General features: G+C 66.9%; 41 protein-coding genes (2 of these 41 running past the window's edge). 24 read left to right on the forward strand and 17 right to left on the reverse strand.

Annotated features, from left to right (window positions below):
* From ACY65G_RS21640 to ACY65G_RS21650, 3 genes are all read left to right on the forward strand, one after another.
* Nucleotides 1-3,229, forward strand: partial view of an exo-rhamnogalacturonan lyase family protein gene (locus ACY65G_RS21640; RefSeq protein WP_464999360.1) — the 3' portion only. It extends 68 nt beyond the left edge of the window; 3,229 of the gene's 3,297 nt are visible here — the last part of the coding sequence; its start codon lies beyond the left edge, outside the window; its stop codon occupies nucleotides 3,227-3,229.
* A 214-nt stretch (nucleotides 3,230-3,443) separates the two neighbouring features.
* Nucleotides 3,444-5,642, forward strand: coding sequence for an NADP-dependent malic enzyme (locus ACY65G_RS21645; protein ID WP_464999361.1), 2,199 nt, complete (start codon nucleotides 3,444-3,446; stop codon nucleotides 5,640-5,642).
* Between the two features lie 106 nt (nucleotides 5,643-5,748).
* On the forward strand, nucleotides 5,749-6,294 hold the full coding sequence (locus ACY65G_RS21650; protein WP_464999362.1) for a S41 family peptidase: 546 nt from the start codon (nucleotides 5,749-5,751) through the stop codon (nucleotides 6,292-6,294).
* A 199-nt stretch (nucleotides 6,295-6,493) separates the two neighbouring features.
* Here the strand turns inward: ACY65G_RS21650 and ACY65G_RS21655 are convergent, their stop codons facing one another.
* Nucleotides 6,494-6,907, reverse strand: a complete 414-nt coding sequence (locus ACY65G_RS21655; RefSeq protein WP_464999363.1) for a BLUF domain-containing protein — start codon at nucleotides 6,905-6,907, stop codon at nucleotides 6,494-6,496.
* Between the two features lie 218 nt (nucleotides 6,908-7,125).
* Between ACY65G_RS21655 and ACY65G_RS21660 the strand changes: the two genes are divergently transcribed.
* The 8 genes from ACY65G_RS21660 (at nucleotide 7,126) to ACY65G_RS21695 (ending at nucleotide 19,603) form a co-directional block, all read left to right on the forward strand.
* Complete coding sequence (locus ACY65G_RS21660) at nucleotides 7,126-8,175, forward strand: hypothetical protein (RefSeq protein ID WP_464999364.1); 1,050 nt, start codon at nucleotides 7,126-7,128, stop codon at nucleotides 8,173-8,175.
* A 295-nt stretch (nucleotides 8,176-8,470) separates the two neighbouring features.
* Nucleotides 8,471-10,318, forward strand: a complete 1,848-nt coding sequence (locus ACY65G_RS21665) for a glycoside hydrolase family 43 protein (protein WP_464999365.1) — start codon at nucleotides 8,471-8,473, stop codon at nucleotides 10,316-10,318.
* A 42-nt stretch (nucleotides 10,319-10,360) separates the two neighbouring features.
* Nucleotides 10,361-12,346: a glycoside hydrolase family 2 protein gene (locus tag ACY65G_RS21670; RefSeq protein ID WP_464999366.1), complete on the forward strand. Its 1,986-nt coding sequence runs from the start codon at nucleotides 10,361-10,363 to the stop codon at nucleotides 12,344-12,346.
* A 121-nt stretch (nucleotides 12,347-12,467) separates the two neighbouring features.
* A complete protein-coding gene (locus ACY65G_RS21675; RefSeq protein ID WP_464999367.1) occupies nucleotides 12,468-13,760 on the forward strand; it encodes an extracellular solute-binding protein in 1,293 nt (430 codons plus the stop codon).
* A gap of 14 nt (nucleotides 13,761-13,774) precedes the next feature.
* On the forward strand, nucleotides 13,775-14,638 hold the full coding sequence (locus ACY65G_RS21680) for a carbohydrate ABC transporter permease (protein WP_464999368.1): 864 nt from the start codon (nucleotides 13,775-13,777) through the stop codon (nucleotides 14,636-14,638).
* Nucleotides 14,639-14,674: 36 nt separating this feature from the next.
* Nucleotides 14,675-15,505, forward strand: a complete 831-nt coding sequence (locus ACY65G_RS21685; RefSeq protein WP_464999369.1) for a carbohydrate ABC transporter permease — start codon at nucleotides 14,675-14,677, stop codon at nucleotides 15,503-15,505.
* 187 nt (nucleotides 15,506-15,692) lie between these two features.
* The gene (locus ACY65G_RS21690) at nucleotides 15,693-18,545 is read left to right on the forward strand and encodes a TonB-dependent receptor (protein WP_464999370.1); all 2,853 of its coding nucleotides are present in this window, start codon (nucleotides 15,693-15,695) and stop codon (nucleotides 18,543-18,545) included.
* A gap of 107 nt (nucleotides 18,546-18,652) precedes the next feature.
* Nucleotides 18,653-19,603 carry a glycoside hydrolase family 43 protein gene (locus ACY65G_RS21695; RefSeq protein ID WP_464999371.1) on the forward strand — a complete coding sequence of 317 codons (951 nt, stop codon included), beginning with the start codon at nucleotides 18,653-18,655 and terminating at the stop codon, nucleotides 19,601-19,603.
* Between the two features lie 163 nt (nucleotides 19,604-19,766).
* Here ACY65G_RS21695 and ACY65G_RS21700 read toward each other — a convergent pair whose 3' ends face one another.
* A complete protein-coding gene (locus tag ACY65G_RS21700) occupies nucleotides 19,767-19,955 on the reverse strand; it encodes a hypothetical protein (RefSeq protein ID WP_130189244.1) in 189 nt (62 codons plus the stop codon).
* Nucleotides 19,956-20,131: 176 nt separating this feature from the next.
* Complete coding sequence (locus ACY65G_RS21705) at nucleotides 20,132-21,100, reverse strand: IS1595 family transposase (protein WP_464999372.1); 969 nt, start codon at nucleotides 21,098-21,100, stop codon at nucleotides 20,132-20,134.
* Nucleotides 21,101-21,349: 249 nt separating this feature from the next.
* Between ACY65G_RS21705 and ACY65G_RS21710 the strand changes: the two genes are divergently transcribed.
* Complete coding sequence (locus ACY65G_RS21710) at nucleotides 21,350-21,664, forward strand: hypothetical protein (RefSeq protein ID WP_464999373.1); 315 nt, start codon at nucleotides 21,350-21,352, stop codon at nucleotides 21,662-21,664.
* Nucleotides 21,665-21,890: 226 nt separating this feature from the next.
* A complete protein-coding gene (locus ACY65G_RS21715) occupies nucleotides 21,891-22,802 on the forward strand; it encodes a DUF3616 domain-containing protein (protein WP_464999374.1) in 912 nt (303 codons plus the stop codon).
* Here ACY65G_RS21715 and ACY65G_RS21720 read toward each other — a convergent pair.
* Nucleotides 22,787-23,521, reverse strand: coding sequence for a hypothetical protein (locus tag ACY65G_RS21720; RefSeq protein WP_464999375.1), 735 nt, complete (start codon nucleotides 23,519-23,521; stop codon nucleotides 22,787-22,789). The genes ACY65G_RS21715 and ACY65G_RS21720 overlap by 16 nt on opposite strands.
* Nucleotides 23,522-23,943: 422 nt before the next feature.
* Here ACY65G_RS21720 and ACY65G_RS21725 point away from each other — a divergent pair, with 422 nt between their 5' ends.
* The gene (locus tag ACY65G_RS21725) at nucleotides 23,944-26,727 is read left to right on the forward strand and encodes a TonB-dependent receptor (protein ID WP_464999376.1); all 2,784 of its coding nucleotides are present in this window, start codon (nucleotides 23,944-23,946) and stop codon (nucleotides 26,725-26,727) included.
* A 53-nt stretch (nucleotides 26,728-26,780) separates the two neighbouring features.
* Here ACY65G_RS21725 and ACY65G_RS21730 read toward each other — a convergent pair whose 3' ends face one another.
* Together ACY65G_RS21730 and ACY65G_RS21735 are read right to left on the reverse strand one after the other, a co-directional pair.
* A complete protein-coding gene (locus ACY65G_RS21730; RefSeq protein WP_464999377.1) occupies nucleotides 26,781-28,178 on the reverse strand; it encodes an amino acid permease in 1,398 nt (465 codons plus the stop codon).
* Between the two features lie 269 nt (nucleotides 28,179-28,447).
* A complete protein-coding gene (locus ACY65G_RS21735) occupies nucleotides 28,448-28,648 on the reverse strand; it encodes a hypothetical protein (protein ID WP_464999378.1) in 201 nt (66 codons plus the stop codon).
* Between the two features lie 273 nt (nucleotides 28,649-28,921).
* Here ACY65G_RS21735 and ACY65G_RS21740 point away from each other — a divergent pair, with 273 nt between their 5' ends.
* Nucleotides 28,922-29,686: a Crp/Fnr family transcriptional regulator gene (locus ACY65G_RS21740; RefSeq protein ID WP_464999534.1), complete on the forward strand. Its 765-nt coding sequence runs from the start codon at nucleotides 28,922-28,924 to the stop codon at nucleotides 29,684-29,686.
* Nucleotides 29,687-29,751: 65 nt separating this feature from the next.
* On the opposite strand, the gene ACY65G_RS21745 is transcribed toward ACY65G_RS21740, so the two are convergent.
* The 3 genes from ACY65G_RS21745 to ACY65G_RS21755 form a co-directional block, all read right to left on the reverse strand.
* On the reverse strand, nucleotides 29,752-31,710 hold the full coding sequence (locus ACY65G_RS21745) for a bifunctional diguanylate cyclase/phosphodiesterase (protein WP_464999379.1): 1,959 nt from the start codon (nucleotides 31,708-31,710) through the stop codon (nucleotides 29,752-29,754).
* A gap of 204 nt (nucleotides 31,711-31,914) precedes the next feature.
* Nucleotides 31,915-32,253, reverse strand: coding sequence for a hypothetical protein (locus ACY65G_RS21750; RefSeq protein WP_464999380.1), 339 nt, complete (start codon nucleotides 32,251-32,253; stop codon nucleotides 31,915-31,917).
* 31 nt (nucleotides 32,254-32,284) lie between these two features.
* Nucleotides 32,285-33,130 (reverse strand): response regulator, encoded by an 846-nt coding sequence (locus tag ACY65G_RS21755; RefSeq protein WP_464999381.1) that lies wholly within the window; start codon nucleotides 33,128-33,130, stop codon nucleotides 32,285-32,287.
* A gap of 218 nt (nucleotides 33,131-33,348) precedes the next feature.
* On the opposite strand from ACY65G_RS21755, the gene ACY65G_RS21760 reads away from it, so the two are divergent.
* From ACY65G_RS21760 to ACY65G_RS21775, 4 genes are read left to right on the forward strand one after another with little or no spacing between them, the layout of a single operon-like run.
* Nucleotides 33,349-33,870, forward strand: a complete 522-nt coding sequence (locus ACY65G_RS21760) for a Csu type fimbrial protein (protein WP_464999382.1) — start codon at nucleotides 33,349-33,351, stop codon at nucleotides 33,868-33,870.
* The gene (locus tag ACY65G_RS21765) at nucleotides 33,870-34,583 is read left to right on the forward strand and encodes a fimbrial biogenesis chaperone (RefSeq protein WP_464999383.1); all 714 of its coding nucleotides are present in this window, start codon (nucleotides 33,870-33,872) and stop codon (nucleotides 34,581-34,583) included. The genes ACY65G_RS21760 and ACY65G_RS21765 overlap by 1 nt, the downstream gene beginning before the upstream one ends.
* 13 nt (nucleotides 34,584-34,596) lie before the next feature.
* Nucleotides 34,597-36,885, forward strand: a complete 2,289-nt coding sequence (locus ACY65G_RS21770; RefSeq protein ID WP_464999384.1) for a fimbria/pilus outer membrane usher protein — start codon at nucleotides 34,597-34,599, stop codon at nucleotides 36,883-36,885.
* Complete coding sequence (locus ACY65G_RS21775) at nucleotides 36,882-37,892, forward strand: Csu type fimbrial protein (protein WP_464999385.1); 1,011 nt, start codon at nucleotides 36,882-36,884, stop codon at nucleotides 37,890-37,892. Before ACY65G_RS21770 ends, ACY65G_RS21775 begins: the two co-directional genes overlap by 4 nt.
* Nucleotides 37,893-37,917: 25 nt before the next feature.
* Here ACY65G_RS21775 and ACY65G_RS21780 read toward each other — a convergent pair whose 3' ends face one another.
* Nucleotides 37,918-38,190 (reverse strand): hypothetical protein, encoded by a 273-nt coding sequence (locus ACY65G_RS21780; RefSeq protein WP_464999386.1) that lies wholly within the window; start codon nucleotides 38,188-38,190, stop codon nucleotides 37,918-37,920.
* 240 nt (nucleotides 38,191-38,430) lie between these two features.
* Nucleotides 38,431-40,584: a putative bifunctional diguanylate cyclase/phosphodiesterase gene (locus ACY65G_RS21785; protein ID WP_464999387.1), complete on the reverse strand. Its 2,154-nt coding sequence runs from the start codon at nucleotides 40,582-40,584 to the stop codon at nucleotides 38,431-38,433.
* Nucleotides 40,585-40,908: 324 nt separating this feature from the next.
* Between ACY65G_RS21785 and ACY65G_RS21790 the strand changes: the two genes are divergently transcribed.
* From ACY65G_RS21790 to ACY65G_RS21800, 3 genes are all read left to right on the forward strand, one after another.
* Entirely contained in the window at nucleotides 40,909-41,241 is a 333-nt protein-coding gene (locus ACY65G_RS21790; protein ID WP_464999388.1) for a hypothetical protein, read from the forward strand.
* 183 nt (nucleotides 41,242-41,424) lie between these two features.
* Nucleotides 41,425-45,576, forward strand: a complete 4,152-nt coding sequence (locus ACY65G_RS21795) for a PAS domain S-box protein (protein ID WP_464999389.1) — start codon at nucleotides 41,425-41,427, stop codon at nucleotides 45,574-45,576.
* A complete protein-coding gene (locus tag ACY65G_RS21800; protein ID WP_464999390.1) occupies nucleotides 45,573-46,511 on the forward strand; it encodes a diguanylate cyclase domain-containing protein in 939 nt (312 codons plus the stop codon). The genes ACY65G_RS21795 and ACY65G_RS21800 overlap by 4 nt, the downstream gene beginning before the upstream one ends.
* A gap of 79 nt (nucleotides 46,512-46,590) precedes the next feature.
* Here ACY65G_RS21800 and ACY65G_RS21805 read toward each other — a convergent pair whose 3' ends face one another.
* Together ACY65G_RS21805 and ACY65G_RS21810 are read right to left on the reverse strand one after the other, a co-directional pair.
* Nucleotides 46,591-47,961 carry an amino acid permease gene (locus tag ACY65G_RS21805; protein ID WP_464999391.1) on the reverse strand — a complete coding sequence of 457 codons (1,371 nt, stop codon included), beginning with the start codon at nucleotides 47,959-47,961 and terminating at the stop codon, nucleotides 46,591-46,593.
* Between the two features lie 73 nt (nucleotides 47,962-48,034).
* On the reverse strand, nucleotides 48,035-49,060 hold the full coding sequence (locus ACY65G_RS21810; RefSeq protein WP_464999392.1) for an AraC family transcriptional regulator: 1,026 nt from the start codon (nucleotides 49,058-49,060) through the stop codon (nucleotides 48,035-48,037).
* Nucleotides 49,061-49,293: 233 nt separating this feature from the next.
* Between ACY65G_RS21810 and ACY65G_RS21815 the strand changes: the two genes are divergently transcribed.
* Nucleotides 49,294-50,127, forward strand: a complete 834-nt coding sequence (locus ACY65G_RS21815) for a class I SAM-dependent methyltransferase (protein ID WP_464999393.1) — start codon at nucleotides 49,294-49,296, stop codon at nucleotides 50,125-50,127.
* Between the two features lie 298 nt (nucleotides 50,128-50,425).
* Here ACY65G_RS21815 and ACY65G_RS21820 read toward each other — a convergent pair whose 3' ends face one another.
* Entirely contained in the window at nucleotides 50,426-51,013 is a 588-nt protein-coding gene (locus ACY65G_RS21820) for a hemerythrin domain-containing protein (RefSeq protein ID WP_464999394.1), read from the reverse strand.
* A gap of 155 nt (nucleotides 51,014-51,168) precedes the next feature.
* Here ACY65G_RS21820 and ACY65G_RS21825 point away from each other — a divergent pair, with 155 nt between their 5' ends.
* The gene (locus ACY65G_RS21825; protein WP_464999395.1) at nucleotides 51,169-53,721 is read left to right on the forward strand and encodes a sensor domain-containing protein; all 2,553 of its coding nucleotides are present in this window, start codon (nucleotides 51,169-51,171) and stop codon (nucleotides 53,719-53,721) included.
* Nucleotides 53,722-53,724: 3 nt separating this feature from the next.
* Here the strand turns inward: ACY65G_RS21825 and ACY65G_RS21830 are convergent, their stop codons facing one another.
* The 3 genes from ACY65G_RS21830 to ACY65G_RS21840 form a co-directional block, all read right to left on the reverse strand.
* Entirely contained in the window at nucleotides 53,725-55,467 is a 1,743-nt protein-coding gene (locus tag ACY65G_RS21830) for a methyl-accepting chemotaxis protein (RefSeq protein ID WP_464999396.1), read from the reverse strand.
* A 205-nt stretch (nucleotides 55,468-55,672) separates the two neighbouring features.
* Nucleotides 55,673-56,602: a MerR family transcriptional regulator gene (locus ACY65G_RS21835; RefSeq protein WP_464999397.1), complete on the reverse strand. Its 930-nt coding sequence runs from the start codon at nucleotides 56,600-56,602 to the stop codon at nucleotides 55,673-55,675.
* Nucleotides 56,603-56,799: 197 nt separating this feature from the next.
* Nucleotides 56,800-57,671 carry the 3' portion of an MFS transporter gene (locus ACY65G_RS21840; protein ID WP_464999398.1) on the reverse strand. 478 nt of this gene lie beyond the right edge of the window, so only the last 872 of its 1,350 coding nucleotides appear in the window; its start codon lies beyond the right edge, outside the window; its stop codon occupies nucleotides 56,800-56,802.

A 57,671-nucleotide genomic window follows, 5' to 3' on the forward strand; every position in this document is an offset into this window, starting at 1 on the left:
GGCGCGCGCCGCAAGCCAGGCCGCGACGGCGCCGCCGCCCGGGACGGCGCTGCGCTGGCTCGATGGCGCGCCGCCCGCCAGCTTCACCGGCGCCACGTTCGGGGTGCCCTGGCCGCAGGGCCTCGTGCCGCGCGCCAGCGGCTTTGCCATCCGGGCAGCGGCGGGCGGGGCGGCGCCGGCGCTGCAGTCCTGGCCGCTGGCTTATTGGCCGGACGGTTCCGTCAAGTGGAGCGGGCACGCGATCGGCGGCGGCGCTCCGGCGTCCGGCTATGACCTGCTGCCCGGACCAGCGGCACCGGCCGGCGCGGGAATGGCAAGGCACGACGACGGCGGCATCGTCGTCGATACGGGCAGGCTGCGCGCCCGGGTGCCGGCCAAAGGCGGCAAGGTACTGGCCGGGGTGGCGCTTGCCGGCCACAGGCTGCTCGGCGACGGCGAACTGGTGCTGCTGACCGATACCGTCGGCGACGGCGAGGAAGGCAAGGAAAGCACAATCCGGCGCCAGCGCTGGCAGGGCGAGGTGGCACGGGTCGACGTCGAGCAGGATGGTCCGGTCCGCACGGTGCTGAAAGTGACCGGCGCGCACCGGGCGGACGACGGTGCGGCGCTGCTGCCGTTCACGCTGCGCCTGGAATTCCACCGCGACAGCGACGCGATCCGCGTCCTGCACACATTCGTCGTCGACGTGGATCCCGCGCGGCTGGACGTGCGCGGCATCGGCCTGCGTTTCGGCCTGGCGCTCGATGGCGCGCCGCACGACCGCCACGTGCGCTTCGTGTCGGACGCTGGCGGCGTGTTTGCCGAGAGCGTGCGCAGCCTGACCGGGCTGCGCCGCGACGTGGGCGACGCGAACGCCGCCGCGCAGGTGGCCGGCCGCCCGCTGCCGCCGGTGGAAGAGCTGCCGCAGGCCGTGCGCGACGGCCTGCGCTACGTGCCCGCGTTCGGCGACTACCGCCTGGTGCAGCCGAACGCGGACGGTTTCACGATCGCCAAGCGCACGGCAAAGGGCCATGGCTGGATCCCGGCCGCCGGCGGCACCCGCGCCGGCGGCAGCGGGTATGTGGGCGGCGCGAAGGGCGGCGTGGCGTTCGGCGTGCGCAATTTCTGGCAAAGCCATCCCGGCCAGCTCGACATCACGGGTGCCGCCGGAGACGACGCGGCCGTCACGCTGTGGCTGTGGGCGCCCGAAGCGCCGCCGATGCAGCTGCGCTTCTACCACGACGGCATGGGTCAGGACACGCATGCGAAACAGCGCGCCGCACTCGACATCACCTACGAGGACTACGAGCCCGGTTTCGGCACGCCCCACGGCATCGCGCGCACCAGCGAACTGGCACTGCAACTGCTGGCGGCCACGCCGGCGGCGGCCGACCTGGCCGCGATCGGCCGGCGCATCGCCGAGCCGCCCAGGCTGATGGCGACGCCGGAGCGCCTGCATGCGGCCGGCGTCTTCGACGACTACTGGGCCCCCGCAGGGCAGGGGGGAGAACGTGCCGGGCCGCTCGAAACCCGGCTGGCACAGCTGTTCGATTACTACGAAAAACAGGTCGAGCAGCGGCGCTGGTACGGCTTCTGGGATTACGGCGACGTGATGCACACCTACGATCCACGGCGCCACCAGTGGCGCTACGACGTGGGCGGCTTCGCCTGGGACAACTCGGAACTGTCCACCGACATCTGGCTGTGGCATTACTTCCTGCATTCGGGCCGTGCCGACGTGTTCCGGCTGGCCGAGGCAATGACGCGCCACACGGGCGAAGTCGACGTCCATCATATCGGGCCGTTCGCCCCGCTGGGCACGCGGCACGGCGTGCAGCACTGGGGCGACAGCGCCAAGCAGCTGCGCATCTCCACCGCGATCAACCGCCGTTTCATGTATTACCTGACGGCGGACGAGCGCATCGGCGACCTGCTCACCGAGCAGCAGGAAGCGGTGCGTCGGCTGCGCGACATCGTCCCCGGCCGCAAGATCGGCCAGCAGGCGGCGGCCGGCGCGAACGAGGCCAGCGTGGGCTTCGGCACCGACTGGGGCGCCATCGCCGGCGCCTGGTACACGGCCTGGGAACGCACCGGCGACAAGGCCTGGCGCGACCGGCTGCTGGCCGGCATGGCCACGATCGCCGCGCAACCGCACGGCTTCTTCACCGGCAGCGCGATCATGAACCTGGACACCGGGGCGTTCCGCATCGACACCTCGGGGAAGATTGCCGTCTCGCACCTGTCCGCCGTGTTCGGATTGACGGAAATCTGCGCCGAGTTGCTGCGCACGTTGCCCGAACCGGCCTTCCGGGACGCGTGGCTGCGCTACTGCCGGCTGTACAACGCCACGCCGGCAGTGCAGAAGGCGGCGCTGGGACAGGACCTGGGCAAGCTGAACCTGTCACAGGGCCATGCCCGGCTGCTGGGGTATGCCGCCGCGCAGGCGCGCGATCCGGCGGCGATGAAAGAGGCCTGGCGCCTGTTCGAGGCGGGCAAGGCGGGCCTGCGCGACGCCGACTTCGCGATCCGCCGCGTGGCGCGGCCGGCGGTACTGGACGATCTCGACGAGGCGCCGCGCCTGTCCACCAACGGTGCGGCGCAATGGGGGCTGGGCGCACTGGGCCTGCTGGCGCTCGATGCCCGGGCCGCGCCGCCCGGCCCCGTATTGGTGCAGGATGACTTCAGGGTCTTCGATGGCCGCCGCTGGCGCGTGGAAGCGGAACAGGGCGACCCGCGCGACGTCGTCACGGTGAAGGACGGCACGCTGCTGCTGGACACGCGCGCCGGCCTCACCGTGTGGCTCGACCAGCCGCTCGACGGTCACTACGAGATCGCCTACACGTGCACGGTGCTCGACGAGGGCAAGCCGGGCGACCGCGTGTCGGACATGAACATGTTCTGGCAGGCGCGGATGACGCGGCCGCTGTCGGGCAGGCTGGCCGACTACGACCGCGTGCCGATGTTCTACGCGGGCATTGGCGGCAACCACAATACGACGACCCGTTTCCGGCGCTACGACGGCAGCGGTGAGCGGATACTCCTGCAGGAATATATCGACAGTCCATACCTGCTGCGTGCCAATCACCCCTGCCGGGTGCGGATCGTCGTCGATGGCGCCGGCACCCGGCTGTACGTCGACAATGTGCAGTATTTCGCGTCCCGCCAACGGGTTGGTGCCGGTCTGTTCGGCATCCGCACCACGCTGTCGCGGCAGCGGATCAGCGATTTCGCCGTGTTTCGTTTGGCATGAGCCCCTTGAAACGAACGATCGTGCCGAAAGGGGCCCGCACGCGTTCTTCCAACACGAGGTAATATTGACGGTTTCTTATGGCGTGTCACTCTGATATCGCCGCAGCGCATCGGCTGTGGGCGGTCGGATCGTGACCGCCAGATCATGACCACTTATTACCAATTCGCCAGCCGCCGCCTTCCGGGTGGCGCCATGGCGGCCTGAAGGAGAATGCATGACCTACGAGCAGAACGACGAGAACAAGGACGCGCGCCGCGAGCAGCAACTGCGCACGGACGCGCTGGAATACCATCGCTTCCCTACCCGGGGCAAGATCGAAGTGGTGCCGACGAAACCGCTGTCGAACCAGCGCGACCTGTCGCTGGCCTATTCGCCGGGCGTGGCCTACGCCTGCGAGGAAATCGCCGCCAACCCGGCAGCCGCCGCCGAATACACGTCGCGCGCCAACCTGGTGGCCGTGATCACGAACGGCACCGCCGTGCTCGGCCTGGGCAATATCGGCCCGCTGGCATCGAAGCCCGTCATGGAAGGCAAGGGTTGCCTGTTCAAGCAGTTCGCCGGCGTGGACGTGTTCGACATCGAACTGGCCGAGAACGACCCGGACAAGCTGGTGGAAGCCATCGCCATGCTGGAACCGACCGTGGGCGGCATCAACCTGGAAGACATCAAGGCGCCCGAGTGCTTCTACATCGAGAAGCAGCTGCGCGAGCGGATGAACATTCCCGTCTTCCACGACGACCAGCACGGCACCGCGATCATCTCCAGCGCCGCGCTGATCAACGCGCTGAAGGTGGCCAATAAGCGTATCGGCGACATCAAGCTGGTGGCATCCGGCGCCGGCGCCGCGGCGATCGCCTGCCTGGACATGATGGTGGGCCTGGGCGTGCGTCGCGAAAACGTGTACGTGACCGACTCGCGCGGCGTGATCTGGCAGGGCCGCGAAGCGAACATGGAAGCGAACAAGGCGCGCTATGCGCAGAACACCGACGCGCGCACGCTGGCCGACATCGTGCGCGGCGCGGACGTGTTCCTGGGCTGCTCGACCGCCGGCGTGCTGACCGGCGACATGGTCAAGACGATGGCCGACCGCCCGGTGATCCTGGCACTGGCCAATCCCGAACCGGAAATCCGCCCCGAAGTGGCGCTGGCCGCGCGGCCGGACTGCATCATCGCCACCGGCCGTTCGGACTATCCGAACCAGGTCAACAATGTGCTGTGCTTCCCGTATATCTTCCGCGGCGCCCTCGATTGCGGCGCCACGCGCATCACCGAAGAAATGAAGCAGGCCTGCGTGGTGGCGATCGCCGAACTGGCGGAGGCGGAAGTGTCGGAAACGGTGGCTGCCGCCTACGCGGGCCAGAGCCTGACGTTCGGGCCCGACTACATCATCCCGAAACCGTTCGACCAGCGCCTGATCGCCGCGATCGCGCCGGCCGTGGCAAGGGCCGCCGCGGAATCGGGCGTGGCCGCCACGCCGATCACCGACCTGGCCGCCTACCGCGCCCAGCTCGAGCAGCAGGTGTTCCACACGGGCCTCGTGATGAAGCCGCTGTTCACGGCTGCCAAGGCCGCGCAGAAACGCGTGGTGTACGCCGAGGGCGACGACGAGCGCGTGCTGCGCGCCGTGCAGACCGTGGTCGACGAGGGCCTGGCCAAGCCGGTGCTGGTGGGCGAGGCAGGCAAGGTCGACGCGGCGATCGCCGCCGCCGGCCTGCGCCTGAAGCGCGGCACCGACTTCACGCTCGCCGATGCGGGCGGCGCCGATACCACGGACCACGCGCTGGCACTGCTCAATGCCGGCGAAGCCGACGCGGTGATCTGCGGCCTGCGCGGCAGCATCGACACGCACCTCGAGCAGGTGCGCTCCACGATCGGCCTGGCGCCGGGCGTGGAAGTGATGGCGACGATGAATGCGCTGGTGCTGGAAAAGCACACGCTGTTCGTGGCCGACACGCATGTCAACGACGATCCGACCGCGCAGGAACTGGCCGCGATCGCGCAGCTGGCCGCCGCGCAGGTGCGCCACTTCGGCCTGGAGCCGAAGGTGGCGCTGCTGTCGCACTCCACGGCCGGCTCGTCCGAGCGCCCATCGGCCCGCAAGATGCGCGATGCGCGCGCCGTGCTGGCCCAGGTGGCGCCTGATCTGCCGGTGATCGGCGAGGTGCAGGGCGACGTCGCGCTGGTTGGCGGCGTGGTGCCGGGTTTCACGGGCGAAGCCAACGTGCTGGTGATGCCTTCGCTGGACGCGGCCAACATCGCCTTCAACCTGTTGAAGGTCACGGGCGGCAAGGGCGTGACCGTCGGCCCCGTGCTGTTGGGCGCCGCCAAGCCCGTGCACGTGCTCGGCCCGGGCGCGACCGTGCGCCGTATCGTCAACATGACGGCCGTGGCCGTGGCTGACGCGGTGCGCTGACCGGCCTTGGTGAGCCGATCAACCGATCGGCTGAGGGCCCCATGAAAGCCTGGGACGCGGATTTGCCGCGTCCCGGGCTTTTTGCTTGCCTGGGCTGCCGCACCCGGTGCCGCGACCGGTCGCCGGCATTCATCCCGTCGGCGCCGCATTCCTCTCCGATTGCCGGCCATTCGTCGCATGCGGCGGGCCGGATTCGGTGGCCTTGCTGGCCAGCTATTTCGTCGACCGGCGCACACGCCTGAACGACATCTGGGAACGCAATACCGGCGTCACCAGGCAGCACTGGACGCACGACAAGCTCGTTGGCAACCGCTATGGCGCCACGAAGCCGGTCATCGTCCTGGCGGGCCCCGGCACGATGTCCGCCGGGGAAGATTTTGCCTGCACGATGCAGGCGCTGAAACGCGCCACAGTGATCGGCGGGCGCACCTGGGGCGGAGCGCATCCCGCGCGCCCCTATCGCCTTGCCGACCATTTCTTTGCCGTGATACCCGGCGCGCGCTCGATCAGCCCTGTCACGAACAGCGACTGGGAAGGCGTGGGCGTGAAACCGGATGTCGCTGCGAAACCCGACGATGCGCTGGCGGTGGCGAAGGATCTGCTGCGGCGGCGGCTGCAGGGCGCTGCCTCGCTGGCCGCCACGCGACATTGACCCACCCGCGCCTGCCTGGTCGGCGATGATCGCGCCGTCCGGGCGGTACTGGTGGGCGGCGGCTGTGGCGTGCAGACCAATTCGCTCCTGTACGTGCGGAATCGGTCCGAAACGATCCGGAATCGGCGCGTCGCCAGGTCCTTTGTACCGGAGTCGCCCGTCCTGCTATGCGAACCTGGTGCCCGGCTTTGTCATGGCGTCACGCCTTGAAGATGTTCAGCAAGTTCACCGCCGGCGACATGCCGAAGATCTTGCGGCCCGTCTTCGCGGCCTCGACGATGTCCACGAGTTCCTCGTACTTGTCGGCCTGCCGCTCCTCCAGATTGGTCATGTTCATGGTCCAGCGCACGAAAGTGCGGAAGGCCGCAGGCTCGTTATACAGGAGGCGCAGGTCGTGGTGGCGGGGATCCTTGCTGATCTTGTCATACAAGGAGGCCAGGGTTGGGGCAGGACCTTCCAGCACCTGCATGAACCAGCCACCGTTGTAGAACAGGCTTCCGGTGACATCGATCTTCGCGTTATTGGCTTTGGCCTGCGCCCAGAGAGCGGCCAGTTCTTCCTTTTCCAGTTTGCGCGTGGATTGGCTCAGATAGACAAGTTGATGGAGTGACATGGCAGAAGGATGGTGACGGGTGAATGATTGGCAGTGCCTGGCCCAGTCTAACCGGCCTTCGTCCCTTTGGGCGCTCTGTAAGCGGCCAGTGCGGGAATGCGTCGGGGCGCGGTTTGTCGGGCAGGCGCCTGCGAGCCGTCGTCCCGAGACATTTGGTGAGTTTTTACAGGCCTGTGGTCCTGTAAAGTGCCGGCTTTCCTTCATGACGCTTGCAAACGATGAAAGCCGACGAACTCGAACGTTTCGGGACCTGCCTGCGTACGCTGCTGTCCGATCAGGCGGGGCAGCTGTTCGACTTCCGGCTCGAACTCATGGAGCGGGAGATCGCCGAAGGCTGGCGGTGCATGTATGCGCAGGCAATCCTGTTCAGGACATTGCTGCCGGAGCCCCTGATCAATGAACAGGGCCGGGCCTATGAACTGGAGAAGCTGCGGCAAGCGATCTGGCAGCGGTTCGGGCACTGGGAGTCCGGCTACCGCTCCGCACTGCTGTACGACTGGTACGGGCACCCCGAGCGCCGCGCGGGCTACCGTAACTACCTCGATGTGGGACCGTTCGACGATCCTTCCGGCGGCGCGCCCGATCCGTTCGACCGCACCGCATACGACGTGATGACGCTGCGCATGGAGCAGGACAATGCGCACTGGCGGTATGAAACGAGGACCGATGCCGACGACTGGTTCGTGGACGAGTCGTTCCGCTGCACGCTCACGCCGCCGTTCCTCGGCCTGCCGGTCGAGGATGCGCCGCCGCCGGACCCGGCACTGCGCCATGAGCACCCGGGGCAGTACTGGTGGGCGGTGCACCGCAGCCGCTATCGCCTGGTGTCCGATGTCGCCGACTACCCGGCGTTCACGAAGCCGGACTGGAACCTGCGGCTGATGGCGGCGATGGCGCCGGATTTCCCCTATGACCCGGCGCTCAGCAAGCCTTCGCGCCTGGTGTTCGTCCAGGAAGGCGAGAGCCCGCTGGCGTGGGCGCTGTTGATCGACAAGACCGACCGCTCGCCGGATTATCGCTATCCGCCGCAACTGATCCTGGTCGACCGTGCGCGCAAGAACAAGCTGAAGGACGAACATGTCGTCTTTGCCAATCCGGTCAAGCCGCATTTCTTCACACATGGGAAGGCGCCGCGCAGTCTGGAAACGCAATTGCTGTTCCACCTGCCGCGCTGCCGCCGGCTGATCGCATTCTACGAACCCTTCGTGGCGGACGCCCTGGCCGCGGCAGGCCGCAACCCGCCGCACGCGAATGCGGTGTCGGCCTGACGGTACGTCCGCCGCGCCGTCGTCCGTGCCGCCAAGGTGCCTGGCAGCCGCACGCACCGCGCATTCGCAGGGGCGGGGTGGAGCGCGGCGCATGGCAGGTCGCACTTCCATCAGGATGACGATTTGCAACTAACCGAAATTGTCGTCGGATTCGCGACATCGTATCGCTCGTCGCCCGGAACGGCAGGAGCCTGCAGGATGTCCGGCATCGCGAGAGATCGCCACCCGGGCACCCGTGCACCCCCCTTGGCCCAGCCATGCTACCTTGCGCGCTTTGGCAAAAAAGGAGCTTCCAGTGCGCCCAAGCCTGTTTCTCCTGGCAGCGGCCCTGCATGCCGCGGTCACCGCGCAAGCATCGTCCACCTACCACAATCCGCTGCCCGTCAGGCTGGCCAACGGCGAACAGGCGCAGAACTGCGCCGACCCGGCCGTGCTGCGCGACCCGCAAGCGGCGCAGCCCACGTGGTACATGTACTGCACGACCGACCCGGTGAGCCGCAACGAGAAGGAGGGCGACGGCTACCGCTTCCGCTTCCTGCCCGTGTACCGTTCGACGGACCTGGTGCACTGGGACTGGGTCAACGACTCCTTTGACAGCCGGCCGGCACCCGCGGCGTCGACGTCCTGGCTGTGGGCGCCCGAGCCGCACTACCACGATGGCCGCTACTGGCTGTACTACACGATCACCGATACGGATGACGCGCACAGCCCGGAAGCCGGCTGTGGCGGCGACAGCTCGATCGGCGTCGCCAGCAGTGCGTCGCCCACTGGCCCGTGGCAGGCCAGCGGCAAGCCGGTGGTCGGGCCGCGCCGCGCGGCGCCGGGCTGCAAGTTCGACTGGACGTTCGATCCGGATGTCGTCGTCGACGACCGCGGCACGCGCTGGCTGTACTACGGCAGCTATGGCGGTGGCCTGTTCGTGCAGCGCCTGTCCGCCGACGGCCTGTCGGTGGAAGGCGAGCCGCGGCGCGTCGGCACGTCGGGACGGTACGAAGGCGCGGAAGTGGTGCGCCACGATGGCTGGTACTACCTGTTCGCCTCGGCCACCGATTGCTGCGCCGGACCGCTGACGGGTTATGCGCTGCACGTGGGCCGTGCCACCAGCCCGCTTGGGCCTTTCCTCGACCGGCAGGGCAACGACATGGCGGCGGCGCGCGCGGGCGGCACGCCGGTGCTGCCGCAGAGCGGCAACCGCTGGGTGGGCGCGGGCCACAATTCGGTGCTGCAGGATGCGGCAGGCCAGTGGTGGACGATCTATCACGCCATCGACCTGGCCGATCCGGTCTTCGCGCCGGGCCTGACGCGACGGCCGGCACTGCTGGACCGCGTGGACTGGGTCGGCGGCTGGCCGGTCGTGGCCGAAGGGCAGGGACCATCGGATCGCACCCTGCCGGCGCCGGCGGTGACCGCGGGCGGCACGCGACCCGCCCCGGCATTTGCCGGCAGCGGCGTCGACGTGCGCTTGCTGTGGCGCGAGGATTTCACGCAACCGCCGGCCGCGCCCTGGCGCTGGCGGCGCCACCCCGGCGCCTGGCGTGCCACACGGGAGGGCCTGGCCTGGAGCACGCAGCCCGGCGACCTGCACGTGGACACCAACACGGCGCCGGTGCTGTCGCGCCCGCTGCCGGCTGGCGCGGGCGACCTGCGCATCGAAACGAGGGTGCGGCTCGATGCGGCGGACGATTGCTGCACGCCGCATGTGCAGGCCGGCATCGTGGCGATGCGGGATGACGATAACTACGTGAAGCTGTCCGTGCTGGCGTCCGCCGGGCTGCACCAGGTGGAATTCGCCAAGGAACAGAAGCCCGTGCCGGCCCATCATCCCCGATACGGCAACACGGTGGCGGGAACGCCTGCCGCGCGGGAGGACTGGACGTGGCTGCGGCTGGACGTGCGGCGCACGGGCGGCGAGGAGCGGTGGACCGCGTGGTCCAGCCGCGATGGCCGCGACTGGGTCGGCGGCGGCACGTGGACGCACCGGCTCGGCCAGGCGCCGCGCATCGGCCTCGTGGCGATGGGGGGCGGCGGCCGGGACGTGACGTTCGGGCCGCTGTCGGTCAGCGCACTACGGGCGGGCGCGTTGCGTCCGCCCCACTCAGCGGCCGGCAAGGAGGTCGCGGGTGTCACGGTTACTCAACCGTGACACTGCGCGACGAGTAAAGGACTTATCATGAGGACAAACGTGATGAAAGCCCTGCCCAAGGAGAACGAGATCGTGGACCACCCCCGGCCGCAGTTGCGGCGCACCCAATGGCTGAACCTGGACGGACCGTGGCAGGCGATGCTGGACGACGATGCCGTGCACCACGATCCGGCCGACGTGCCGTTCGATCGCACGATCATCGTGCCGTTCCCGCCCGAGGCGGCGGCCAGCGGCGTGCACGACCGCGGCTTCCGCCGCCGCGTGTGGTACCGGCGGGTGGTGGGGCTGGACGACGACCTGCTGCCTTCGCCGGACGAGCGGCTCAAGCTGCACTTCGGCGCGGTCAACCACCGCGCGCGGGTGTGGATCAATGGCCGCTTCGCCATGCAGCACAAGGGCGGCCATGGGCCGTTTTCCATCGACGTCACGCGCTACCTGGACGGGCGCTGCATGGAAATCGTCGTGCAGGCCGAGGACGACCCGCTCGACATGCACAAGGTGCGCGGCAAGATGGACTGGGAGCTGGAGCCCCATTCGATCTGGTATCCCCGCACCACCGGCATCTGGCGCACCGTGTGGATGGAAAAGGTGGCGCGCTCGCACGTGGCGGCGCTGCGCTGGACGGCGGACGTGTTCACGTGGCAGATCCGGCTCGACGCGGACATCGCGCACCATGCGCCCGGCAGCACCGTCAACGTGGTGCTGCGCCTGGGTGACCAGGTGCTGGTGTCGGACCGCTGCATGCTGCTCGAAGGCCGCCTGTCGCGGCTGTTCCAGCTGCCCGACCCGGGTATCGACGACGCGCGGGCGCACTGGATGTGGAGCCCGGAAAGCCCGCAGCTGATCGATGCGGAAATCACGCTGCACGCCGCCGACGGTCTCGTGCTCGACCATGTGATCAGCTACACGGCGCTGCGCACGGTGTCCGTCGACGGCGACCGTTTCCTCCTCAACAGCCGGCCCTATTACCTGCGCATGGTGCTCGACCAGGGCTACTGGCCGGAGAGCCTGATGGTGGCATCGGCCGAGCAGTTGCGCCAGGACGTGGTGCTGATCAAGCGGCTCGGCTTCAACGGCGTGCGCAAGCACCAGAAATCGGAAGATCCGCGCTGGCTGTACTGGTGCGACGTGATGGGCCTGTGCGTGTGGGCGGAAATGCCGTCCGCATACGGCTTTTCCAGCGAAACCGTGCATGGCGTGATGGAGGAATGGAAGGAGCTTGTCGCGCGCGACATTTCCCACCCGTGCATCGTGGCCTGGGTGCCCACCAACGAATCGTGGGGCGTGCCGGAATTGATGCACGACCGCCGCCAGGTCGATTTCGTGCGCGCCATGTACCACATGACGCGGGCGCTCGACGGCACGCGCCCGGTGGTGGGCAACGATGGCTGGGAAATGCCGTGCGGCGACTTCGTCAATATCCACGACTACCATGCCGATCCGGAGGAGCTGGTGGCCCGCTACGGCAGCCGCGAAAGCCTGAAATACACGTTCGATCACGTGCGCCCGGCGCGGCGCCGCCTCGTGATCGACGGCTTCGACGGCGTCGGCAAGCCGCTGTTCCTGTCCGAGTTCGGCGGCATCGCATGCATGGACGAAGCCGATCCGAAGGGGTGGGGCTACTCGGTGGCGCGCGACGGCGAGGAGCTGCTGGAACGCTACCGCCGGCTGATGGACGCGATCCACCGCTGCCGGCCGCTGTCCGGCTTCTGCTACACGCAGCTGACGGACACGTTCCATGAAAAGAACGGCCTGCTGACGGAACAGCGCGTGCCGAAGGCGCCGATCGCCGCGCTGGCCGAAGCCACGCGCGGGCCGGACGCCCGGCTGCACGACTGGTACACGGACCCGATGGGTCACAGCGAACTGTGGCGCGGCAAGCGCGCGCCCGAACCGGCGCCGATGGGCGGCCAGGCCGCGGCGGTGCCCGCGACGCCGGAAACAACGCACGCATCGGCCGGGCCGGAAGACCAGCCGGGCATGGCGGCGCCGGAACCGGGTTACCGGCTGCCCAGCGAGGCCGCCTAGCGGCACGTCGGCTGCGAACGCGGCAACGGCAACGAGCGACAACGAGCGACAACGATAGCGATAGCGATAACGATAGCGATAGCGAAAAGAGCAGGAACACAACAACGAGCGGAGACAAGGAATGCGAGCTGGCCGATGGTCGGTCGCGGCGCTGGCGCTGCTGCTTTCTTGCGGCGGCCCCGCCTGGGCCGAAGTGCAGGTGGTGCAGATGTGGACGCTGCTGTCGGGCGGCGATGGCGCCCGCATGCGCGCGCTGATCGAGTCGTTCAACGCGTCGCAGCAGGAAGTGCGCGTGGAAAGCACCACGCTCAAGTGGGGCGAACCGTTCTACACGAAAGTGATCACGGCCACCGTGGCCGGCGCCGGGCCGGACCTGGCGACGATCCACCTGTCCCGGCTGCCGAACCTGGCGGGCGGCGGCGTGCTGCGGCCCATTACCGCCGCCGAACTGGCGTCCGCCGGCTTGCAGGGAAGCGATTTCCTGCCGCGCCAGTGGGCCCGCTCGCAATATGGCGGCCGCGCCTATGCCGTGCCGCTCGACATGCACCCGCTGGTCCTCTACTACAACAAGGACCTGGCCGGCCAGGCCGGCCTGCTCGATGCGCAAGGCAGGCTGACCACCATCGTCGGCATGGAGGCGCTCACGAATGCGTTCCGCGCCGTCAAGGAAAAGACGGGCAAGGCAGGCCTGGCGATGGAGGCGGCGCAAAGCACCTATGCGATCTGGCGCCTGTGGCTGTCGCTGCTGGCCCAGCAGGGCTTGCCCGTGGTGGCGAACGGCCAGTTCGCCTATGGGCCCGCCGGCGAACGCACGCTGGCCGCGATCGCGCACTGGTTCCGCGCCGGCTACGCCACGGCCGGCCAGGACTACCCGGCATCGACCAGCCAGTTCATGGCCGGTAATGCCGGTTTCATGATCAACGGCGTGTGGGAAGTGCCGGAGCTGGTGCGCGGCACGCAGGCCGGCACGATCCGGTTTCGCTACGGCATCGCGCCGCTGCCACGACTGTATGGCAATGCCAGCGCATGGGCCGATTCGCACGGGTTCGCGATCCCCGCCAACGAGGGCCGGCCGATGACGCCCGAGAAAACGCGGGCCGTGCTGAAATTCGTCGCCTATGTCAGCACGCATTCGTTCGGCTGGGCCGAAGGCGGGCACATTCCCGCCTACCGGCCCGTGGCCGAATCGGCGGCGGCGCGCGAACTGATGCCGAACGCGGAGTACGCCCAGGCGGCGGCCAATGTCGTCTACGATCCGGCCGGCTGGTACATGGGCGCGGCGGGGCCGCTGGAAGCGATCGCATCGAAATTCCTGCCGGCGCCGCTGGCCGGGCAACTGACGCCGGCGGACGCACTGCGCCGCTTTGAAAGCGAGGCGCAGCGCCTGCTGAAGAAACGCCCGCCACGCTATTGAAGAATGGAGAACCGATGAGGGGTCGCCGGTCCGAGATGCTGTCCGCCATGCTGCTGCTGTTGCCGTTCATGGCGGCATTCATCCTGTTTTTCCTGCTGCCCGCCTTGCAGACGCTGTACCTGTCGCTGACCGAGAGCAGTCTCACGCGCACGAGCGCGTTCGTGGGCCTGGCCAACTACGACACGCTGATCCACGACCCGTCGTTCTGGTCGTCGCTCGGCAACACGTTTTATTTTTCGCTGCTGACGGTCATTCCGCTGACCGCGCTCGGCCTCGTGATGGCGCTGCTGGTCGACCACTTCACGAAGGCGTCGGGCTGGCTGCAGGGCGCGTTCTTCCTGCCCTACGTGCTGCCGATCTCGGTGATGACGCTGATCGCCGACTGGATGCTGCAGCCATCGTCCGGCATCGTCAACCACCTGCTGGGCGTGCAGCGTGCCTGGTTTTCCGACGTGGACTGGGCCATGCCGGTCGTGGCGATCGCCACCGTGTGGTGGACGGTGGGCTTCAACATGCTGATCTTCATCGCCGGCCTGCGCAACATCCCGCGCGAGCAGTACGAGGCGGCGGCGCTGGACGGTGCGCGCGGCTTCGCCGTGTTTCGCCACATCACCTGGCCGGCGCTGAAGCCGGTCACCATCACGGCACTCGTGCTGCAGCTGATCGCTTCGCTGAAAGTGTTCGGCCAGACCTACATCATGACCACGGGCGGGCCGTTCAACACCACCCGCGTCACGCTGCACTACATGTACGAAACGGCGTTCACGCAAAGCGATGCCGGCTATGCGGCCGCCGTCGCCATGGCGTTCATGTTCATCGTCGTCGCGCTGGGCCTTGCACAGGCGCTGGTGCTGCGCAAACGGAAGGGAAGAACATGAAGGGTCGCGCATGAGAGGGGTCACATAAGGGGTTACATGAAAAACACACCGTTGCACTGGACCGTGGTTGCCGCCGTGTCGGCCCTGGCGCTGGCGATGCTGTGGGTGGCGCCGCTGCTGTGGGCGCTGTCGACATCGCTGCGGCCCGAATATGAAACCATCTCCCCGGTACTGCACCTGCTGCCGCAGCGCTGGACCGTGGAAGCGTTCACGAAGACGCTCGGCGCCGGCAACGTGCCGCGCTGGCTGTTCAACAGCGCGCTCGTGGCGCTGGCCGTCACCGCGGTGACGATGGCGATCAGCCTGATGGCCGCGTTCGCGTTTTCCCAGCTGCGCTTCCGCGGCCGCAACGTGCTGTTCATGGTATCGATGCTGGCGCTGCTGCTACCGTTCGAGGCGCTGCTCGTGCCGCTGTTCCGCACCATGAACGGGCTTGGCCTCATCAACACCTATGCCGGCATCGTGCTGCCGCAGGTCGTGTCGCCGGTAGTGATTTATGTGTTCCGCCAGTTCTTCGATGCCGTGCCGAACGATTTCCGCGATGCCGCGCTGCTCGACGGCGCTTCGCCCCTTCGGGTGCTGTGGAGCGTGTACCTGCCCATGTCCGGCAATATCGTGTGGGCGATGGCGATCGTTACGTTCATCGCCGCGTGGAACAATTTCCTGTGGCCGTTCATCATCGTCACGTCGAACGACATGATGACGATCCCCCTCGGCCTCACGCAAACCTACGACGCGTTCGGCGTGCGCTACGCGCAGCTGATGGCGGCCGCGCTGCTCGGCGCTTTCCCGGTGGCGCTGGCTTATATCGTGTTCCAGCGCCGCGTCACGCAGGGACTGCTTGCCGCCACGGGGCTGAAGGGCTGAAGGGCTGAAGGGCTGCAGGGTAAAACGGATGTGGGCCTGAAAGCGTCGCGCCCGCGCAACCGAAACGGCGTACCGCGTTGGCGTCGAATAAAGCTTGTGTCTATGATCAGGCAGCAGCTTCTCCAGGCGAAGCGTCACGAGCCTGGCAAAACCACTTTCCAGAACAGCCCAGACATCGGAGACAGCCATGAGTTCCTCATTGATGACGACGCCAATGCGCCGTGCCGTTGCCGCCGCCCTGTGCGCGATGGCCGCCGGCGCGGCCGGCGCGCAGCAGGTCGCGGACCCCGCCGCACCACCGGCGCAGCCGGCCGATACGGTTTCTTCTCCTGCTGCGCAGGACACGTCCGGCCAGTCCGCCCCGGCGCAGGCCACCGGCGCGGGCGACGCCAGCGTGCAGGGCGGGCCCATCGCCACCGTGGAGGTGACGGGCATCCGCCGCAGCATCCGTTCGGCCGAGCAGATCAAGCGCGATGCCACGCAGGTCGTCGATTCGATCAACGCCGACGATATCGGCAAGTTCCCCGACCGCGCCGCGGGCGACGCGCTGCAGCGGATCGCCGGCGTGCAGGTCGGGCGCGACCGGGGCGAGACGTCGACCGTGACGATCCGCGGCCTGCCGGACGTCGTCACGTCGCTGGACGGCAACGACATCTTCACCGGCCGTGGCCGGCGCCTGCAATACCAGGACCTGCCCGTGCAATCGATCGGCGGCATGGACGTGTACAAGTCCGCCACCGCCAACCAGCCCGAGGGCGGCATCGCCGGCGCCATCGACATCCGCCTGCGCGCCCCGTTCGACTACAAGGGCCGTACCGTGACCGGCTACCTGGAAAACCGCCGGCAGAAGATCAACGGCAGCGACGCGGCCGAGACCCGCAACAGCCCCGGCGGCGGCGCGCTGTACAGCGACCGCTGGGACAGCGGTGCCGGCGAAATGGGCCTGCTGGTCGACGTGGCATACAACAAGGAGCACTGGGGCTATCCGGTGCAGTGGGTGGACCGCCCGGACCGCCTCTTCTCGGTCAGGCCCGACGGCACGGCCGTGCGGCTGAACGACGACCAGCCGATCGCGCCATTGAACCCGGGCGACCGTCTGGGCAACCTGCCGCAGGTGGGCGGCATCTATAACGGCGGCGAGCGCGAGCGTTTTTCCGGGCACGGCGCGTTCCAGTGGAAGATCAACCCGAAACTCGACTTCACCACGCAGTACCTCGGCACCGGCTACCGTGCCCGCAGCGCGACCGACTATATCCTCGGCATCGTGGGCTGGGCGCCGCGCCTGAGCAACGCGGTATTGGGCGACCGTGGCTGCGACACGCCGGCGGGGCAGATCTGTCCGATCGTGTCGGCCGTGGCGCTGCCGGCGCAGTTCTCGCCCAATCCCTATGACTGGGATCCCTACGTTGCCACCAGCGCCTGGGGCACGCAGGAGCGCACGAACACGCATTTCCTGAACACGAAGCTGCGCTTCCGCGACGGGCCGTGGGATGTCACGACGGGCCTGGCGTTCACCCATTCGAAGTTCATCCAGGACCGGGTGATCGTCGACCAGCAGATTCCCAACGCCACGGTGAATGTCTATACCTATGGCGCGGATGGCCATGGCGGCTACAACGCGGTGACCACGCCCACCAGCGGAACGCCATTGCGCGACCCGCGCGAGTTCGTGCTGCGCGGCCTCGTGCAGAACTGGGAAGAGTCGCTCGGCAAGCAGACCCAGTGGCGCACCGATGGCACGTACAAGATGAGCGAAGGATTCGTCCGCGCGATCAACGTGGGCCTGAAGCTGTCGTCGCGTTCCACCGCCTATCATTCGGCGGAACGGGCGAGCGACGTGAACCGCGACGCGCGGCCGAACCCGGTCGATGCGTTCGGGCCGGGCTTCGAAGTGCTCAGCCCCGGCGTGGACCGGCTGGGCGGCCAGTACTACGTGCCGTCGCACGACTTCCTGCTCGACCAGGCCGACCGGGTGCGCGCCCTGTACGGCGTGCCGGCGGGCCGCGTGCCGGACGATCCGAACCGCATGTTCGAGCAGCGCGAACGCTCCACCGCCGCCTATGTCAGCGCGCGCTGGCAGACCACGGTCGGCGGCATCGACGTGAGCGGCGATGCCGGCGTGCGCGTCATCCACGTGAAGCGCAAGCTGGAAGGCACCAGCCGGGTCGGCGACGTGATCACGCCGATCGACCTGTCGACTTCGGAAAACAACTACCTGCCCAGCATTTCGGCGCTGGTCGGCTGGCGCGAGAACCTGCAGTCGCACTTCTCGGCCGGCAAGACGCTGACGCGGCCGGACTTCCTGCGCCTGAACCCCGCGCTGTCGCTGATCCCGCCCACCGTCAACGCGCCGGGCACCGGCAGCGCCGGCAACGCGAACCTGGCGCCGACCAAGTCGACCAACCTCGATGCGACGCTGGAATACTATTTCACCGGCAACGGCTATGCGCAGCTGGCGCTGTTCCACCGCGACTTCACGGGCTACCTGCAGGACTACACGCAGGACGAGATCATCGACGGCCAGCGCTACCGCGTGACGCGGCCGCAGAACTCCGGCCAGGGCACGCTGAAGGGCTTTGAATTCGGCACGCAGAAATTCTTCGACTTCCTGCCCGGCTTCTGGAGCGGCTTCGGCGCCCAGTACAACTTCACGTGGATCAAGGACGAAAACGAAACCCGGCTCGACGTGAACTCGGCCGCGCTGACGAAGACCCGGCTGATCGACGTGGCCCGCAAGAGCCACAATTTCGCGCTGCTGTACGAGGGCCACGGCCTGACAGGGCGTCTGGCCGCCACGCGGCGCGGCGACTACGTGGAACAGGTGGCCGAACCGCGCTTCCTGCAGGACCGCGTCGTCAAGGCTTCCACCTACGTCGACCTGTCGCTGTCGTACGAGCTCACGAATAACATCTCGCTGCAGTTCGACGCGATCAACCTGACGAAGGAGAAGTACGAAAGCTACGTGGGCGACACGATGCGCCCGCGCGACATCCGCTACACGCCCACCACCTATGGCCTGGGGCTGCGCTTCAAGCTCTAAAAATCGGTGCAAAACCGGTGACAGACACCTATTAATCTGAAATGTTCCAAGAAAACCGGTGTCTGTCACCGGTTTTCGAAGCTGGGAGCGCCGGATCGGAGAAACGCATGAATGAGTACGTAAACCCCGTGTACCCGGCGACGTTCGCCGACCCGTTCGTGCTGCGTCACGGGAGTTTTTATTACGCCTACGGCACGGCGCCGGGCGGTGCGGATGGGCGCGCATTCCCCGTGCTGCGCTCGCCGGACCTGGTGAACTGGGAACCGCTCGGCTACGCGCTCGTGCCGCCGGGCGGCCACGACTTCTGGGCGCCGGAAGTGGCCTATGACGACGGCACCTTCTATATGTATTACTCGGCACAGGGCATCGACGGGCGCGACCACCAGTTGCGCGTGGCCACGAGCGCCGATCCGGCCGGGCCCTTCGTCGATGCCGGCGTGGTCCTGGTGCCCGACCAGCCGTTCTCGATCGACGCCCACCCTTTCAAGGACGACGACGGCCAGTGGTACCTGTTCTACTGCGTCGATTTTTTGGAACTGGAAGACGACCACCGCGTGGGTACCGGCATCGTCGTGGACCGCATGACGAGCATGACGGCGCTGGAGGGAAAGCCGCGCATGGTGCACCGGCCGCACGAGGACTGGCACCTGTTCCTGAAGCAGCGCACGATGTACGGCAACGTCTACGACTGGCACACGGTGGAAGGCGCGGCCGTGCTGAAGCACGAGGGGCGCTATTACTGCTTCTACAGCGGCGGGGCATGGGAAAAGGAAAACTACGGGGTCAGCTACGTGGTGGCCGACCATCCGCTCGGACCATACCGGCGGCCGGAAGAGGGTGGGCGGGCACTGCTGATGAGTACCCTGCAGGGGCAATTGATCGGTCCCGGCCACAATTCATTCGTGGCTTCGCCGGGCGGCGGTGAAACGTGGATCGTGTATCACGCCTGGGGCCCGGACCGCACCGGGCGGCGCATGTGCATCGACCGGCTGCGGTGGGAAGATGGCCGGCCGGTGACGGTGGGGCCCACTGCGTCGCCGCAGGCGGCGCCGGTGTAGTCTGGTCTAAAGCCTGTTCTCGCCCGCGTCATAAGCAAACCGGTGTCTGACACTATTTTCGGGAAGATTCACCCCGAAAATAATGTCAGACACCGGTGTTCGGCGGCCAACGATTTCCGGTTGAAGTATCGAACCTCAACCGGCGAAGTCTACCTGCAATCTCTCACGAAAAATCTCGCCGCTCGCCCGGCATCGCCAACACGCGCTTGATGACGGAGGGCTTGATGCGCTTGCGCGTCAAGAACATGTGCGCGTCCTTCAGGCCGGTGGATTGCTGCAGCAGCAGCGCACGATTGATGATCAGTTCGGTTTCGATATCGGTGCGGGAATAGGCGCGGCGGACTTTGTACATCTTGTCTCTCCTTGGGTTGCTTGTTGCGTGACGTATTGCTATCAGTGATGCAATGACTTAATCGTATTAGGCCGGACTCTGCGCTACCGTGCGCCAGTTCACCTTGGCGAACGACTCGGCAAAACGTCGTTTGTCATGGCGCTGTCACCCAAAGCTGTGGAAGTTCCACCGAGTTATCAGGTAATGCTGCCCAGCAGTGCTGCAATCAAGCAATTCGCTGGCGTTCGCCAGCGCTGCCCGTCAAGGCCGTGGCGCCAGCCCAGGTAGTTCAGCAGGTACCGGCTCGCCACCCCATTGAAACGCGCCAGCCAGCCATGGAAGCGGCTGTGGTACCCATTTACGTGCTGCAGGTGAATCGCACCGCGTGTTCGCACCCCTGCGTTCACGTTGACAGCTTCGTGCAGGATGCCGGTACGGCGCGCAAATGTCCGGTAGGCAGCGGCGCTGTCCGATACCAGCAGCACGTCCGCGGCCAGTACCGGCGGCAGGTGATGAGCCAGCTGGCGCGCCGTGACCGGACCACGGCCGCAAACGAAATCCCTCGTCTTGCCATCACGGTCGCGGGCCACGAGGATGCAATCGAGTTCCCTCGAGATGCCGCGTCGGCTGGCCTTGCCGCCACGCTTGCGCGCTGGCCTGTCCAGGTGCCGGCTGCCTTTTTGTGATTCCAGTAAATAAGTTTCGTCCGCCTCGACGATCCCTTGCAACTGCGACGGGCGATCGTGCTTGGCTCCGGCCATGAATCGATGGCGCCAGCGAAAGCTGGTGTTGCGATGGATGCCGGTTTTTTCGGCGGCGGCGCGCACCGTCCGCGAATCGAGCACTGTCTCCAGGAATGGCAGCCATTGATGACGCAGGCGCAGGAAGGCGAGCGGCGTGCCGGTCAAGGCATTGAAGGTTCGGCCGCAAGCCAGGCAGCGATAGCGTTGCAGGCCAGACGAGAAGCCGTGACGATGGATGCGCGTCGCCGCGCAATGTGGGCATGCATGGCAGGGTCGCCCGTATCGTTCGATCAATTCAAGGCAGGTCGTTAGCGCCGAGGCCGATTCGAGCAAGGCACGCAACGCCGCCAGTTGCACGCCTGAACATTGAGCGACTTGCCCGCGCAGCCGTTCCAGCAAGGTAGTGAACAGTCCGTCATGCATGGCCGCCTCCGTCGTCAGTACTGTTGAGACAGCGATTTCGGCGAATGGTTCAGTTCAGTCCACAGGCCCGGGTGACAGCGCCTTTGTCATGGACGCAACACCGACTATTGAAAAGATTGCCGCACGGCATAATCTGATGCAATATGGCAGCTGTTCCCAACCCCCGAGCAAAACATTGACCCGAGCCCATCGCGTTTGCGATGAAGGCGAGCCGCAGGTGCGTGCCGCCGACCCGTTTCTGGAGCCCTGATGAAACCCGATTCCCCCCAAGTGCTGGCCCACGTCATGTCCGACGAGGAGGCGCTGACCTACAACCCGAACCGCCTGCTCGACGGGCTGATCGACATCATGCACCTGAAGAACGACGCGGCCCTGGCCCGTTCGCTCGAAGTGGCCCCCCCCGTGATCAGCAAGATCCGCCACCTGAAGCTGCCGGTCGGTGCTTCGCTGCTGATACGCATGCATGAAGTGAGCGAACTGTCGATCCGCGACCTGCGTTACCTGATGGGCGATCGTCGCCAGAAGTTCCGTATCAGCCCGACGCACTTCAAGCCGGAAGCCTAGGCCGCGTAACCCCGCCTTGCCACCGGCGTTCGCGCGCCTGCGCGCGCGTACGCCGGCCCTCCTGGACCGGCCACCGTGCCGCCGCTCCCGTTGTCATCCTTTCCACACCGTTTGCAGGCATACTGCGCGTGCCGGCATGTGCCGCCCGTACGGAACGCTGTTCCCGGTCCGGCATCGAAATGCTGGACAAAGGGCTGAACACGGGATGAACAAAGGAGAACATGCAATGAGCGATGCCGAACACTTCGTGCACTACCGCATCTGCGACGCGTCCGCGGCCGTGCCGCTGGACGACGACCATTTCATCGCCGCGGACGATGAATCGAACGTGCTGCACGTGTACCGCTACGATGCGGGGCCGCCCGCGCGCGAGTGCGACCTGACCGCGTTCCTCGACACGGCGGATGGCGGCGAGGCCGACATCGAAGGCGCGGCGGAATTGAACGGCCGGGTGTGGTGGATCACGTCGCACGGATGCGACAGGAAAGGCCGGCCGAGCGCGACGCGGTGCCAGTTGTTCGCCACCGATCCGGCCGGCCGGCCCGTCGGCAAGCCGTACCGCCGCCTGCTGGACGACATGCTGGCGCATCCCCTGCTGGACCATTTCGATCTTGCCAAGGCAGCGCGCAAGGCACCGAAGGATCCGGACGGCCTGTGCATCGAAGGCCTCGCGGCCACGCCCGGCGGCGGCCTGCTGGTCGGCTTTCGCAATCCCGTGCCGCACGGCTGGGCCCTGATCGTGCCGATGGCGGATCCCTCGCCGCTGCTCGATGGTGGCCGGGCCGAACTGGGCGCGCCCATCCTGCTCGACCTGGGGGACCGCGGCATCCGCGCGATCGAATGGTACGGCGACGCGTACTACATCGCCGCCGGTCCGCCCGCGGCCGGCGACGACTACGCGCTGTACCGCTGGTCCGGCCGCGCCGGCGACCGGCCGGTGCCGATCGATGTGCCGGCGCTGGCCGGCCTGCACCCGGAAGCGCTGTTCTTCGATGCGCACGGCACGATGCATGTGCTGTCCGACGATGGCAAGGCACAGCCCGGTGGGCGCAAATGCAAGGAGCTCGCCGTGGAAGAGCGCACGTTCCGCCGCCTGTCCATTCCACGCGGCGAGTGGGACACTTACTGGGGCGCGTAGTCGAACGTCACCAGCGCATCGTCGCTCCATGAAGGATCGGCAATGGGGATGGAGGCGGCATCCGCCTTGACGGCCAGCGCCAGCGTGCGGCCTTCTTCGGCAAGCGCGGCACGGGCCACCGGCCGTCCCGCGTTGACGGTGTAGCCGCCGCCCTTGCGCGGCGCGCACCAGTCGGTGCCGCCCGCCAGGCTGATCGCGGCACTCTGCATGAAACCGAAAAGGTGCCTGGCCATCGCCATCTTCGCGCGGCACTCGAGGCGCAGGTCGCCCAGGCGGCGCACATTGTCCGGCAGCCCCGGCGTACGCACGTCGGGCTGCGGCGTACGGTTGCCATCGAACTGGCCGGCATTGCGGTTGACGGCCAGTTCGGCGCCGCCGAGCCCGTCCTGCCGCGCCAGCGTGAAGAAACCATCCGGCGCGAGCGGCACCGGCGTCAGCCTGTCGCCGTCGACCAGGGTCATGGCAACATGATCGAGCGCCGCGACACCCGGCGCCAGCAGCAGGCGGAACCGCAACGCGGCCCGTGGCGCCAGGCTGCGTCGCCCATCGTCGAACGCATTCATGCCTTCCGCCAGCACCGCGTATGGCCAGCCGATGGTGATTTTCGCACCTGTCACGATCACTGTCGGGGACTCCGGCGGGGCGGCATGGGCCATGGCCGCTGAAGTCAGCAGGGCGAGCGGCAGCTTGTAAAGTAACTTGACCAGCGGATCAGGCATCGTCGCAGCGCTTTGACAGGGAGAGCGTCCATTGTGCGGCAGCCAGAAAGGATGCGGTGCTCAAGTCGCCGACCGATGCATACAACTCCGTGCTATGCCGTCCGCGGATGAAGTGTGTTGTTTTTTTGTAACGCAAAGCGATACCCAAGTCACGGCCAGGATGTACTGGCGGGGCCGTATTTCCGGGCGTTTCGCAGCTATCTTCAAACGGAATACCATTTCATGAAAAAGTGATAGGCGTGCCTGAAAACCGTGCGTGTACCATCAAAGATGGTAACGTTGCCATGTCGGATTGCCAATAGCAAATGGCGACGAAGCCGGCAGTGACGAGGAACGCTCACGAGCAGGGAAATGCAAGTTTCCGGCAAGAAGCGCCCGGCATTGCCGAACGCTTTATAACGAAAAACAAGGAGACCAAGAGAATGCAACAACATCGCATGCGCAAGACCGTTCTGGCGGCATTGATCGCCGAAATACTGATTCCCCTGTCCGCATTGGCGCAGGATACGCAGGGCACCGCCGCGAACGCGGCGCCGGCCGAGAATGCGGCCACCGTCGTCGTCAGCGGCATCCGCGCCTCGCTCAGCTCGTCGCTGAACACCAAGCGCATGCAGGATGGCGTGGTGGATGCCGTGTCGGCCGAGGATGCGGGCAAATTCCCGGACACGAATATCGCCGAATCGCTTCAGCGCGTGACCGGCGTGCAAATCCAGCGCAACAATGGCGAAGGCCGCTATATTTCCGTGCGCGGCCTGGGGCCGGAGTTCAACAACGTGCTGGTCAACGGCCGCACGCTGACCAGCGATACGGGCGGGCGCGAATTCTCGTTCGACCTGCTGTCCTCGGACCTGATCTCGAAAGTGCTCGTCTATAAAACCTCGCAGCCGTTCCTGCCCGAAGGCGGCATCGGCTCGACCGTGGACGTGCAGACGGCCCGCCCGCTGTCCGGCAAGACGGGACACTCGTCGGTGATCAATGTTTCCCACTCCTATGACGACAATTCAAAGGAGCACACGCCGAACCTGGCCGGCATGTACACCTTCGCCAACGAGGCGCGCACCTTCGGCGTGACGGCCTCGGTGTCCTATACGGACCGCGCCTCGAAGCAGAACAAGGCCGTGACCGACGACTGGCATTACCGCGACGTGACGATGATCAACGGCGACCTGAATTCGCGCGGCTTGACGATGGCCGACGTGACGACGAAAAGGCTGTACATGCCGCAGAGCTTCGGCTTCCAGGTCGAGGAGGAATCGCGCAAGCGCACGGTGGGCAACCTGACCGTGCAGTACAACCCGTCGCGCGACTGGAAACTGTCGGCAGACGCCCTGTATTCGCGTCTCGACCAGCGCAACAAGGTGATCGCGTTCAGCGACTGGAACAATCCGGTGCAGGTGGGCGTGCAGCATGACCAGAACGACCAGGTCACGTCGTTCTACCGCCCGGGGGCGGATTTCTATGCGAACAACCCGGCACTGGTCGGCGAAGGGCGCCCGCTCACCGAAGCCAATTCGAACGACATGATCGTCAAGGGCGGCGACCGGCTGTCGGAAACGAAAGCCTTCGGCCTGAACTCGAAATGGCAGCTGGCACCGGACTGGAAACTGGAAGGCGACGTGTCCACGTCGCGCACCACGTCGCAGTCGCCGGACCAGTGGGTGGTGGCCGGCATGGTGCCGCGCAATGGCGATTACCTGACCTTCGGCGCGGCCCCCACGGTGACCTTCGGCGACAACATCGCCGATCCGACCGCGGTGAAGGCCCATGCCGTCTCGAACGGCCAGGTCGGCAATTCCGACAAGCTGCACGAGGGCCGCCTGAACCTGTCGTGGAATCGCGAGGAAGGCCCGTTCAAGGGCATCGACACGGGCGTCTCGTATTCCCAGAGGGAAGTGGGTCGCCACGAATTCGAGGCCGATTCCTGGAATGCGTTCAGCGGCTACCACCTGGCGCTGCCGGCGTCGCTGTTTACCGTCACGCCGATGGACGACTTCTTCGGCACCGGCGGGCAGGTGCCCAAGGCGTTCCTGCGCTTCGATCCGAACGAATACATGGCCTACCTGAACCAGCCGTCGCTGCTGGGGCAGTCGAACGACCCGGCCCTGTACGGCGACAAGTCGCGCTACCCGAACGGCCCGATGGGCATCAACTACGCGGCGCCTGCATCGCAATGGGGTGTCCGCGAAAAGGTGTCGAGCATCTTCCTCGACACGAAGTGGGAAGGCGAGCGCTGGTCCGCCAACGCCGGCGTGCGCGTGGTGCACGTGAAATCGCGCTCGACCGGCTTTTCCCGCGAACTGCTGTCCGCCGTGAAGAGCCCGAACGACACGACCTACATCCTGAACTGGGGTCCGCGCGTGGCCACGAGTGTCGACAACAGCTACAACAGCTACCTGCCGTCGGCCAACGTGAAATTCGACGTGACGAAGGACATGCTGCTGCGCCTGGCGGCGTCGAAGACGGAAACCCGGCCCACGCTGTCGCAGATGGGTGTCGACAACTGGTATGGCGGCAGGTTCGGCGACGTGCAGACAGGCGGCGGCAACCCCTACCTGAACCCGATGCAGTCGAAGAACCTCGACCTGTCGTATGAATGGTACCTGTCGAAGACGAACTATGTCAGCGCGGCCGTGTTCTACAAGAAGGTCTCCGACTTCCTGGAAACGCGGCTCGTGGACATGCGCATTCCCCAGTACGACGAGGTGGTGCACGACAGCCGCGTACGCAACGGGCAGACGGGCAAGATCAAGGGTGTGGAGATCGCCGGCCAGTATGCGTTCGACGATGCGATCCCGTGGCTGCGCGGCTTCGGGGTGTCCGCCAACTATACGTACGTGGATGCTTCCGCCGAGCGCGACGGCGATGCGGCGGCGCTGGTGTGCGGCTACCCGGGACTGTCGAAGCAGTCGTACAACGGTTCGGTATTCTACGAGAACGGCAGCTTCCAGGCCCGTGCCAGCTACAACTGGCGCAACCACTTCTCGATCAATTGCGGCGGCGGCAGCACACAGCCGCGCAACCGCGCCGCGTATGGCCAGACCGATGCCAGCCTGCGCTACAACATCACCGACACGATAGCGATCTATGCCGATGCGATCAACCTGTCGAACCAGCAGGCGCATGAATACGCCAACAACGAAAGCCAGTTCCTGATGCTGGAAGACGTGGGGCGCAGGGTCAACGTGGGTGTGCGCGTGGCATTCTGAGGACGTGAAAAAGGGGCGCCGCGGCGCCCCTTTTTTTTACGTCGTCGCGCGTATCAACCCTGCTTGTTCAGCAGCGAATGGTGGCGCGCATAGCCGAAATAGATGACCAGGCCGATGAGCAGCCAGATGCCGAACGCGAGCCACGTGTGCCACGACAGGTAGGCCATCAGCGTGAAGCAGAATGCCACGGCCAGCAGCGGCACCACCGGTACGCCAGGGCAGCGGAACGCGCGATGCAGGTCCGGGCGCTGCTTGCGCAGGACGATCACGGCGACCGAAACCAGCGAGAACGCGGCCAGCGTGCCGATGTTGATCAGTTCCGCCAGCACGTTCAGCGGCACCAGGGCGGCCATCAGGCCGAACACGACGCCGACGATCCACGTGGCCAGGAAAGGCGTGCCGTGCTTCGGATGGATCGACGACAGGCGCTTGGGCAGCAGGCCGTCGCGCGACATCGCGAAGATGATCCGCGTCTGGCCGTAGGACATCACCAGGATCACGGTCGTCATGCCGAGGATCGCGCCCAGGTCGACGAAGCCGGCGACCCAGTTTTCGCCCGCATATTTCAGCGCCAGCGAGACCGGGTGGTCGACACCGGCGAAATTCTGGAACGGCACGATGCCGGTCATGATCGCCGAGACGATCACGTACAGGATCGTGCAGACCGCCAGCGAGCCGATGATGCCGATCGGCAGGTCGCGCTCGGGGCGCTTGACCTCTTCGGCGGCGGACGTCACCGCGTCGAAACCGATGAAGGCAAAGAACACGAGGGCGGCGGCGGACAGCACGCCGGTGTGCCCGAACGGCATGAACGGCTGCCAGTTCTCGGGCTTGACGTGGCCCGCGCCCACGGCGATGAACAGCAGCACGACGCCGACCTTGATGGCCACCATCACGTTGTTCATGCGGGCCGATTCGCGGATGCCCAGCGACAGCATGCCCGCCAGCACGATCATGATGACAAAGGCGGGCAGGTTGAAATACGTGGCCACGCCCGGTACCGCACCCGGCGCGCCGGTCAGCGCCGTGGGCAGCTGCAGGCCGAAGCCGGCCAGCAGCGACTGGAAATAGCCGGACCAGCCGACCGCGACGGCCGAGGCGGCCAGTCCGTATTCCAGCATCAGGTCCCAGCCGATCATCCAGGCGACCAGTTCGCCCAGCGTGGCATAGCTGTAGGTATAGATGGAGCCGGCGACCGGCACGGTCGACGCGAACTCGGCATAACACATCGCGGCGAAGCCGCAGGCGAGGGCGGCGACGATGAAGGAGAGGGTGAGTGCGGGGCCCGCGGTCAGTGCGCCGGTACCGGTCAGCACGAAGATACCGGTGCCGACGATGGCACCGATGCCCATGAGGACGAGATCGAAGGGGCCCAGGACTTTCTTCAACCCGCCGGGCGCGCGACTGGCCGCGACCATGTCGTCAAGGTTTTTGGTTCTGAAAATGCTCACTGCTTCTCCAATTTTGTTGAGATTGTCTCCGGCGCCGCGCGTTGCCGGATAGGCCCGCAGCGGTCTGATCGCTATTTTGCACAGCGGCAAGCCCTGTCGGGCGTGCCGCCGCATACTAGCACAGCGGGAGAAGCATGAAAATCAGTTAACGTTCACGTCAACAAGCGTGACGCTGCGAGAGAAGGACGGGAGAGGCAATGCGGGGAATTCGGACCGGCGCGGAAGCGGCGGGAGGCGCCAGGAGAGGTGGCGCGCTCCGACATGTCCGGTCAGTGCAAGAAACGGCCGCGGCTGTCGATATAGCGGCTGGGCTCGGCCATCTTGTCCAGTCGAGCCTGTACCAGGCGATGCCAGGCGTCCACCCACTTCGAAGCAGCCATGCTTTCCTCGGCCGACTTCGCATAGAGCGTGCGTTCGACCGCGCGTTGCTGGCGTTGCAGGGCATAGGAAACTTTGAAGATGCTGTTCATGGGCGCTTTCATCATTCGGTAGCTGGCGAGTTGCCGATGAATTGAATTTTCCGGGTTTCGGACATCTTTGAATGTGCGCCACTTCACGTAGGACTGAGATTACACCGCTTGATCTTCGAATACTACATCGCGTCCTACAGTAGTCCGACTCTCAAAAACATGGCTCAACCATAAAGTGGAGGAAATGACAACGAAACGAAACATCTGAACTCGACAAGGATAAACAACATGTTCAAGACCATGCACAACGACACGACCTCCCTGCCACCATCGATGATCAATGTCGCCGGCTCCGCGCCGACGGCACTGCGCGGCAAGGCTGCGCCGCAGGGCATCAGCGTCACCGGTCTGCAGCAGAACGAACTGCTGCGCGCACTGCCGCTGGACGAACTCGAGCGCCTGATCCCGGACCTGGAGCTGGTGGCCATGCCGGTCGGTAAGCACCTGTATGACTTTGGCGAGAAGATCGACTACACGTATTTCCCAACCACGTGCATCGTATCGCTGCAATATGTCAACGAAGACGGCATCACGACGGAAATCGCCGTGGTCGGCCGCGAAGGCGTGGCGGGCGTGACGATGTACAAGGGCGAGCGCGCCAGCAACACGGCAGTCGTGCAGGCGGCCGGCTACGGCTACCGCATGCGCACCGATGCGCTGCGCGCACTGTTCGCCGAAGGCGGCATGCTGGCACAGCAACTGATGCGCTTCACCAGCTGCCTGTTCGCGCAGCTGGCCCAGAACGTCGTCAGCAGCCGTCACAGCAGCATCGAACAGAAGCTGTGCCGCTGGCTGCTCGAACGCCTGGACCGTTCCCCGTCCAACGAACTGAAGGTAACGCAGGAATCGATCGCCAACCTGCTGGGCGTGCGCCGCGAAAGCATCACGGCCGCTGCCGGCAAGCTGGCCAGCGACGGCCTGATCCAGTGCCGCCGCGGCATGGTGGTGGTACTCGACCGTGACGGCCTGGAGCGCTGCGCCGGCGCCTGCTACTTCGCCGCCCGCGCCACCGCGGCGCAGGCCATGCACAGCCACTGAGCTGCCGCCCGGCCGCCGCCGGGCTTGCATCGTCTTTTCCGACGGGCCGCCATTGCGCGGCCCTTTCAGTCTTCCTTGTCGCCGGCGGCGGGTCGGACACTGCCGCGGCCCGCTTCCTTGGCCAGGTACATCTGGCGGTCCGCTTCGCGCAGCAGGTCGCCCGGCGCCCAGGTATCGCCGGCGCCGTGCATCGCGATGCCGACGCTGGCACCCACCTGCACCGTCGCTGCGCCAGCGGCCAACGCCACCGGCTGGGCCAGCGCGTCGACCAGCTTGGCGGCCACCCCGCGCGCCCGCGCCATCGTATAGGGCTGCCCCTCGAGCACGACGACGAATTCGTCGCCTGCCAGCCGCACCACGCTGTCGTTCTGCCGCACCGACGTGCGCAGCCGCCGGGCCACTTCGCACAGCAGCGCATCGCCGGCATCGTGCCCGTGCCGGTCGTTGACGGCCTTGAAACCGTCGAGGTCGATGAACAGCACGGCAAAGGCGATACCGTGCCGCTGCGACCTGGCCTGACCCTGCGGCAGCAATTCTTCCAGCGCGCGCCGGTTCAGCAAGCCCGTCAGCGGATCGTGGCGGATATCGTGTTCGCGCTGGGCTTCGGCCAGCTTGCGCGCCGAGATATCGTGCAGGAAGGCGGAAAACGTGAGCTGGCCGTCGATCTCGGTGGCGTGGATACGGATCTCCACCGTCAGCGCGCTGCCGTCGCGGCGCACGGCCGGCAATTCCAGTCGCTTGCCCAGTACGGTCGCCTGACCGCTTGCCCGGTAGCGCGCCATGCCCTGGCGGTGCCGGTCGCGCAAGTCGGCCGGGATGATCAGTTCGTCGAGGGCGTGGCCGGTCGCTTCCAGGGCGGTCCAGCCGAACGTGCGTTCGGCCTGGCGGTTCCACGCCGTGACGCGGCCTTTCTCGTCGATGCCGATATACACGTCGTTCGCATATTCGAGGATGCTGGACAGTTCGGCCTCGCGGGCACGCAGCGCCGCCTCGGCCTGCTGCTGGCGGCCGATGGCCTCGGTGAGGTTGTGGTTGGCTTCGACCAGCTTGCGCGTGCGGTCGTCGACCCTTGCCTCCAGCTGCGCGTGCAGCGCGGACAGCGCGTCCTCGGCGCTCTTGCGCGCCTGGATGTCGATCACGGCCACGATGAAATACTCGGGCCGGCCCGCTTCGTCCGATTTCAGGCTGACATTCGTGTGCACCCAGACGCTGCTGCCGTCGTGCCGGATATAGCGCTTTTGCCGTTCGAACTGGGTGATGCGGCCGGTAACGAGGTCGCGTACCAGCGCGATGTCGGCGGCCACGTCGTCCGGATGCGTGATTTGCCTGAAGGTCAGGCGCCGGAATTGTTCTTCGGTGTAGCCGAGGATCGCGCAGGCCGCCGTGTTGACCGCCAGCCAGTTGCCATTGTGCGCATCGATCAGGGCGATGCCGAAGCTCGCCAGCTCGAAGATCGAACGCAGCCGCGCCTCCGTGCCGCGCATCGCCGCATCCGCCTCCTGGACGTGGGCGCGCGCGCACGCCAGCTGCTCGCGCCGGCGCACTTCGTCCGCCACGATCCCGGCAAGGTCTTCGAACGCCGCCAGCTCGTCGGGCGCCAGCTCGCGGGGCCGGGTATCGAGCGCGCACAGCGTGCCGATCGCATGGCCGTCCTGCGACCGGATCGGCACGCCGACATAGAAGCGGAACTTCGGGCCGTCCCGTACGAGCGGATTGTCGGCGAACCGGGGATCGTTCAGCGCATCGTTGATGACCAGCGGCTCGCGCTGCGCGATGGCATGGGTGCAGAACGAAATGTTGCGGGGTGTCTCCGCCACTTCCGTTCCCACCCGTGACTTGAACCACTGGCGCTCGCGGTCGACCAGTGAAAACAGCGCAACGGGCGCATCCAGCAGGCGGCTGGCCAGCCGCGTGACCCGGTCGAACACCGGTTCGGGCGGCGAATCAAGCAATCGCAGCGTATGCAACAGGGCAAGGCGGCCCGCTTCGTCGGGCTGGACGACGGGATGGATCGGCGCAGTCATGCAGCATTGTAGCGGCTGCGCCGTAATTGGATTGCACGGCGAGGGAATGCACGGCGAGGCATTGCACGGCGAGGTATTGCACGGCGGACCGCGAGTCAGGCAGACGCGCGACAGAAATAACGGCTAATGCGCGATGGCGAAAGGCGCATACGGGAGGGGCGGCGGGGAGCAGGCTGCGCGGCGCGCCATCGTGGCCGCACCGGCTTATTGCCGGTACATGGCACCATCGAGGGCGTTGCCCGCCGAGCGCCGTGGCGCCCGGCTGCCGTCGGGGGAGGCAAGCACCCGCAGGATCGTTTCGGGCGGCAAGCCATGTTGCGCCAGGTAGGCCCATGCCAGTGCGGCCCCCCGTTCGGCGTCGTAACGGATCGCCTGGTCGACCACGGCCGCCAGCGCGGCGTTATTGCGCCGGTCGCTGCCATTCCCCGCTGTGCCGCTCCTGCCGCCACGCCCGTCGTTGCCCGTTTCCAGCGCCATCATGGCCTCCACCTGTGTCAGTTTGACAGCATCCGCCGTTGCAAACCGCAAGTCAAGCTGGCTCATGTATTTTTTGTTGCAGAGAAGGGCCGGTAGCTCAGCCATGGCGCTCCTGGCGGGGCTGCGCCGTCGGCGGGCCGATACTGCCCGGCAGCAGCTCGACCTGGCGGGAATCCCGGTAGCCGCTCGGTGTCAGCCCTGTCCGTTCGCGGAATGCCGTTGCGAAGTTGCCTGCATTGCGGAAACCGACCAGTTGCGCGATATCGCGCACTTCCATCGGGGTGTCGCGCAACAGCGCTGTCGCGCGCGCGATGCGCAGTTCGCGCACGTATTCGAACACGCTGACGCCGAGCCGTTGCCGGAACAGGCCGTTGAGACGTTCGCGGTAAGTGCCCACGCGCCGGGCGATCTCCGTCAGCCCGGGCAGCTCTCCCAGGTGATCGGAAATCACCTGCTGGGCCGCGGTGACGCGCACCGCGTCCAGTTCGTCGGCGGAATCGACAACGGAATCTAGCCTCCCGGCTGGCTCCGGGCCGGGTATGGAGCGGCAGCGGCGCGTCAGGCCCAGGTGAACCCGGATGCGCGCCAGCAGCTCATCGGCGACAAACGGCTTCGCGACGAAATCGACCGCGCCGGCGGTGAACCCGGCGATCCGGTCGTCCGCACTGTCCGCGCCGGAAAGGAAAATGATCGGGAGTTCACAAGTTGAGCGGTTCGCATGCAGCAGGCGGCAACATGTGAATCCGTCCATGTCCGGCATCCGTGCATCCATGATCACGAGGTCGGGCTGGCTGGCGAGCGCCAGCTGGTACCCCTGCGTGCCGGAGGCGGCGACCATGACATCGTAGCCATGGTCGGTGAGCAGGTCGACCAGCAGCCGCTGGTCGAACGGCGCATCGTCGACGACGAGTATGTGCAAGGTGGCAGTGGTGGCGTGGGTCATGTTGTCCTCGTCGCCATCACATCGCATGGCGAATGCTGTCCGGTGGGTTCGATTATGCCTGCCAGTGCGGCTTTTTTCGCACACTTCGTCGCTGGCAAACGTGTTTTCGCCGCGCGCAAAACCGGACAGTCACCCAGGTCGTCCATAATCGAATCATGTGTTGAGGTAGGGCAATAAATTGCCTCGCCATTTATGTTCTTCCTGGAGAAATGATCTTGATGAGTTTGAATCTGCACCGTGCCGCATCGGCCGTCCTCGCTGTTGTCGTGTCCCTGACCACCCTCAACGCGGCGGCGGCTGTCTATAACAATGGCAGCAAGGCGGCCGCGTTCGACGTGACGATGGGCCTCGTGGCCGACTGCACGATCGCCGCGAACGCGCTCAATTTCGGCGCCGGCCGGGGCGTGCTGGCGACCGCGGTTACCGCCACGTCGGACATCAAGGTGACCTGCACGAACACCACGCCGTTCAACCTCGGCCTGAACGAGGGCACGGGCACCGGGTCGTCCGGCACGACCCGCTTCATGAGCGGTACGGGTGCCAACACGGGCACCGTCAAGTTCAACCTGTACCAGGCAGCCGGCGGCGCGGCTTGGGGCAACACCCAGGGTACCGATACCCTTGGCGGCACCGGCAACGGCAACCAGCAAACGCTGACCGTTTACGGTGAAATTCCTGCCCAGGCGTCGCCAGCCCCCGACACCTACAAATCGACGATCACCGCGACCGTTTACTTCTGATGCCGATACCGCGCCCCGCCTTCGCCGCCTGCCTCCTGGTCCTCGGGTGCGCGGGCTCTGAAGCGGCCAACCTGCAGATCTCGCCCGTGTCGATCACGTTCCGTGCGGGACAGGGCGCTTCCGGGATCACGCTGCAGAACCAGGGCGAAACACCGGTATATGGCCAGGTGCGCGCCTATGCGTGGACGCAGCGCGATGGCGAGGACGTGCTGGCCGAGACCACCGAACTGATCGCCAGCCCGCCGATCATCGAGATCGCGCCGCGTGCGGCGCAGACGATCCGGTTGATCCTGAAAGCGGGCATGCCGGCGCCCGTCGAACGCAGCTTCCGGCTGCTCATCGACGAACTGCCGCGCGGCGACGACACGCAATCCGGCGTGGACATCCGCCTGCGCTATTCGGTACCCGTGTTCGTGCCGCCTGCGGGCGATGCCATGCCGGTGCTGGGCTGGCAGGTCGTGCGGCAGGGTGACGACTGGATGCTGCGTGTGACAAACACCGGTGCGATGCATGCACAACTGGGCGCCACGACACTGCGCAACGCGGCGGGCAAGGAATACGATGTGAGCAAGGGTTTGCTGGGCTATGTGCTCCCCGGCCAGCAACGTGCATGGAAGCTTGCCGTGCCGCGGGATGCGCAGCTGGACGGAAAAGTGACGGTGCGTTCCGTTGTCAACGCGCGGCCGGAAACGGCCGATACGGCAGGCCGCTGATGCCGCGGGAGACATGCGCGCGCTGCCAGGACTGATCGTCGCAACAGCGATGATGCCGGCCGGCGGCGCGTGGGGCCAGGCGGCGCCGACGGCCGAGCTGTACCTGGAAGTCAGTGTGAACGGCGAGGAGACGGGCATGGTGTTGCGTTTCACGCAGGGACCGCGGGGCTTGCGCAGCAGCGTGCAGAATTTGCGCGACCTGCAACTCGACCCCGCCTTGTTCGGGCTGGGCGACCGCGAGGAGTTCGACCTCGCGGCCGTGCCCGGCCTGGCGCACCGCTACGATGTTGCGGCGCAGTCATTGGCGCTGACGGTTGCTGATGCGCTCCGCGCGCCCACCGCGCTGGCGGCGCGACCAGGGCAGGACCTGGCCGCGTCGGCCGGCACGTCCCGCGGTGCCTTGCTCAACTACCAAGTCTATGCGCAGGCCGGCAGCGGCGGGCGTGTCGCCGGCTTGCACGAATTGCGCTGGTTCGATGCGAGGGGCGTGTTTTCCACCAGCGGCACCACCACGCTACGCGGCGAAGGGCGCGTCTATACCCGCTTCGACACGTGGTGGACACGCTCCGACCCCGTCACCCTCGAGACGTTGCAGGCGGGCGACATCGTCAGCAATGCGCTGCCATGGAGCCGGTCGATGCGCCTGGGCGGCTTCCAGTGGCGCAAGAACTTTTCGCTGCGGCCCGACCTGTTGACGTATCCGGTGGCCTCCGTGCGGGGCACCGCGGTTGTGCCGACCGCCGTCAGCCTGTATGTGAACGGCATGCAGCAGATGGCAACCGAGGTTCCCAGCGGGCCATATGTGATCGACCAGATCGGCGGGCTCAATGGCGCCGGGCAGGCCAGCATCGTCACGCGCGATGCGCTGGGCCGCTCGGTCGCGACCACGCTGCCGCTGTACATCGACACGCGGATGATGGCCCCAGGGCTGACCGACTTTTCCGTCGAGGCGGGCTTCCTGCGCCGGGACTACGGCACCCGCTCGTTCAGCTATGCGTCACAACCTGCCGCCAGCGCTTCCGCACGCCACGGATACACCGACGACATCACTATCGAAGCGCACGGCGAAGCGGGCCGGGGCCTCGTTAACCTGGGCGGTGGGGGCATGCTGCGGCTCGGGCGTGCCGGCGTGGTGTCCGCTTCCCTATCCGCCAGCGCCGGGCGCGAGCGTGGCCTGCAGGGCAGCGTGGGCTACCAGTACATTTCGGCGCGATTCAGTGTTGACCTGCAGTCACAGCGCGCTGGCGCGCGGTACGCGGACCTGGCCAGCGGCGAGGGTTCGCCGCCGCCGCGCCGCAACGACCGGGCCAGCGTGAACCTGGCGCTGCCGCTGGGGCAGAGTGCCGGCATCAGCTATGTCGGCTATCGCGTGGCCGGCCAGGCGCCGGCACGCATCGCGGCGCTGAACTGGTCGGCTCCGTTGCCGGGCGGCGTCTATGCCAGTCTGGGTGCGTGGCGCGACATGGACCGGCCGGACATGCGCGGCCTGTCGTTCTCGGTCAGCATGTCGTTCGGGGAGCGCACGTCCGCCAGCGCCACCACGGGCCGCCAGCAGGGCCAGCGCAGCCACAACATCGCGCTGGTGCGCCCGGCCGACTATGGCGGCGGCTTCGGCTGGGCGCTGCAGCAGGGCGGCATCGAAACGTCGCGTTACGCGCAGGCGCAGCTGCAATACCTCGGCAGCGCGGGGCAGGCGACGGTAATCGTGCAGCGCAACGGCGACCGCAACGATCTGGCCATGGATGCGGGCGGCTCGCTCGTGCTGATGGATGGCGTCATGCTGCCGGCGCGGCAGGTGGGCGCCGGCTTCGCGCTGGTATCGACCGGTGTGGCGGGCGTGCCGGTGGTGCACGAGAACCGGCCGCTCGGCAGCACCGACGGCCGCGGCTACCTGCTGGTGCCGAACCTGATTCCCTATACCGGCAACCGGCTGTCGATCGACACCACGGCGCTGCCCGTCGACGCCCGGGTGCCCAGTACCAGCATGACGGCGGTGCCGCAGCGCCTGGCCGGCGTGCTGGTGCGGTTTCCCGTCGAGCGGTACGCGGCCGCGACGATCATCCTGCATGATGCGGCAGGCAAGCCGCTGCCGGTCGGCACGGCCGTGTCGGATCCGGTGTCCGGCAACGCCACGGTGGTGGGCTACGACGGCATGGCCTTCGTCGACGGCCTGCACGCGGAAAACCGCCTGCTGGTCGGGGCCGGCGCGGACCGCTGCGAAGTGCGCTTCGCCTGGGCGGCGGCCAGCGGCGAGCTGCCGGTGATCGGGCCGCTCGTGTGCCGCCCGGGAGCGCCGCCATGAGGGCGCGGCTGCTGCACAGTGCGGGCATGGCGGCTGCGCTGTTGCTGGCCAGCGCCGACGCGCGGGCCGACAGCTGTACCGCGGCCATGTCGGACGTGGTGTTCGGCCAGGTCAGCCCCGTGGCGGGCGGCGATTACTTTGCCAACGGCACGCTGACCGTCACCTGCACGTGGACATTGCTCGCCAACCTGGGCGTGCTGCTGCTGCCGAACGTGAACTTCTGCGTCAATGCGGGGCCCGGCAGTGCCGGCACGTCCGTCGCGGCACGGGCGATGGCGAACGGCGCGGCGCGCATGCAGTTCAACCTGTACCGGGACAGCAGCTATGCCGCGTCTTCGGTTTGGGGTTCGACGGCGGTGGCGGGAACGCAGCCCATCACGGGACAGATGGGCGGCCTGCTGGCCCTCGGCTCGCTGGCGCAGACGTTTATGGTCTACGGCAGGATACCGGCATCGGCGCTGGCCGGCGTGTCGTCGACCGGCGGCGCCGATACGGTCTACGTCGCCGATTTTGCCGGTCACGGCACGCTGCAGTATTCGTTCTTCGGCCTGCTGGCGCCGGCCGGCGATTGCCGCACGGGGGCCAGTACGTCGTTCTCGTTCAAGGCGCGCGCAACGGTCACCAACAACTGCTACATCAGTGCCGACACGCTCGCGTTCGGCGCCAGCAACCGTGTGCTGGCGTCGGCCGTGCGCGCGGTGGGCACGCTGAGCGTGCAGTGCACAGCGAACAATCCCTATGCGATCGCGCTGAACGGCGGCGCGGTGTCCGGCAATCCGGCCGTGCGGCAGATGCGCAATGGGGTCACGGGCGAAAAGATCGGGTACGAAATATCCGGCACGCTCGACGGGCCGTCATGGGGCGACGGCAGCGCGGGGACATCAATGGTGACCGGCACCGGGACCGGCGCGGTCCAGGCCGTGCGGATGTATGGCAGGGTGCCGGTACAGCGTACGCCATCGCCGGGTACCTATCGCGATACCGTGACGGCGACGATCTGGTTTTAAAGGGGCGCGCGGATTCGCGGGCGCGTTAAAAATAAACGACGGTGGGTTCGGTGGCGGCGGCAACCTTGGCCGGCTGCATGGTAGCCTGTTGCGCGCTGGCATCTGTCGCGGCCGATCGCGCCTGGACCTGGTAGGGCGTTTCATGTGCGCAGGTCACCTGCGCGGCCATGCCCGTGCTCTGCACGGTGCAGGCTTGGGTCACGGTGAAACTGACCTGCATCGTCGCGCTGGCGCTCTTGCCGGCGGCAGAGCAGAACAGCGGCGCGCACGCCAGCATCAAAATGGCAATTTTCTTCATGTCCGTCACACGTATTCAAGGTGTCACTGCCGGCACGGCCGTCGCGCGATTTGGGCGACGGTCGACTTCAGCATCTTCTCGCTGCTCGGCAGACCGTATCAGGGTCGCCGCGAGATGATGCAATCATACACGAGTATTGCCTCAAATCAATGTGAGTAAGTGTGATCTTGTGATTTTTCGAGAGAATTGTTTTCTATGATGCAATTTTCAAGGTATCCACGTGGCGCCGTGTGGTTCCGCTTACGCATGCTGGTAAAGGCGCTCGAATTCGCCGATAGGCACCGCCGGCGAAAACAGAAAGCCCTGGTAGGCGTCGCAATCGTGCTCGCGCAGGAACGCGAACTGGCGCTCGTTCTCGACCCCTTCGGCGATCACTTTCAGCCCGAGGGTCTTGCCGAGCGAGACGATCAGTTTGGCGATCGCGCCCGCGTTCGTTGCATGTTCGACATCGCTGACGAACGAGCGGTCCACCTTCAGGGCGGACAGCGGAAACTGCTTCAGGTAGCTGAGCGACGAGTAGCCGGTGCCGAAATCGTCCAGCGAGAACAGCACGCCATGGCCGCGCAGGCGGGTCATCATGGCGATCACATCGTCCACGTCGCGCGCGAAGGCGCTTTCGGTCAGTTCCAGGGACAGCCGCGACGTTGGCGCGCCGGTTTCCGCCAGCACGGCCAGCACGCGGTCGGGAAAGTCCGGCTGCTGCAACTGGCAGGCACTGACATTGACCGCCAGCACCAGGTCGGCGAGGCCTTCGATATGCGACCAGCGTTCGAGACACACGCAGGCGTCGTGCAGCGCCTGCATGCCGATGCCCACGATCAGCCCCGTGCTCTCGGCCAGGCCGATGAATTCTGCGGGCCCGACGAGGCCGCGCTGCGGATGCTGCCAGCGCAGCAGGACTTCGCCGCCGACGACGCGGCCATCGGCGCCGAACTGCGGCTGGCAATGCAGCGGGAAGCTGTGCCTTTGCAGCCCTTCGCGCAAGTCGGCTTCCATCGCGCTGCGCCGGTCGATCGCCGACTGCATCACGGGGTCGAAGAAACGCATCGTGTCGCGGCCGGCGGTCTTGGCGTGGTACATGGCGATATCGGCCTGGCGCAATGCCGCGTCGACGCTGCCATGCTCATGGCCGAACAGCGCGACCCCGATCGACGGCGTGATGGTGCAGGCCCGCCTTGCGCCGGACTGGCCCAGCGGGTGCGGCCGTGCCAGCACGCCGAGGATCTTGCGCGCCACCTTGCCGGCTTCCATGGCCGCTTCGGTCGCCGTTCTGCCCAGGCCTTCGAGCGCAATGACGAATTCGTCGCCGCCCAGCCGGGCCAGGTGATCCGTTTCGCGCACGGCGTGGCGCAGCCGTTCGGCCACCTGGCGCAGCAGCAGGTCGCCGGCGGCATGGCCCAGCGTGTCGTTGACTCCCTTGAAGTGATCGAGGTCGATGAACAACAGCGCCCCGACGGCGGGCGTGCGCGACGTATGGCTGGCGATGCGCTGCAGCTGCTCGATCAGGTGGCGCCGGTTGGGCAGCCCGGTCAGCTGGTCGAAATACGCGAGCTCGTAGATGCGCCGCTCGCTTTCCTTGCGCTCCGTGAGGTCGGTGTTGGTGCCGGACAGGCGCAGCGCGCGCCCCTCGCCGTCGCGCAGCACGAAGCCGCGCGCGAGGACCGGAACATAGTGGCCATCCACGTGCCGAAGGCGAAATTCCACCGAGTAGGTGCGTTCGCGGCCCGTCAGCAGCGATGTCATGAACCGGTCGATCACCGGCATGTCGTCGGGATGCATCAGGTGGCGCCACGTGTCGTTGTCCATGTCCATGGTGGCGTCCGGCGGCAGGCCCACCATCTCCCACCACCTGTCCGAGTAATAGACGATGCCGGTGACCAGGTCGAGATCCCACGTGGCGTCGGTCGAGCCAAGCAGCATGAGACGCAGGCGTTCCTCGGACTTGCGCAGGTGCTCCTCGGCCAGCTTGAGCGCCGTGCAGTCGGTGAAGGAGACGACGACCTCCTGTACCTTGCCGGCCGCATCGAGCACCGGATAGGCATTGCACAGCATCCACCTGGGCCGCGCTTCGTCGGGCCGGGCGATGCCGATGATGGCGCCGGATACCTCGGTGCCCAGGCGCAGCACGCTCCACACGGGGTAGTCCTGCTCGGCCAGGGGCTCGCCGTCCGGGGCGAGCAGGCCCCATTCCGCGACGGCGGCGGGCAGGCCAGCGATGCCTCCCGCGGTGCGGCCGAGCAACCGTTCCGCCGTGCGGTTGGCGGTCGCGACGACGCCGTCCGCCCGGTGGATCACCACGCCGGCGGGGAGGTGATCGAGCAGCTCGCGCAACGCGCCCGTGGCGGACAATGCAACGACCGGGGGCTGCGGGCCGTTGCTCCTTTCAGGCTCCATTGGAAATCTCCTGTTGGTCAGCTTTCATCGTAGACCCTTGTAGCCGGCGATGGCGCTTGCCACGGTGACATTGCGAAAAAACTACAGTCGTGGTCTCCAGATGGTGACGATTGCATATAAAGAATTTTTCGTGCAATATGGTAACCATCCGCCGCCCTGAACCTCCTGCCGCGCGGACCGAGTTCCCTTCCGCACCTCCGCGGGGACGCCACTCCTGGCGCATCTCACGACCACCGGTCACGATTTCGACGCACCCGCCCTCGCATTCGTACCGGCCGACCAGGCCCGATCCGGGCTGTGAACTGCAAACCTCTGGAGAACTTCATGACGACCCTTGTTACCACCGCGCGCGCCAACGACGCCAACGAAGACGTACTGCTCACGTACGACCCGAACCGCCTGCTCGACCATCTGGTCGACCGCCTGGACCTGAAGAACGATGCGGCGCTGGCCCGCATCCTGGACGTGGCGCCGCCCGTGATCAGCAAGATCCGCCACTACCGCCTGGCGATCGGCGCCTCGCTGCTGATCCGCATGCATGAGGTGTCCGACATCTCCATCGGCAACCTGCGCATCCTGATGGGCGACCGCCGCGCCAAGTTCCGCGTGGCGTTTTCGCAGAACGACGTGCCCGACATGAGCCTGCGTGCCGCCTGACGATCGGCGGCTGGGTGATGCACTACGGCAACATCCAACGTGCGGACGGCGCATTCGGCCCGGCTCTCGGGTACACTGGCACCTGCCGTCCGCCGCCGCCACCTGCCATTGCGTCGGCTGGCCTCGTTTCGCGAACCCGCGCCCCCGGTTCCTGAGCCTTTACAGATAATCAGGAATCTTTCGATGTTTCGTCATCCGGGGAGCGCCCGCCCCCCCACGCATTCCTCCACGCATTGCAGCCTGTTCGCGCGGCTGTTTCCGTGCCGCCGTCTCGGCAGCTGGCTGGCCCTGTGGCTGGCGCTGTCGGTCCTGCTGTCGACCACCGTGCTCGTGCTGCTGCTCGGCCATCTCGCCACCGACGAACTGAAACGGTCGATCGGGTCGAACCTGGCCGAGCGCGCGCGCTACGCTGCGCAACAGCTCGATGGCACGATGTACGAGCGCTATCGGGAGGTACGCCTGCTGGCGGCGCGGCGCGAATTCACGGTGCCTGGCATGCCGATGGCGCAATGGCGCGGCATCGTGGAGAGCCTGCAGCGCAGCTACCCGCTGTATGCGTGGATCGGCCTGGCCGGCCTGGATGGCAAGGTGGGCGTCGCGACCGGCGGCCTGCTCGAAGGTGCCGACGTGGGCGCGCGCCCCTGGTTTTCCGGCGCGCTGGCTGGCCATTACGTGCATGACGTGCATGACGCGACATTGCTGGCGAAGCTGCTGCCGCGCGAAGAAGGCGGGCCGCCGCGCTTCGTCGACGTGGCGTTTCCGGTGATGGACAGGGATGGCCGAGCCCAGGGCGTGCTTGGCGCGCACCTGAACTGGGGCTGGGCCGAGCGCATGCGGCTGCAGATCGACGCGGCCGGTGACGGCGAGGGCGAAACCCTGATCGTGGGCCGCGACGGCAAGGTGCTGGCCGGCCCCGCTTCGGTGACGGGCACGGTCATCGATTCGGCCGTCTTCGACGCGGTGCGTGGAGGCGGGCGCCAGTATGGGGAGGAACGCTGGGCCGACGGGCGCGACTACCTGGTGGGCGCTGCCGTCACCCGCGGGCAGGGTGCGTATCCCGGCCTGGGCTGGGTCGTGCTGACACGCCAGGATACCCGCGCCGCCTATGGCGAAGTGCGCATGCTGCAGATCCGCGTGGCGCTGGTGGGACTGGCCGTGGCACTGGCGTTCTCGCTGGTGGCCTGGCGCGTCGCGCGCCGCATCACGCGCCCGCTGCAGAAGGCGGCCGCGCTGGCCGCGGCGATCGAGGAAGGTGCCAGCCATTCGATCGAGGTGCCGGCGGGCAGCTTCGAGGAACTGGCCGCGTTGACGGGGGCCGTCAATGCCAGCCTGTCGCGGCTGAAGGAAAAGGAGCGCCAGCTGACGCAGGTGAACGCCGAACTGGAAGAACGCGTGGCGCAGCGCACGCGCGACGTGGCGCAGTCGCTCGATACGGTGCGCCACAACGAGGCGCGCATCCGCGCGATCCTCGATACGGCCCACGACGCCTTCATCGGCATGGACAGCGCCGGCCGCATCACCGACTGGAACCCGCGCGCCGAGCAGCTGTTCGGCTGGTCGCGTGCCGAGGTCGCCGGCCTGGCGCTGCACGAGGTGGTCGTCCCGCCGGCGCTGCGCGAAGCGCACCGTGCGGGCCTGGCGCGCTTCATGGACGGCGGCGCCAGCCGGGTCATCGGCCGCAGCATCGAAGTCATGGCGCTGCGCCGCGACGGCAGCGAATTCCCCGTCGAAATGACGATCGGCCTGATCGACGTGGACGGTGCCCGGTCGTTCGGCGCGTTCCTGAACGATATCTCGGAGCGCAGGCGCATCGAGCGCGAACTGGCCGACAGCGAACAATTCCTGCGCACCATCGCCGACAACAGCCCGGCGCTGATCGCCTACCTCGACCGCGACGAGGTCTACCGCTTCGCCAACCGCCGCTTTGAAACACTGCTGGGGGTCGAACCGGCCGGAATGCTCGGGCGGCGCCTCGGCGAGTTGATCGGTCGCACGATGTACGAAAGCCTGCGCGGCCATCTCGACGCCGTGCTGTCCGGCCAGGCCGTGCACTTCGAAGCGGAATTCAACGTGCCCGGCTGGCCGAGGTACTTCATGGCCGACTACATCCCCAGCTTCGGTGCCGATGGCGCCGTGCAGGGTTTCCATGTGATGGCCATGGACATCACGGACCGCAAGATGGCCGAACTCGCGCAAGCGCGCAACGAACGGCTGGCGCAGGCCGCCAGCCGGGCCAAGAGCGAATTCGTGGCCAATGTCAGCCATGAGATCCGCACGCCCATGAATGCCGTGCTGGGCCTCGCGCACCTGCTCGACAGTTCCGGGCTGGCGCCGCAGCAGCGCGAGTACGTGAACATGATCCAGTCGTGCGGCAAGACGCTGGTGGGCATCATCAACGACGTGCTGGACTTCTCGAAGATCGAGGCGGGCCGTGTCGATATCGCCGCGCTGCCGTTCGAACTAAGTGAAATCGTCGAGGCGGCGGCAACGGCGATGCGGGCCAGCGGCAAGGCGCTGGAACTGGTGGTCGACGTGGAGCCGGACGTGCCGTCGGCCTTCATCGGCGACGCGATGCGGCTGCAGCAGGTGGTACTGAACCTGGTCGGCAACGCGCTGAAGTTCACCGCGCAGGGCCAGGTGGTGTTTTCCGTCGCGCGCGTCGCGCAGCACGGCAACACGGCCACGTTGCGCCTGGCCGTGCGCGATACGGGCATCGGCATCGATCCCGAGCAGCAGGCCCGCCTGTTTACGCCGTTCGAACAGGCCGATGGCGGGATTTCGCGCCGCTTCGGCGGCACCGGCCTTGGCCTGACGATCGCGCGCCAGCTGACCGAACTGATGGGCGGCCACATCACGGTGGCAAGCAGGCCGGGCGAGGGCAGCGAATTCGCGGTCATGCTGCCGCTGACCTGCGCGCCGCCGGCCGCGCAGGCGGCAACGGCGGCGCAGGCACCGCTGCGGCTCTTGATCGTGGAGCCGGGGCGCGCCAGCCGCGCCAGCCTGGCGCGCGCCGTCGAGACGCTCGGCTGGACCGCGGGTTGGGCCGATACGGCCGTGCAGGCCGTGGCGGCGGCCGACGCACCCGTCGATGCCGTGCTGGTCGACGGCGACGCGGGCGTGGTCGCGCAATTGCGCCAGGGCCTGGCCGCGCGCTGGCCGGGCCGTCCGATCGCCTTCCTGCAACTGGCCGGCGGCGTGGCCCCGGCCAGTCCTGTTCAGGACACCGTGCCGCTGGTACGGCCCGTGACCGCGCAGGGCCTGCGCACCGCGCTGGCCAGTGTGGTGCCTGCCGCGCCGCAGGCATTGCCGGCCGTGGCGCCGGCAGTGCCCGAGCGTGGCGCCGAGCTGGCTGGCGTGCGCATCCTGCTAGTCGAGGACAATGCGCTCAACCAACTGGTCGCGAAAGGTATACTGGAACCGGCCGGCGCGCTCGTGACGACGGCGGGCGACGGCCAGCAGGCGGTCGACCTGATGGCGGCGCAGCGCGGCGATTTCGACGTTGTATTGATGGATGTGCAAATGCCGGTGATGGATGGCTACACGGCGACGCGCATCCTGCGCACGCGGCTGGGGCTGCAATTGCCGATCCTGGCGATGAGCGCCGGCGTGACCGCCGCCGAACGGGAGCAATGCCTGGCCGCCGGCATGAACGATTTCATTCCAAAGCCGATCGATGTGGAGCAGATGATGGTACAAATCCAGCAGCACCTGAAGCAACCCGGGCGGCAGGAGGGGCCCGCCGAACAGGCCGTGGCGCCCGCGCCGCACTGCTTCGACGTCGACCGGCTGGCCGCGCTGTCGGCCCGCAATCCGGCCCAGCTGCAGTCGCTCGTCACGCTGGTGGCGCGGATGGCGCACGAGGCGCCGGCCGAGCTGGCGCGCGCGCGCGGCGCCTGGCACGATGGCGACAGCCCCGGCGCCGCGCGCATGCTGCATGCGCTGCGTGGTTCGGTCGGCAGCCTCGGTGCGCGCACCTTCGCCGGCGTGACCGTCGAGCTGGAAGGCGCGCTGCGCGACGGCCGGCACGACGATGCCGTGCGGCTGTTCGACACCGCCGGTCGCGAACTGGATGCCACGACAGCTGCGGCGCGCGACTGGCTGGCCGGCCAGCGGCAGCCCGAGGTGCCGGCGGCGCAACCGGACGACGTGCGCCGCTGGATCGGCCTGTTGCGCGAGCGCGACCTCGATGCCGCCACCGTGTATGAAACGCTGCGCGGCGACCTGGCGGCCCGGCTGGACGCGGACCGGCAGGCAACCGTGGCGGCCGCGATGGCCGCGCTCGATTTCGACGCCGTACTGGCCGCGCTGCCCGATACCGTGAAGGAAAGCCCATGACCGCAGCCGTGCCGCGGAACACGATCCTGATCATCGACGACAATCCGGACACGATCCGGCTGCTGTCGGCCATGGTGCGCGAACAGGGCCGCGTGCTGTTCGCCACCAGCGGCGCGGCCGGCCTGGAGCTGGCGCGGTTGCAGCGCCCGCAACTGATCCTGCTGGACGTGGAAATGCAGGGGATGGATGGCTTCGCCGTCAACGAACGCATCAAGAGCGATCCGGACCTGCGCAGCAGCGCCGTGATCTTCGTGACGGCGCAATCGTCGTCGCAAGCGGAAATCGCCTGCCTGGATGCCGGCGCCGTCGACTTCATTCCGAAGCCGCTGAACCCAGCCGTGGTGCAGGCCCGGGTGCGCACGCACCTGCGGCTGCAGGCGGCGGTGGCGGCGCTGGACGAGCTGGCCAACCAGGATGGCTTGACGGGCTTGTATAACCGCCGCTATTTCGACCAGCAGCTGGCCGCAGAGTTCGCCCGCCACCGGCGCCACCATCTGCCGCTGGGACTCGTCCTTGTCGACGTCGACGACTTCAAGCTGTTCAACGACCGCTACGGTCACCAGCGCGGCGACGCCTGCCTTGAGGAAGTGGCCGAGGCGCTGAACGATGGCGCGCGACGGCCCGGCGAACTGGCCGCCCGCTATGGCGGCGAGGAATTCGTGGTGCTGCTGCCGAACACGACGCCGGAAGCGCTGGCCCGCTACGGCGACTGGCTGTGCCACCGGATCGCCGCGCTGGGCATCCCGCACCCGGCCGCGTCGGCGGCGCCGCACGTGACCGCCAGCATCGGGCTGTGCGCGCGCATCCCGGCCGATGGCGATACGGCGCAGGCGATGCTGCATGCCGCCGACATGGCGCTGTACCGCGCCAAGCGGGCAGGGCGCAACCGGAGCGTGCTGGCCAGCGAGCTGGTGGCCGCGGCAGAAGCAGGCTGAGTTGCAGTGTCGCCCGGACCCGGGACAGAGTCCGGGGTCCGACCCCGGCCGTTCGTCTCCGGGGGCTATCCACACAGGCTTACGCGCCAGCCCGCACCACGTCCCGCTGCTTGATCCAATACCCCACGCACAGCGCCAGCAGCCACACGGGAATCATGTAGACGGACACGCGCAACCCCGGCGTCAGGTACATCACGACCAGCACGCCCCCCAGGAACGCCAGGCATAGCCAGTTCGCCAGCGGCGCAAACGGGCTCGGGAAGCCCGTAACCTGCCTGGCCGCGCGCTTGGCGGCACGGAAGCGCAGGTGGATCCAGCTGATCATGCCCCAGTTGATGATCAGCGCCGAGACGACCAGGCCCATCAGCAGCTCGAACGCCTTGCCCGGCATGAAGTAATTGACACTGACGCACACGGCGGTGGCCACGGCGGACACGCCCAGCGCCGCCAGCGGCACGCCGCGCGCATTCACCTTCAGCAGGGAGCGGGGCGCGTTGCCCTGCAGCGCCAGGCCATACAGCATGCGGCTGTTGCAGTACACGCAGCTGTTGTAGACGGACAGGGCGGCCGTCAGCACGACGAGGTTCAGCGCATGCGCCACCGCCTGGGCATCGAGCGCCTGGAAGATCAGCACGAACGGCGAGCCGCCTTCCACCACCTTTTGCCACGGGTACAGCGACAGCAGCACGCCGAGCGCGCCGATGTAGAAGATCAGGATGCGGTAGATGGCCTGGTTGGTGGCCTTCGGGATCGTGCGCGACGGATCGTCCGCCTCGGCGGCCGTGATGCCGACCAGTTCCAGCCCGCCGAACGAGAACATGATCACGGCGATCGCCATCACGAGCCCGGTCACGCCGTTGGGGAAGAAGCCGCCGTGCTGCCACAGGTTGGCGACCGTGGCTTCCGGCCCGGCGCCGCCGGAAGCCAGCAGCCACAGGCCGAAGCCGATCATGCCGACGATGGCCAGCACCTTGATGATGGCGAACCAGAATTCCATTTCGCCGAACGCCTTCACATTCGTGAGGCTGATCGCGTTGATGACGACGAAGAAGGCCAGCGCCGACACCCAGGTGGGGATTTCCGGCCACCAGTACTGCACGTAGATGCCGACGGCCGACAGCTCGGCCATGCTGACCAGCACGTACAGCACCCAGTAGTTCCAGCCCGACAGGAAGCCGGCCAGCGGGCCGCAGTACTTGTCGGCAAAGAAGCTGAACGAGCCGGCAACGGGCTCGTCGACGACCATTTCGCCCAGCTGGCGCATGATCAGGAACGCCACGACCCCGGCGATCGCATAGCCGAGCAGCACCGACGGGCCGGCCATGCGGATGGTTTGCGCGATACCGAGGAACAGCCCCGTACCGATCGCGCCGCCCAGTGCGATCAGCTGGATGTGCCGGCTTTTCAGCCCGCGCTTCAAGCCGCCCGCATTATCGATGTCTGCTGCCATGGTTCCCGCCGGTCGTGTTCAAAGAGCACGATTCTATAGCATCGGGAAAGATCTGCGGAAGGCGCCAGGCGCCTCAATGCAGCGGCGCGGCACGCCAGCGCGACGGCGGCATGCCGACCAGCCGCGCGAAAGCCCGCGTGAACGCCGCCTCGGACTCATAGCCGACCTCGAACGCGATCGCGGCCACGCTGGCCGGGCCCTGGCGCAGCAGCGTGGCGGCCACCTCCATGCGCCAGCGCGCCAGATAGCGTGCCGGCGACACACCCAGCAGCCGGGTAAACCGTTCGCAGAACGCCGAGCGCGACAGCGCTGCCGCCCCGGCCAGCTCGGCCACGTTCCACGGATGCCGGGGATCCGCGTGGATCAGCGCCAGTGCCCGGCCCACCTGGCGGTCGCGCAGGCCGGCCAGCCAGCCCGTGGCGTAGTCGGGCAGGCGGGCGGCATGGCGGCGCACGGCGTCGATGAACATCGTTTCGCTGAGGCGTTCGGCCAGCGCGCCGCCGCCCGGGCTGCCGTCCAGGCTTCCGGCGCCGCCGCCATGGTCCGCGATGCCGCAGGCGGCCTGCAGCATCGCCTGGCGCAGCCACGCGCCGTCGCCGTCGGCCGGCACGTGCAGCAGCCGCGGCAGCGCTTCGAGCAGCGGGTTGAACGGGCCATGGTCGCAGCCGAGGAATCCGCAGACGATGTCGCTGCGCCCGTCCGGCCGGCGGGCCGCCTCGCCCCAGGCCAGTGCGTTGCCGTCGATCGCCAGCGGCAGCGGCTTGGGCAGCGCGTGCGTGGCGAGCATCCAGTCCATCGAGAACGGCAGCGGCGGCACGCCGGGTGCGCTGGCCATCACATGCGCATCGCCCTGCGGGAACATGACGATGTCGCCGGGCGACATGCGCACCGGCGGCTGGCCGGGCAGCGAAGCCCAGGCCGTGCCTTCGATCAGCACGTGGTATTCGATGACGCGCCCGGCACCGGGCACGACCATGGCCGCCACCTCGGCGGAGGCGGGCGCCGCGATGGCCCATTCGGGGCCGACCGTCACGGCGTAGAACACGGCGCCGCGCAGGCGCACGGTGCGCAGCACTTCGGACAGCGTGTCGACCGGCATGGCGTCTCCCGCGGCGGTATCTCGCCCTTTTCCGCAGTGGTCCCGCAGTGGTCCCGCAGTGGTCCCGCAGTGGATCGCGCAATTGCGGACGTTTGGTCAAGCATGAACGACGGCCGGACAAGCGTCAAGCCGGGCAGGGTGGCAATAATGGCAAGGCCGTGCGGCGAGGGAACAGCCTTCCGCCGCGCAGTGCAAACCAAACCACGCAAGCAAACAAGCTGAAGGAGAATACGATGACCGACCTGGCTGAACTGTCCACCGCCAACGCGCCCCCCGACTTCACCGCGATCAAGGCGCGCCAGCAGGCCACCTGGGCCAGCGGCGATTTCGCGATCGTGGGCACCACGCTGCAGATCGTCGGCGAACTGCTGGCCGAAGCGGCCGACGTGCGGGCCGACGAACGCGTGCTCGACGTGGCCGCCGGCAATGGCAACGCCACGCTGGCCGCGGCGCGCCGCTTTGCCCGCGTCACATCGACCGACTATGTGCCGGCATTGCTCGACAAGGGGCGCGACCGCGCCCGGGCCGAGGGCCTCGACGTGGCATTCCAGGTGGCCGACGTGGAAGCGCTGCCGTTCGCCGACGGCGCGTTCGACTGCGTGCTGTCGACGTTCGGCGCCATGTTCGCGCCCGACCACCGCCGCACCGCGGCCGAGATGTTGCGCGTGACGCGCCCGGGCGGCCGGATCGGCGTGGCCAGCTGGACGCCCGACGGCTTCATCGGCAAGATGTTCAAGGTGGTGGGCAGCTATGTGCCGCCGCCGGCCGGGGTCGCCGGCCCGCCCCTATGGGGCACGGAAGGGCACCTGCGGGAAATCTTCGGAGACGCTGAAATACGCTGCACGCGGCGCGATTTCAACTTCCGCTACCGCTCGCCCGCGCACATGATGCAGGTGTTCCGCGACTTCTACGGCCCCGTCCTGAAGGCGTTCGCCGCGCTCGATGCCAGCGGGCAGGCGGGCCTGCAGCGCGACCTGGAGGCACTGGCGCGCGATGCCGACATGTCCGGTGGCGCCTCGCTCGTGGCGCCTGCCGCGTACCTGGAGGCGGTCGTCGTCAAGCGCTGACCGATTCTGCGCATCGACACCCGTATCGACGCCGGTATTGACGCCCTTATTGACGCCTCAGCGGCCGGAACGGGCGGCGGATCGGCTATTGTGCTGTTCCTGTACAACAGTTTCACATGGCAATCCGCACACCCGGCCGCATCGCCGGGCGGCGCGCCCGCGCCGTTCTCCGGCTTGTTGACACCCGTTTCATCGAAAACCTGGATGCGACAACCTGCGCCCGGCGGGCGATGCCGGGGCGCAGGTGAACGAACACAGGAGTGGAGACGGCGGGGGCTGACGCGCCGTCGATGACAGGTCAGGCCTGTGCCGGCTTGCGTGGCAGAAGCTTCAGCGCGGCGAACGCGGCGCCGGCCACGCCCAGTACCACGGCGGCGGTGCTGCCCGAGAAGCCGATGGCGTGGTCCTTGGCCAGCTTGCCGGCCTGGGGCGCGACCAGCTGCATGCGGCGGCGGGTCATTTCCGCACCCAGTTCGCTGAGGCGGTCGCGGCTCAGCTTGCGTTCGGCGTCCGGCAGCAGCACCGTTTCCTCGTCGGCCACGTGGTGCATCACATCGCGCATCAGTTCGTGCACCAGTTCATCGTGCTTCGCCTCGGTGGCCTTCGTGGCGCGCAGTTGCGCGATCAGGCGGCGCATCTCGTTGTGCTCGGGTTCCGCCTTCAGCATCGTCGGGTCCGTGCCTTCGAGCTGGCGCATCACCGGGTAGAAGATTTCCTCCTCCAGCGTGGCGTGGATTTCCAGGGCGGTGCAGATCGTCTCTGCCAGCGCCTTCTTCACTTTCGGCTTCTGCGTCGTCGTGTACTGGTGGAAGGTCACCAGCGTGTGCGAGTGGTCGAAGCGGATCATGTCGGTAATCGTCGGGCTGAGCTTGTTCAGTGAAAACATCTTCTTCTCCTTGAAGTTCTGGCAACGGTTCATCTTAGGCGAGCTTCCCCGCAGCTAGCGTAGGAATAGCGCCCAGGCGAATGTCGGCGGACTGCGCACAAAGCATACTGGTCAGGTTATAGTTCAATTAAGACAAGCATTGCACAGGAGCGACGATGAGATTCCTGCACCGTGCCTCAAAGCGCAGCACGCTCCCCGTGCAGGGGCGGGGATGGCGCAGCAGGCGCCCGCTGACCCGCTTCGACGACCTGTTCCAGGACCATCCGCAACCGATGTGGATCTACGACCTGGTAACGCTGCGCTTCCTGCGCGTCAACGCCGCGGCCTGCCGCCATTACGGCTACGACGAGAGCGAGTTCCTGCGCATGACCATCCGTGAGATCCGGCCGCCTTCGGAACAGGCGCGGCTGACCGCGGACATGGCGGCCACGCCGCATGCGCTGCCCCAGTCCTCGGGCATCTGGACGCACCTCAAGCGCGACGGCATGCCGATCCTCGTGCGCATCTCGTCGCATGCGCTGATCTACGAAGGGCGCCGCGCGCGCCTCGTGTTCGCGCTGGACGTGACGCAGCAGGTGGCCACCGAACGGGCGCTGTACAAGTCCGAACAGCTGTACCGGCGCCTGATCGACACCATGCCCCTGCAGGTATTCTGGAAGGATCTCGAGCTGCGCTACGTGGGCTGCAACCGCCTGTTCGCGCGCGGCTCGGGGCTGGACGACCCGGCCAGCGTTGTCGGCAAGCGCGACCATGACTTCACTCACCGGCACGGCATCGCGGCGCAGAACGTCAACGCCGCGCTGGAAGCGGAAGACCGCGTGGTGATCGACACGGGCCGGCCGGTGCGCGGCCGCGAGCAGACGCTCGTGGCGCCCGACGGGCGTCAGCGCTGGCACCTCGTCAACAAGCTGCCGCTGCATGGCCAGCATGGCGAGATCGCGGGCCTGCTCGGCACGATCGAGGACATCACGGCCAGCCGCGAAGCGGGCGAGAAGCTGCGCCTGCAAAGCCGGGCGCTCGATGCCAGCGTCAACGCGATCCTGATCACGCGCCGCTCCGGCAGCGACGACGTGATCGAATATGCCAACCCGGCGTTCGCGCGCATCTCGGGCTACGAGCTGGCCGAGGTGCTCGGCCAGGATTGCCGCTTCCTGCAAGGCACCGACCGCGAACAGGAAGGCATGCTGGCACTGCGCGAGGCATTGCGGGCCGAGCGGGAAGTGACGGTGGAACTGCGCAACTACCGCAAGGACGGCACGCTGTTCTGGAACCAGCTGCATGTGGCGCCGGTGCTGGACAGCCACGGCGCGACCACGCACTGGGTCGGCGTCATCAACGACATCACCGCGTCGAAGCGCTACCAGCACGAGCTGGAGCACCAGTCCACGCACGACGCACTGACGGGCCTGCCGAACCGGAACCTGTTCCATGACCGCCTCGAGCAGGCGATCGCCTACGCGGCGCGCTACGGACACCAGCTGTGGGTGGTGGTGCTGGACCTGGACAACTTCAAGCTGATCAACGATACGCTGGGCCACGCGGTCGGCGACAGCCTGTTGCAGACGGTGGCGGGCCGCCTGCGCAGTGCGCTGCGCGATTCCGATACCGTGGCGCGGCTGGGCGGCGACGAATTCATCCTGCTGCTGCCCGACCAGCCGGGGCAAACCGACGGCACGCTGTCGCCGCGCACCGTGCAGGCGGTACTCGACGCCGTCAGCGCGCCGATGCGGCTGGGTGCCCACGACCTGGCGCTCACCTGCAGCATGGGCGTGTCGGTGTATCCCCGCGACGGGGACACCGCCCCATCGCTGTTCAAGCATGCCGACATCGCGCTGTACCGCGCCAAGGACGGCGGGCGCAACCAGCTGCAGTTCTATACCACCGAGATGAACGCCCGTGTCACCGAGCGCACGCTGATCGAGGGCCACCTGCGCAATGCGCTGACGCGGCAGGAATTCGTGCTGTATTTCCAGCCGCGCATCGATTGCGCCAGCGGGCGCGTGGCCGGCCTGGAGGCGCTGCTGCGCTGGCGCCAGCCGGAGCTGGGCCTCGTGCAGCCGGACCGTTTCATCGGCGTGGCCGAGGAAACGGGGCGCATCGTGGAGATCGGCGAATGGGTGCTGTACGAAGCCTGCCGGCAGGCAAAGGTGTGGCAGGATGCCGGGCTGTCGCGGGTGCCGGTCGCCGTCAACGTTTCGGCCCGTCAGTTCAGGCAGGCCGGCTTCGTGCAGGAGGTGCGCGGCGCACTGGAGAAAAGCGGGCTGGCCGCCGAATACCTGGAGCTGGAACTGACGGAGTCCTTGATGATGCAGAACATCGAAGCCGTCATCGCGGCGATGCGCAACCTGAAGGAGAGCGGCGTGCGCCTTTCCATCGACGATTTCGGCACCGGCTATTCGAGCCTGTCCTACCTGCGCCGCTTCCCGCTGGATTACCTGAAGATCGACCGCAGCTTCGTGCGCGACATGCTGAACGATGCGCCGGGTTCGGCGATCGTGCGCTCGATGATCACGCTGGGACACAGCCTCGGATGCCGCATCATCGCCGAGGGTGTCGAGACAGCCGACCAGCTCGGTTACCTGACCCAGCAAGGTTGCGATGAAATCCAGGGATTTCTCTGCAGCCGGCCCGTCACGGGCGAGGCTGCCGGGCGATTGCTGCACGCGGACCCGGGGGGCTACACCTGGGCCGGCCGTGTGACTGCCTGACGATCAGGCCGCCGCCAGGCGCCGCGCGTGGGGCACCGGCGCTGCGGCCGGCGCAGCGGTGTCAAGCTTGAAAATCGCCACCACTCCAGCGAGCGTTGCCGCCTGATCCTGCATCGATGCGGCGGCGGCGGCCGCCTCTTCAACCAGTGCCGCATTCTGTTGCGTGACCTGGTCCATCTGGATGACGGCCATATTGATCTGTTCAATGCCCGCGGTCTGTTCCTGACTGGCCGACGTGATCTCGCCCATGATGTCGGTGACGCGGCGCACGCTGGCAACGATCTCGCTCATCGTGACACCGGCATGGTCGACCAGCCTGGCACCGGCCTCGACCTTGGCAACGGAATCACCGATCAACAGCTTGATTTCCTTCGCGGCCGCCGCGGAGCGCTGGGCAAGCGTTCGCACTTCGGACGCCACCACGGCAAAGCCGCGACCCTGCTCGCCGGCGCGTGCAGCTTCGACAGCGGCGTTCAGAGCCAGGATATTGGTCTGGAAGGCGATACTGTCGATGACGCCGATGATGTCGACGATCTTGTTCGACGAATCGTTGATCGACGCCATCGTATCGACCACCTCGGCGACCACCGTGCCGCCTCGTTCGGCAACTTCCGAGGCTGTCGATGCCAGGTGGTTGGCCTGGCGCGCATTGTCGGCGTTCTGCTTGACGGTCGATGTCAGTTCTTCCATCGACGACGCCGTCTCTTCCAATGCGCTCGCCTGTTCTTCGGTACGCGCCGACAGGTCGAGGTTGCCCGTGGCAATCTGGCTCGACGCCGCGGCGATCGTTTCGGTGCCCGAACGGACCTGGGCAACGATGGCGGCCAGGCTGTTGCGCATGGTCTTCATGGCGAACAGCATGCTGTTGTAGTCACCCGCACGCAGGTCGATATCGACTGTCAGGTCGCCTGCCGCGATACGGCCGGCGATGGCGCCGGCGTAGGCCGGCTCTCCACCAAGCTGGCGGGTCAGGCTGCGCGTGAGGAGCAGACCAATGGCAAGGCCGGCGGCGGCGCTGCCCAGCACCAGCAGCACCATCATCGTGCGGCTCGACTGGTACATCGACTCGGCACCGCTCGCTGCGGTCTCGGCGTTGCGTTCCTTCATGCGGGTGAGCGCCGTCATGCGGTCGTCCACGGCGTTCGCCAGCGGGGCCACGTCGACGAAGACATAGTCGACCGCGGCGCGGTTCGCCTGCAGCGGTTCGGCCAGTGCGCGCCGGAGCGCTTCCGTGATCCCCGCGTCGTAGGCACGCATGCCGCTGTCGACCTCCGCGAACATGCGCTTGCCCTGCTCAAGGTAGAACAGCGGGCGCGCCTTGTCGAGGTTGGCGTTCAACCGGGTACGTGCGGCCTCCAGGCCGGATACGCCGGTCTGACGGTCCTTCTCCGAGGATGCCAGCAGCACAGTTCGCAGCGCGCGTCCCATATAGATAAGGTTGATGTTGGCTTCCTTGACATACGAAAGACCGAGCAGTTCATTCTTGTAGAGGGTATTGGCGCTGTCATTCATCCGAGCCATATTCACGATGCCGATCATGGCGACGATTGCACCAAGCAGTGCGAGGGTCAGGAAGCCAGCGATCAGGCGGGTACCGACCGTCATTCGATTAAACATAGGGATTACCAAGAGGGTGTTGTTGGGTCGGGCAGCATTGCCATTGAATCGGCACATCCTGCCGGGGGCTTTCCGGTGCGGATCTGCGCTCGGGAAATAACGATAGCAGCGGATATTGCCCGATTTCAAGCGCTATAAGCTGGACACAATGCCAACGATGTGCGGGGCCCGGCATTTGTGTAATACAAGCACGCGTTCACACCGATCAATCTGGTCCAATCACGATGGCTGTACCACACAAAGTGTTTCGGGTTTTTCAAACAGAATTTCACTTTGTGTCGCCGCTGCAACATAAAGCTGGGGCGCATGCTCTCCCGCAGGGCAAGCGCGCCCTTTATTGGGCGCTATGGCACGAGCGCCAGCACAGCAGTGCGGGTTCGATGTTTTCAAGTGTCCCAAGCACATCGATGCCCGCATCCAGCGACAGGGGAGCTACCACGCCTTCGCCGCCGATCCATATCTCCGCCGTGGCCGGGACGTCGGCGCGCAGCGCTTTCAGCATTCGCGCAAGGGTCTTGCCAGGGAAATAAGTGCTGAACGACAACGCCACGATATCCGCACCGGCCTCGCGCGCGGCAGCCGCCACTTCCTTCGGAGGCGTGTCATTGCCCAGCGGGATGCAATTCATGCCCAGGGTAGTCATCACCGCTTCGGCCATCAAGATGCCAAGTGTGTGCGCTTCGCCACTGAGCGTTGCCAGCACCACTTTCGGGCGCCCGTCGCCGGCGGCGCGCACGGTTGCCTGCTTCTCGTGCAGGGTCGAGGCGGCCAGTTGTGAAAAGAGATGTTCGCAGCGCACCGGCAAGTCGCCCCGGCTCCACGCCAATCCCACCTCTTTCGACAGCGGCGCAAGGAAGTCGATGACGAAACGGCGCAGGCCGACGTCGAGCAGCCGGTACTGGAACTGACTGTGCAGTTCGGCAAGGTGGTAGCCGCGCAGCAAGTCCAGTACAAGGAGGAACTCCGGCCGGATAGTAGTGGCACCGGTGCCCGTGCGGGCAAGGCTGGCTTCGTCGGGGAATGCATCTTCGGAAAAGATCTTGCCCGGCCTGATGCCCTGGTCTATCAGCCGGCGTGCCGCCTGCAGGCGCTCGACCTGGCTGACGGGATAGGCGCGGTCGCCGTGCCGGTCGCGCAAGGGTTGGGGAAAACCGTATCGCCTTTCCCACATGCGCAACGTTGCTTGCCGGATGCCTGTGTGCCGTTCGACTTCGGTAACGGACAACAGTTCTGTACTGGAGGGCAAGTCGTATTTGTCGTTCACGCTGGCTCATGCTCCTGTGATGATGGAAACGAAACCCATCTCCACAGTAATGGAATATCGCCTGGGCCGGCGCACGGCGACAGGCAATCCGGAAGCAGGCGGAAAGGGGCATCCGCCGACACCGTACTGATGCTGTCAATGAAAACGGCGGGCAATCGAGCCCGCCGTTTCGACACACTAACTACACCATGCGGCGCTCAGTCGCGGATCTCCAGCGCCCGGTTCACCGACAGCGCGGCCAGCGAGGCCACTGCGCCGGACAGCAGGTACAGGCTCACGTAGCCCAGGCCATAATGCGCGGACAGACCCAGCGCGACCAGCGGTGCGAAAGCGGCGCCGACCAGCCATGCCAGGTCGGACGTCAGCGCGGCGCCGGTATAGCGGTGGCGCGGTGCGAAGTTCGACGTGACGGCGCCGGCGGCCTGGCCGTACGACAGGCCCAGCAGGGCGAAGCCGGCGAAGATGAAGATGTTCTGGCCTTGCTCGCCACCCTGCATCAGCGTGGGCACGAAGCCGGAGAACACGGCGATCAGCGCGGCCAGCGTGCCCAGCGTGGTGCGGCGGCCGAAGCGGTCGGCGATCACGCCGGATGCCAGGGTGCCCAGCAGGGCCACGCCGGCAGCCCAGAACTGCAGCCACAGGAAATCGCCTACCGGTCGGGTCGAATACAGCTGCACCCATGACAGCGGGAACACGGTCACCAGGTGGAACAGCGCATAGCTGGCCAGCGCGGCCAGCGCGCCGATGATCACGTTGCGGCCCTGGGTGTGCGACAGCTCCGACAGGCTGACCGGTTCCAGTTCGCGCTCATCGAGCAGCTTGGTGTATTCGGGCGTGGACACGAGGCGCAGGCGGGCGAACAGGGCGACCACGTTGATGGCGAAGGCCACGAAGAACGCGTAGCGCCAGCCCCAGTCGAGGAAGTCCAGCGCCGACAGGTTGGCGACCAGGTAGGCGAAGATGCCGGCGGCGATCATGAAGCCGACCGGCGCGCCCAGCTGGCCCAGCATGGCATACCAGCCCCGCTTGTTCTGCGGCGCGTTCAGCGCGAGCAGCGATGGCAGGCCAT

The sequence above is a fragment of the Pseudoduganella sp. jia 12 genome, assembly GCF_055502675.1.

Bases quoted from the DNA above. Each gene is read 5' to 3' on its own strand.
- ACY65G_RS21645 (WP_464999361.1), top strand. From the start codon at position 3,444: ATGACCTACGAGCAGAACGACGAGAACAAGGACGCGCGCCGCGAGCAG.
- ACY65G_RS21655 (WP_464999363.1), bottom strand. From the start codon at position 6,907: ATGTCACTCCATCAACTTGTCTATCTGAGCCAATCCACGCGCAAACTG.
- ACY65G_RS21660 (WP_464999364.1), top strand. From the start codon at position 7,126: ATGAAAGCCGACGAACTCGAACGTTTCGGGACCTGCCTGCGTACGCTG.
- ACY65G_RS21670 (WP_464999366.1), top strand. From the start codon at position 10,361: ATGAAAGCCCTGCCCAAGGAGAACGAGATCGTGGACCACCCCCGGCCG.
- ACY65G_RS21675 (WP_464999367.1), top strand. From the start codon at position 12,468: ATGCGAGCTGGCCGATGGTCGGTCGCGGCGCTGGCGCTGCTGCTTTCT.
- ACY65G_RS21680 (WP_464999368.1), top strand. From the start codon at position 13,775: ATGAGGGGTCGCCGGTCCGAGATGCTGTCCGCCATGCTGCTGCTGTTG.
- ACY65G_RS21685 (WP_464999369.1), top strand. From the start codon at position 14,675: ATGAAAAACACACCGTTGCACTGGACCGTGGTTGCCGCCGTGTCGGCC.
- ACY65G_RS21690 (WP_464999370.1), top strand. From the start codon at position 15,693: ATGAGTTCCTCATTGATGACGACGCCAATGCGCCGTGCCGTTGCCGCC.
- ACY65G_RS21695 (WP_464999371.1), top strand. From the start codon at position 18,653: ATGAATGAGTACGTAAACCCCGTGTACCCGGCGACGTTCGCCGACCCG.
- ACY65G_RS21700 (WP_130189244.1), bottom strand. From the start codon at position 19,955: ATGTACAAAGTCCGCCGCGCCTATTCCCGCACCGATATCGAAACCGAA.
- ACY65G_RS21705 (WP_464999372.1), bottom strand. From the start codon at position 21,100: ATGCATGACGGACTGTTCACTACCTTGCTGGAACGGCTGCGCGGGCAA.
- ACY65G_RS21710 (WP_464999373.1), top strand. From the start codon at position 21,350: ATGAAACCCGATTCCCCCCAAGTGCTGGCCCACGTCATGTCCGACGAG.
- ACY65G_RS21715 (WP_464999374.1), top strand. From the start codon at position 21,891: ATGAGCGATGCCGAACACTTCGTGCACTACCGCATCTGCGACGCGTCC.
- ACY65G_RS21720 (WP_464999375.1), bottom strand. From the start codon at position 23,521: ATGCCTGATCCGCTGGTCAAGTTACTTTACAAGCTGCCGCTCGCCCTG.
- ACY65G_RS21725 (WP_464999376.1), top strand. From the start codon at position 23,944: ATGCAACAACATCGCATGCGCAAGACCGTTCTGGCGGCATTGATCGCC.
- ACY65G_RS21735 (WP_464999378.1), bottom strand. From the start codon at position 28,648: ATGAACAGCATCTTCAAAGTTTCCTATGCCCTGCAACGCCAGCAACGC.
- ACY65G_RS21740 (WP_464999534.1), top strand. From the start codon at position 28,922: ATGATCAATGTCGCCGGCTCCGCGCCGACGGCACTGCGCGGCAAGGCT.
- ACY65G_RS21745 (WP_464999379.1), bottom strand. From the start codon at position 31,710: ATGACTGCGCCGATCCATCCCGTCGTCCAGCCCGACGAAGCGGGCCGC.
- ACY65G_RS21750 (WP_464999380.1), bottom strand. From the start codon at position 32,253: ATGAGCCAGCTTGACTTGCGGTTTGCAACGGCGGATGCTGTCAAACTG.
- ACY65G_RS21755 (WP_464999381.1), bottom strand. From the start codon at position 33,130: ATGACCCACGCCACCACTGCCACCTTGCACATACTCGTCGTCGACGAT.
- ACY65G_RS21760 (WP_464999382.1), top strand. From the start codon at position 33,349: ATGAGTTTGAATCTGCACCGTGCCGCATCGGCCGTCCTCGCTGTTGTC.
- ACY65G_RS21765 (WP_464999383.1), top strand. From the start codon at position 33,870: ATGCCGATACCGCGCCCCGCCTTCGCCGCCTGCCTCCTGGTCCTCGGG.
- ACY65G_RS21770 (WP_464999384.1), top strand. From the start codon at position 34,597: ATGCGCGCGCTGCCAGGACTGATCGTCGCAACAGCGATGATGCCGGCC.
- ACY65G_RS21775 (WP_464999385.1), top strand. From the start codon at position 36,882: ATGAGGGCGCGGCTGCTGCACAGTGCGGGCATGGCGGCTGCGCTGTTG.
- ACY65G_RS21780 (WP_464999386.1), bottom strand. From the start codon at position 38,190: ATGAAGAAAATTGCCATTTTGATGCTGGCGTGCGCGCCGCTGTTCTGC.
- ACY65G_RS21785 (WP_464999387.1), bottom strand. From the start codon at position 40,584: ATGGAGCCTGAAAGGAGCAACGGCCCGCAGCCCCCGGTCGTTGCATTG.
- ACY65G_RS21790 (WP_464999388.1), top strand. From the start codon at position 40,909: ATGACGACCCTTGTTACCACCGCGCGCGCCAACGACGCCAACGAAGAC.
- ACY65G_RS21795 (WP_464999389.1), top strand. From the start codon at position 41,425: ATGTTTCGTCATCCGGGGAGCGCCCGCCCCCCCACGCATTCCTCCACG.
- ACY65G_RS21800 (WP_464999390.1), top strand. From the start codon at position 45,573: ATGACCGCAGCCGTGCCGCGGAACACGATCCTGATCATCGACGACAAT.
- ACY65G_RS21805 (WP_464999391.1), bottom strand. From the start codon at position 47,961: ATGGCAGCAGACATCGATAATGCGGGCGGCTTGAAGCGCGGGCTGAAA.
- ACY65G_RS21810 (WP_464999392.1), bottom strand. From the start codon at position 49,060: ATGCCGGTCGACACGCTGTCCGAAGTGCTGCGCACCGTGCGCCTGCGC.
- ACY65G_RS21815 (WP_464999393.1), top strand. From the start codon at position 49,294: ATGACCGACCTGGCTGAACTGTCCACCGCCAACGCGCCCCCCGACTTC.
- ACY65G_RS21820 (WP_464999394.1), bottom strand. From the start codon at position 51,013: ATGTTTTCACTGAACAAGCTCAGCCCGACGATTACCGACATGATCCGC.
- ACY65G_RS21825 (WP_464999395.1), top strand. From the start codon at position 51,169: ATGAGATTCCTGCACCGTGCCTCAAAGCGCAGCACGCTCCCCGTGCAG.